Annotated in this window: 45 protein-coding genes, 2 tRNA genes and 1 pseudogene (2 of these 48 only partly in view); 24 read left to right on the top strand and 24 right to left on the bottom strand. The window is 58.1% G+C overall.

Features of this window, described 5'->3' with window-relative positions; translation table 11 throughout:
* The 5 genes in view from AB4O08_RS11245 to rfbB are tightly spaced (at most 36 nt apart) and all read right to left on the bottom strand, a layout consistent with a single transcriptional unit that may run on beyond the window.
* Positions 1-962: the 5' portion of a sensor histidine kinase gene (locus tag AB4O08_RS11245; RefSeq protein ID WP_021492341.1), read on the bottom strand. It extends 847 nt beyond the left edge of the window; 962 of the gene's 1,809 nt are visible here — the first part of the coding sequence; the start codon lies at positions 960-962; the stop codon falls past the left edge of the window.
* A gap of 36 nt (positions 963-998) precedes the next feature.
* Complete coding sequence (gene rfbD / locus AB4O08_RS11240) at positions 999-1,868, bottom strand: dTDP-4-dehydrorhamnose reductase (protein ID WP_096143905.1); 870 nt, start codon at positions 1,866-1,868, stop codon at positions 999-1,001.
* On the bottom strand, positions 1,865-2,410 hold the full coding sequence (gene rfbC / locus AB4O08_RS11235) for a dTDP-4-dehydrorhamnose 3,5-epimerase (protein ID WP_010214044.1): 546 nt from the start codon (positions 2,408-2,410) through the stop codon (positions 1,865-1,867). Before rfbC ends, rfbD begins: the two co-directional genes overlap by 4 nt.
* Positions 2,407-3,282 carry a glucose-1-phosphate thymidylyltransferase RfbA gene (gene rfbA, locus AB4O08_RS11230; protein ID WP_096143904.1) on the bottom strand — a complete coding sequence of 292 codons (876 nt, stop codon included), beginning with the start codon at positions 3,280-3,282 and terminating at the stop codon, positions 2,407-2,409. Before rfbA ends, rfbC begins: the two co-directional genes overlap by 4 nt.
* The gene (gene rfbB, locus AB4O08_RS11225) at positions 3,279-4,361 is read right to left on the bottom strand and encodes a dTDP-glucose 4,6-dehydratase (RefSeq protein WP_021492338.1); all 1,083 of its coding nucleotides are present in this window, start codon (positions 4,359-4,361) and stop codon (positions 3,279-3,281) included. The genes rfbA and rfbB overlap by 4 nt, the downstream gene beginning before the upstream one ends.
* Before the next feature lie 151 nt (positions 4,362-4,512).
* Between rfbB and AB4O08_RS11220 the strand changes: the two genes are divergently transcribed.
* The 3 genes from AB4O08_RS11220 to AB4O08_RS11210 all read left to right on the top strand — a co-directional run bounded on the left by AB4O08_RS11220 (position 4,513) and on the right by AB4O08_RS11210 (position 9,094).
* Positions 4,513-7,413 (top strand): aminotransferase, encoded by a 2,901-nt coding sequence (locus tag AB4O08_RS11220; protein WP_460114126.1) that lies wholly within the window; start codon positions 4,513-4,515, stop codon positions 7,411-7,413.
* Between the two features lie 121 nt (positions 7,414-7,534).
* Positions 7,535-8,641 (top strand): agmatine deiminase, encoded by a 1,107-nt coding sequence (aguA, locus tag AB4O08_RS11215; protein WP_069672849.1) that lies wholly within the window; start codon positions 7,535-7,537, stop codon positions 8,639-8,641.
* A 234-nt stretch (positions 8,642-8,875) separates the two neighbouring features.
* Positions 8,876-9,094, top strand: coding sequence for a hypothetical protein (locus AB4O08_RS11210; RefSeq protein WP_010214036.1), 219 nt, complete (start codon positions 8,876-8,878; stop codon positions 9,092-9,094).
* 38 nt (positions 9,095-9,132) lie between these two features.
* On the opposite strand, the gene AB4O08_RS11205 is transcribed toward AB4O08_RS11210, so the two are convergent.
* Positions 9,133-11,220, bottom strand: a complete 2,088-nt coding sequence (locus AB4O08_RS11205; protein ID WP_069672848.1) for a TonB-dependent receptor — start codon at positions 11,218-11,220, stop codon at positions 9,133-9,135.
* Between the two features lie 411 nt (positions 11,221-11,631).
* On the opposite strand from AB4O08_RS11205, the gene AB4O08_RS11200 reads away from it, so the two are divergent.
* From AB4O08_RS11200 to AB4O08_RS11190, 3 genes are all read left to right on the top strand, one after another.
* Positions 11,632-12,948 carry an OprD family porin gene (locus AB4O08_RS11200; protein WP_010214034.1) on the top strand — a complete coding sequence of 439 codons (1,317 nt, stop codon included), beginning with the start codon at positions 11,632-11,634 and terminating at the stop codon, positions 12,946-12,948.
* 203 nt (positions 12,949-13,151) lie between these two features.
* Positions 13,152-13,355, top strand: a complete 204-nt coding sequence (locus tag AB4O08_RS11195) for a tautomerase family protein (protein ID WP_010214033.1) — start codon at positions 13,152-13,154, stop codon at positions 13,353-13,355.
* Positions 13,356-13,375: 20 nt separating this feature from the next.
* Positions 13,376-14,077, top strand: a complete 702-nt coding sequence (locus AB4O08_RS11190; protein WP_010214032.1) for an SDR family NAD(P)-dependent oxidoreductase — start codon at positions 13,376-13,378, stop codon at positions 14,075-14,077.
* A gap of 3 nt (positions 14,078-14,080) precedes the next feature.
* On the opposite strand, the gene AB4O08_RS11185 is transcribed toward AB4O08_RS11190, so the two are convergent.
* The 3 genes from AB4O08_RS11185 to AB4O08_RS11175 are packed head-to-tail and all read right to left on the bottom strand — an operon-like array spanning position 14,081 to position 17,422.
* A complete protein-coding gene (locus AB4O08_RS11185; protein ID WP_044286474.1) occupies positions 14,081-15,658 on the bottom strand; it encodes a M48 family metallopeptidase in 1,578 nt (525 codons plus the stop codon).
* Positions 15,659-15,672: 14 nt separating this feature from the next.
* On the bottom strand, positions 15,673-16,038 hold the full coding sequence (locus tag AB4O08_RS11180; protein WP_010214029.1) for a hypothetical protein: 366 nt from the start codon (positions 16,036-16,038) through the stop codon (positions 15,673-15,675).
* 37 nt (positions 16,039-16,075) lie between these two features.
* Positions 16,076-17,422 carry a CHASE2 domain-containing protein gene (locus AB4O08_RS11175; RefSeq protein ID WP_460114125.1) on the bottom strand — a complete coding sequence of 449 codons (1,347 nt, stop codon included), beginning with the start codon at positions 17,420-17,422 and terminating at the stop codon, positions 16,076-16,078.
* Between the two features lie 513 nt (positions 17,423-17,935).
* Between AB4O08_RS11175 and AB4O08_RS11170 the strand changes: the two genes are divergently transcribed.
* The 12 genes from AB4O08_RS11170 (at position 17,936) to AB4O08_RS11115 (ending at position 35,086) form a co-directional block, all read left to right on the top strand.
* Positions 17,936-18,868 (top strand): NAD-dependent epimerase/dehydratase family protein, encoded by a 933-nt coding sequence (locus tag AB4O08_RS11170; RefSeq protein ID WP_069672841.1) that lies wholly within the window; start codon positions 17,936-17,938, stop codon positions 18,866-18,868.
* 62 nt (positions 18,869-18,930) lie between these two features.
* Positions 18,931-21,744: a bifunctional glycoside hydrolase 114/ polysaccharide deacetylase family protein gene (locus AB4O08_RS11165; protein ID WP_460114124.1), complete on the top strand. Its 2,814-nt coding sequence runs from the start codon at positions 18,931-18,933 to the stop codon at positions 21,742-21,744.
* A complete protein-coding gene (locus tag AB4O08_RS11160; protein WP_460114123.1) occupies positions 21,722-25,321 on the top strand; it encodes a tetratricopeptide repeat protein in 3,600 nt (1,199 codons plus the stop codon). Before AB4O08_RS11165 ends, AB4O08_RS11160 begins: the two co-directional genes overlap by 23 nt.
* Before the next feature lie 26 nt (positions 25,322-25,347).
* Entirely contained in the window at positions 25,348-25,866 is a 519-nt protein-coding gene (locus tag AB4O08_RS11155) for a hypothetical protein (protein ID WP_010214021.1), read from the top strand.
* Between the two features lie 5 nt (positions 25,867-25,871).
* Positions 25,872-27,239, top strand: coding sequence for a PelD GGDEF domain-containing protein (locus tag AB4O08_RS11150; RefSeq protein ID WP_021492207.1), 1,368 nt, complete (start codon positions 25,872-25,874; stop codon positions 27,237-27,239).
* On the top strand, positions 27,217-28,212 hold the full coding sequence (locus AB4O08_RS11145; RefSeq protein ID WP_010214018.1) for a HEAT repeat domain-containing protein: 996 nt from the start codon (positions 27,217-27,219) through the stop codon (positions 28,210-28,212). The genes AB4O08_RS11150 and AB4O08_RS11145 overlap by 23 nt, the downstream gene beginning before the upstream one ends.
* The gene (pelF, locus tag AB4O08_RS11140; RefSeq protein ID WP_044286479.1) at positions 28,202-29,716 is read left to right on the top strand and encodes a GT4 family glycosyltransferase PelF; all 1,515 of its coding nucleotides are present in this window, start codon (positions 28,202-28,204) and stop codon (positions 29,714-29,716) included. The genes AB4O08_RS11145 and pelF overlap by 11 nt, the downstream gene beginning before the upstream one ends.
* Complete coding sequence (gene pelG / locus AB4O08_RS11135) at positions 29,717-31,087, top strand: exopolysaccharide Pel transporter PelG (RefSeq protein ID WP_010214016.1); 1,371 nt, start codon at positions 29,717-29,719, stop codon at positions 31,085-31,087. It abuts the gene before it with no gap.
* A 225-nt stretch (positions 31,088-31,312) separates the two neighbouring features.
* Positions 31,313-31,477 carry a hypothetical protein gene (locus tag AB4O08_RS11130; protein ID WP_460114122.1) on the top strand — a complete coding sequence of 55 codons (165 nt, stop codon included), beginning with the start codon at positions 31,313-31,315 and terminating at the stop codon, positions 31,475-31,477.
* A gap of 61 nt (positions 31,478-31,538) precedes the next feature.
* Positions 31,539-32,408, top strand: coding sequence for an AraC family transcriptional regulator (locus AB4O08_RS11125; protein WP_044286480.1), 870 nt, complete (start codon positions 31,539-31,541; stop codon positions 32,406-32,408).
* 708 nt (positions 32,409-33,116) lie between these two features.
* Entirely contained in the window at positions 33,117-34,112 is a 996-nt protein-coding gene (locus AB4O08_RS11120) for a retron St85 family effector protein (protein ID WP_460114121.1), read from the top strand.
* On the top strand, positions 34,109-35,086 hold the full coding sequence (locus AB4O08_RS11115; RefSeq protein WP_460114120.1) for a retron St85 family RNA-directed DNA polymerase: 978 nt from the start codon (positions 34,109-34,111) through the stop codon (positions 35,084-35,086). The genes AB4O08_RS11120 and AB4O08_RS11115 overlap by 4 nt, the downstream gene beginning before the upstream one ends.
* A gap of 568 nt (positions 35,087-35,654) precedes the next feature.
* On the opposite strand, the pseudogene AB4O08_RS11110 reads toward AB4O08_RS11115, so the two are convergent.
* The 5 genes and pseudogenes from AB4O08_RS11110 to AB4O08_RS11090 form a co-directional block, all read right to left on the bottom strand.
* A pseudogene (locus AB4O08_RS11110) lies at positions 35,655-38,014 on the bottom strand (AAA family ATPase).
* 567 nt (positions 38,015-38,581) lie between these two features.
* Positions 38,582-39,559, bottom strand: a complete 978-nt coding sequence (locus AB4O08_RS11105) for an integrase domain-containing protein (protein WP_460114864.1) — start codon at positions 39,557-39,559, stop codon at positions 38,582-38,584.
* A gap of 903 nt (positions 39,560-40,462) precedes the next feature.
* On the bottom strand, positions 40,463-41,791 hold the full coding sequence (locus tag AB4O08_RS11100; protein ID WP_460114119.1) for a tyrosine-type recombinase/integrase: 1,329 nt from the start codon (positions 41,789-41,791) through the stop codon (positions 40,463-40,465).
* 164 nt (positions 41,792-41,955) lie between these two features.
* Positions 41,956-42,031, bottom strand: a tRNA-Thr gene (locus tag AB4O08_RS11095).
* Positions 42,032-42,154: 123 nt separating this feature from the next.
* On the bottom strand, positions 42,155-42,388 hold the full coding sequence (locus AB4O08_RS11090) for a DUF2790 domain-containing protein (RefSeq protein ID WP_044286488.1): 234 nt from the start codon (positions 42,386-42,388) through the stop codon (positions 42,155-42,157).
* Positions 42,389-42,736: 348 nt separating this feature from the next.
* Between AB4O08_RS11090 and bcsQ (AB4O08_RS11085) the strand changes: the two genes are divergently transcribed.
* On the top strand, positions 42,737-43,687 hold the full coding sequence (gene bcsQ / locus AB4O08_RS11085; protein WP_460114118.1) for a cellulose biosynthesis protein BcsQ: 951 nt from the start codon (positions 42,737-42,739) through the stop codon (positions 43,685-43,687).
* Between the two features lie 206 nt (positions 43,688-43,893).
* On the top strand, positions 43,894-44,814 hold the full coding sequence (gene bcsQ / locus AB4O08_RS11080) for a cellulose biosynthesis protein BcsQ (protein WP_096143940.1): 921 nt from the start codon (positions 43,894-43,896) through the stop codon (positions 44,812-44,814).
* Positions 44,815-45,054: 240 nt separating this feature from the next.
* Here the strand turns inward: bcsQ (AB4O08_RS11080) and AB4O08_RS11075 are convergent, their stop codons facing one another.
* The 5 genes from AB4O08_RS11075 to AB4O08_RS11055 all read right to left on the bottom strand — a co-directional run bounded on the left by AB4O08_RS11075 (position 45,055) and on the right by AB4O08_RS11055 (position 49,260).
* Positions 45,055-46,242: a methyltransferase gene (locus AB4O08_RS11075; protein ID WP_460114117.1), complete on the bottom strand. Its 1,188-nt coding sequence runs from the start codon at positions 46,240-46,242 to the stop codon at positions 45,055-45,057.
* A complete protein-coding gene (locus AB4O08_RS11070; protein WP_029529264.1) occupies positions 46,223-46,912 on the bottom strand; it encodes an ABC transporter permease in 690 nt (229 codons plus the stop codon). Before AB4O08_RS11070 ends, AB4O08_RS11075 begins: the two co-directional genes overlap by 20 nt.
* 38 nt (positions 46,913-46,950) lie before the next feature.
* Positions 46,951-47,646, bottom strand: coding sequence for an ABC transporter permease (locus tag AB4O08_RS11065; protein ID WP_045791397.1), 696 nt, complete (start codon positions 47,644-47,646; stop codon positions 46,951-46,953).
* 74 nt (positions 47,647-47,720) lie between these two features.
* Positions 47,721-48,473 (bottom strand): ABC transporter substrate-binding protein, encoded by a 753-nt coding sequence (locus AB4O08_RS11060; RefSeq protein WP_010213907.1) that lies wholly within the window; start codon positions 48,471-48,473, stop codon positions 47,721-47,723.
* 13 nt (positions 48,474-48,486) lie between these two features.
* The gene (locus AB4O08_RS11055; RefSeq protein ID WP_010213906.1) at positions 48,487-49,260 is read right to left on the bottom strand and encodes an ABC transporter ATP-binding protein; all 774 of its coding nucleotides are present in this window, start codon (positions 49,258-49,260) and stop codon (positions 48,487-48,489) included.
* Positions 49,261-49,814: 554 nt separating this feature from the next.
* Here AB4O08_RS11055 and gabP point away from each other — a divergent pair.
* Positions 49,815-51,206, top strand: a complete 1,392-nt coding sequence (gabP, locus tag AB4O08_RS11050; RefSeq protein WP_010213905.1) for a GABA permease — start codon at positions 49,815-49,817, stop codon at positions 51,204-51,206.
* 108 nt (positions 51,207-51,314) lie between these two features.
* Here gabP and AB4O08_RS11045 read toward each other — a convergent pair whose 3' ends face one another.
* Both AB4O08_RS11045 and AB4O08_RS11040 read right to left on the bottom strand, forming a co-directional pair.
* Positions 51,315-51,728, bottom strand: coding sequence for a hypothetical protein (locus AB4O08_RS11045; RefSeq protein WP_042571326.1), 414 nt, complete (start codon positions 51,726-51,728; stop codon positions 51,315-51,317).
* 12 nt (positions 51,729-51,740) lie between these two features.
* Complete coding sequence (locus AB4O08_RS11040; protein ID WP_044286489.1) at positions 51,741-52,685, bottom strand: alpha/beta hydrolase family protein; 945 nt, start codon at positions 52,683-52,685, stop codon at positions 51,741-51,743.
* 175 nt (positions 52,686-52,860) lie between these two features.
* Here AB4O08_RS11040 and AB4O08_RS11035 point away from each other — a divergent pair, with 175 nt between their 5' ends.
* From AB4O08_RS11035 to AB4O08_RS11025, 3 genes are all read left to right on the top strand, one after another.
* Entirely contained in the window at positions 52,861-53,826 is a 966-nt protein-coding gene (locus AB4O08_RS11035; RefSeq protein WP_021492196.1) for an arsenic resistance protein, read from the top strand.
* 87 nt (positions 53,827-53,913) lie between these two features.
* Complete coding sequence (locus AB4O08_RS11030; protein ID WP_045791395.1) at positions 53,914-55,506, top strand: ArnT family glycosyltransferase; 1,593 nt, start codon at positions 53,914-53,916, stop codon at positions 55,504-55,506.
* Positions 55,507-55,625: 119 nt separating this feature from the next.
* Positions 55,626-56,183 carry a hypothetical protein gene (locus AB4O08_RS11025; protein ID WP_021492195.1) on the top strand — a complete coding sequence of 186 codons (558 nt, stop codon included), beginning with the start codon at positions 55,626-55,628 and terminating at the stop codon, positions 56,181-56,183.
* A gap of 141 nt (positions 56,184-56,324) precedes the next feature.
* Here the strand turns inward: AB4O08_RS11025 and AB4O08_RS11020 are convergent.
* The 3 genes from AB4O08_RS11020 to mutY form a co-directional block, all read right to left on the bottom strand.
* Positions 56,325-56,400 (bottom strand) — tRNA-Phe (locus AB4O08_RS11020).
* A gap of 103 nt (positions 56,401-56,503) precedes the next feature.
* On the bottom strand, positions 56,504-56,776 hold the full coding sequence (locus AB4O08_RS11015; RefSeq protein ID WP_460114116.1) for an oxidative damage protection protein: 273 nt from the start codon (positions 56,774-56,776) through the stop codon (positions 56,504-56,506).
* Positions 56,773-57,671: the 3' portion of an A/G-specific adenine glycosylase gene (mutY, locus tag AB4O08_RS11010; protein ID WP_021492194.1), read on the bottom strand. It continues 169 nt past the right edge of the window; only the last 899 of its 1,068 coding nucleotides appear in the window; its start codon lies off the right edge, out of view — the gene reads right to left on this strand; its stop codon occupies positions 56,773-56,775. The genes AB4O08_RS11015 and mutY overlap by 4 nt, the downstream gene beginning before the upstream one ends.

The following is a 57,671-nucleotide window of genomic DNA, read 5'->3' as shown; positions in this document are numbered from 1 at the left end:
AGCTCGCGACGGGCCTTGGCTTCGAACGCAATGCGTTCCAGGTAATGGCGGCGACGTTGCATCATCAAGCCCAGCAGCAGCATCAACACCAGCAGCGTCGCGCCGCCGACTGCCACCACCGTGCGCACCGGACGGCTGATCAGCGAGCGTGGTGCGAGGATTTCCACGTTCCAGCCGGTCTCGGCGATGGCTGTGGATTGGCGCAACCAGGCGGTGTTGCTCAGGCTCAGTGGTTGCGGGTCGCGGGTCGGGTAGGGCTGGATGGCGATGATGGCCCGGCGTTCTTCGGCGGTCAGCGGCCGGGTGGCGCGGAATCGCCATTGTGGGCGCGACGTCAGGATCACCACACCGTTATGGTCGGTGACCAGCAGTTGCTCCGGGGTGTTACCCCACAGGCTTTCGGTGTGGTCCAGGTCGACCTTGACCACCAGCACGCCGATGATCGTATCGCCATCGCGCACGGCGGCGGCAAAGAAGTAACCGCGCTTGGCGGAGGTGGTGCCCAAGCCGAAGAACCGCCCTAGGCGCCCGGCCATGGCTTCGCTGAAATACGGCCGGAACGAGAAATTACGCCCGACGAAGCTGTCCTGTTTATCCCAGTTGGATGCAGCCAGTGTCTTGCCGGTGGTGTCCATCAGGTACATCACCTCCACCCCGGCCTGGGCGGCGACGTCCTTGAGCAGCAGGTTGGCGTTGACCAGGTTGGTGCTCACCCCAGGCGCATCCAGCGCGGTGCGCAAAGCCGGCAAGTCGCCAAGGATCTGCGGCAGCACCTCGTAGCGGTGCAGGGTCCCGAGCAGGTTGGCCACGTACAGGTCGAGGGTCTGGCGGTTCTGCCCGGCCAACTCGCTGCGGTAATAGCGCTCGGCCAGGTGCTCCAGCGGCCACAGCAGCGGTGCCAGGCACAACGCCAACAAGGCGAGGCTGCGCCAGCGGGGTCTACGCGGAAGGGGTGGAGTCATGAGAGTCATGCGCCTGTGGGTACAGGCGCATTATGCCTAGTGCTGCAGTGCAAGACACTCGCGCAATGCGTCTTGCCAGTGTGGCTGGCTGACGTGCCATTGCTGCTGCAGGCGGCTGCAATCGAGGCGCGAGTTCAGCGGGCGCTTGGCGGGCGTCGGATAAGCGCTGGACGGGATGGGCTCCAGTTCGGCGCAGGTTTTGCCTTGCTGACGCAGGTGGTCGCCAATGGCTTCGGCAAAACCGAACCAGGAGGTTTCGCCTTGAGCACTCAGGTGATAAATGCCCCATTCCCCCGGTTCGCCTGCTTGCCAGCGTTCGATCAACGCGCGCGTGCTGTTGGCAATGCTGCCGGCCCAGGTCGGCGCGCCGATCTGGTCGGCGACGATGCGCATTTGCGGCTTCTCCTGCAGCAGCCGCTGCATGGTCAGCAGGAAGTTCTTGCCGTGGTTGGAGTAGACCCAACTGGTGCGCAGAATGAGGTATTCGCCGCCGACGGCCGCAATCGCCTGCTCGCCCGCCAGTTTGCTCTGGCCGTAGACGCCCAGCGGGTTCGGCGTGTCGGTTTCGCGGTAGGGGGCAGGTTTGCTGCCGTCGAACACGTAGTCGGTGGAATAGTGGATCAGCGGGATGCCCAGCGCCTTGGCCTCTTCGGCAAGGATGCCCGGGGCGATGGCATTGATGGCGAAGGCCGCGTCCGGCTCGCTCTCGGCCAGATCGACGGCCGTGTGGGCCGCTGCGTTGATGATCAGGTGAGGGCGATGGGCCCGCACCTGCTGGCGAATGTGCTCCGCTTCGGCCAGGTCAAGCTGGTCGCGTCCCAGGACGACGAGCTCGCCCAGGCCTTGGAGCCGCAGTTGCAGCTCGCGGGAGACTTGGCCATGTTGGCCGGTGATCAAAATTTTCATGGGAACACGTCAGCTTCCATCAAGGGTTTACCCGCCTGGTCCTTGGCGGACAGCTGTGGCGCCTCGCTCAGCTCCCAGTCGATTGCCAGTGTCGGGTCATTCCACAGGATGCAGCGTTCGGCACTGGGCTGGTAGTAGTCAGTGGTTTTGTACAGGAACTCGGCGTGTTCGCTCAGTACCACGAATCCATGCGCAAAACCTTCCGGCACCCATAGTTGGCGGTGATTCTGGGCCGATAAGCGTACACCCACCCACTGGCCGAAATTCGGCGAGCTGCGGCGGATATCGACGGCTACGTCCAATACTTCACCGGCGGTGACACGCACCAGTTTGCCTTGGGTGTGTTCGAGTTGGTAATGCAGGCCACGCAGCACGCCCTTCTGGGAGCGTGAGTGGTTGTCCTGAACAAACTGACGCTTGAGACCCGTTGCCTCTTCAAAAGCCCGGGCGTTGAAACTTTCGTAGAAGAAGCCACGTTCATCACCGAACACCTTGGGTTCGATGATCAGCACGTCGGGCAGCGAGGTTTCAATGACGTTCACTGATTCTCTCCAGCCAGCGAGTACAGGTATTGGCCATAGCCGGTCTTGCCGAAGTATTTGGCACGTTCCAGCAGGTGCTCGCGGTTGATCCAGCCGTTTTCATAGGCGACTTCTTCTAGGCAAGCTACTTTCAGGCCTTGGCGGTGCTCGATGGTCTGCACGTACTGCGAGGCCTCCAGCAAGCTGTCATGGGTGCCCGTATCCAGCCAGGCAAAACCACGGCCGAAACGCTCTACATGCAGGTCGCCGCGCTTGAGGTAGGCGTTGTTGACGTCGGTAATCTCATACTCGCCACGGGGCGAAGGCTTGACCGCCTTGGCGATCTTGATCACGTCGTTGTCATAGAAGTACAGGCCGGTCACGGCATAGCTGGATTTTGGCTTCGCCGGCTTTTCTTCGATGGAGAGGGCACGGCCCTCGCTGTCGAAATCGATCACGCCAAAGCGCTCCGGGTCCTTGACCCAGTAGCCGAAAACAGTAGCGCCATAGGGTCGCTTGGCCGCTCTAAGCAGTTGTTCGCCGAAATGCTGACCATGGAAGATATTGTCGCCCAGGATCAGGCACACAGGATCATCGCCGATGAACTCTTCACCAATGATGAACGCCTGGGCCAGGCCATCCGGGGTTTGCTGCTCGGCGTAGCTGAAACGCACGCCAAACTGGCTGCCATCGCCCAGCAAGTTGCGGTATTGCGGCAAGTCCACGGGGGTGGAAATCACCAGGATGTCCTTGATACCCGCCAGCATCAGCACGGAGATCGGGTAGTAGATCATCGGCTTGTCGTACACCGGCAACAACTGCTTGGACACACCCAGGGTAATGGGGTGCAAACGGGTGCCGGACCCGCCGGCCAATACGATTCCCTTCATCATGCGATCAAATCCTTAAAGTCAGTGTTGCCTAAACGTTCGCCCTGATAGCTGCCATCCTGGACCCTGCGGCACCATTCCAGGTTATCGAGGTACCACTGCACGGTCTTGCGCAAACCGGATTCGAAGGTTTCTTCAGGAACCCAGCCTAGCTCGCGTTCAATCTTGCTGGCATCGATTGCATAACGCTGATCGTGGCCGGGGCGGTCTTTGACGAACGTGATCAGGTCGGCGAATTTTTCGACGCCGCTGGGGCGTTGGGGTGCCAACTCTTCCAGCAATTGGCAGATGCCACGCACGACATCGATGTTTTTTTGCTCATTGTGACCGCCGATATTATAGGTTTCGCCGACGATACCCTCGGTCACTACTTTCAGCAGCGCGCGGGCATGGTCCTCGACAAACAGCCAGTCACGTACTTGTAAGCCATTGCCATAGACCGGCAATGGTTTGCCCGCGAGTGCGTTGAGGATCACCAAGGGGATCAGCTTCTCGGGGAAGTGGAACGGCCCGTAGTTGTTCGAACAGTTCGTGAGCAGCACCGGCAGGCCATAGGTGCGTTGCCATGCGCGTACCAGGTGGTCGGACGCCGCCTTGCTCGCAGAGTACGGCGAGCTGGGCGCATAGGGCGTGGTTTCAGTGAACAGGTCATCCACGCCGTGCAGGTCACCGTACACTTCGTCAGTGGAAATGTGATGGAAACGGAAGTTACCCTTGGCGGGCTCGGCCAACGTCTGCCAATAGGCGCGGGCGGCCTCCAGCAGGCTGTAGGTGCCGACGATATTGGTTTGAATGAAATCCGATGGGCCATCAATCGAGCGGTCGACATGGGACTCTGCCGCCAAGTGCATGATCGCCTGGGGCTCGAAGCGCTCCAGTATGGCGCTGACAGTGGCCTGGTCGATGATATCGGCCTGGACGAACTCATAGCGGCTGTTGGACGCGATGCTGGCCAGCGACTCCAGATTGCCCGCATAGGTGAGTTTGTCCAGGTTGAGGACTTCGTGCTCGGTGTGTTGAATCAGGTGACGGATCAGGGCAGAGCCAATAAAACCGGCACCACCGGTGATGAGAATGCGCATGTCGGAGGGCCTTTTCCTTAGACGGACATTAAGCGAATGGAGCATAGCTTGAGTTGTGTGGCGAGGTGGCGCAAGCGCGGTGTGACTAGGGGTTGCCTTATCCACCAGAACAATGGCGATATAGACGCCTAAAAAAACCGAGGTCGTCACAATGCCGCTCGCCACCCTGATCCATCGCGCCAGTCTACCCTGCCCGCAAGTGGGCACCGATCAGGTGGCTCAACTGCTCGCGCAACATTACGGCCTAGCTGGCACCTTGCAATCATTGGGCAGTCAGCAAGACCTCAACTACAGAGTCGACAGCCCCCGCGGCCGGTTTGTTCTGAAAATCTGTCGGGGCGACTACGACGCTGTTGAACTGCACGCCCAGCACGCTGCGCTTGATAGGCTGCAGACGGTACGCGTACCCAAGGTCATCAAGTCTTTGACCGGGGAAGCGCTGTTGACCCTGAACCTCGAAGGTCAAGCCCTGCACGTGCGCGTGCTGGAGTACATCGATGGCCAGCCGTTGACCCATCTGCCCCACCTGGGGCGCGGGGTGATCGCAGGGTTTGGTGACCTGTGTGGGCGGATGAGCCAGGCGCTGGCGCGGTTCGAGCATCCGGGCCTGCAACGCACGCTGCAGTGGGACCCGCGCCATGCCCAGGCATTGATCAAGCATCTGTTGGCGACCTTGGAAAACCTGCCGCATCGCCTGGCACTGGAGCAAGTGGCCGAGCAGGTCGAAGCGCGTATCCGCCCCTTGGCCGATCACTTGCCGTGGCAGGCGGTGCACATGGACATCACCGACGACAACGTGGTGTGGCAGCGCGATGCGCAACGGCACTGGCAGATTCAGGGCGTGATCGATTTCGGCGACCTTGTGCACACCTGGCGCATTGCCGATCTGTCGGTGACTTGCGCGGCGTTGCTGCATCATGCTGACGGCGATCCCTTTGCGATCCTGCCGGCGATCCAGGCCTGCCACGCGGTCACGCCGTTGCAGCACGAAGAACTGCTGGCGCTGTGGCCGCTGATCGTCGCCCGTGCGGCGGTGCTGGTGCTGAGCAGCGAGCAGCAGCAACGCCTGGATCCGGATAACCGCTACCTGCTGAAAAACGCCGAGCATGAGTGGGAAATTTTCCATGTAGCCACGTCAGTGCCATTTGCATTGATGGAGGCGGCCATTCTGGGCTGCGTCGGTCAGGCGCCGGCACCCCTCGCCAGTCAAGGCTTTGCGCCGTTGCTGCCGGGGTTGGTTGGGCGTGAGTTTGCGTTGATCGATCTGGGCGTGCTCAGCCCGCATTTCGAGGCGGGTAACTGGGAACAACCGGGGGTCGATCAACGGCTGTTGCAGGAGGCGGCGGCGGTGCATGGCCTGGCGGCAAGTCGCTATGGGCAATACCGTTTGTCGCAGACCCAGCCTGACAGCGCGATTGAGCCAGAGACGTTCCCGTTGCATGTCGAACTGCACGTGCCTTTGGGTACATCGGTTGAAGCGCCGTTTGCAGGTGTTGTACGACCGGGCGCCAACGGTGGGCTTCAGGTGCACAGCAGTGAGGCAAGCGTGTGGCTATGGGGCATGAAAGCACTGTTGCAGCCAGGTGCCGCAGTGCTCAAGGGCCAGGTGATCGGTGAAGTCGAAGGCCCGCTCATTGTGCAACTGTGCCGTGCTGACGTGCCCGCACCGTTGTTTTGCACGCCGTCACGGGCACAGGCATGGCAATCGCTGTGCCCATCGCCGGCCGCGCTGTTGGGCCTGGCCTGCGACGCCGAACCCGAGTTGGACCCTGAGGCCTTGCTGGCCCGCCGCGACGCCAGTTTCGCCCGTTCGCAAAAGCACTATTATGCCGACCCGCCACGCATCGAACGTGGCTGGCGCAACCACCTGATCGACATGCAGGGCCGTTCCTACCTGGACATGCTCAACAACGTCGCCGTGCTGGGCCATGGTCATCCGCGCATGGCGGCAGTGGCAGCGCGGCAGTGGTCGTTGCTCAATACCAACTCGCGTTTCCATTACGCGGCCGTTACCGAATTTTCCGAGCGTTTGCTGGCGCTGGCGCCTGAGGGCATGGACCGGGTGTTCCTGGTCAACAGCGGCACCGAGGCCAATGATTTGGCGATCCGCCTGGCCTGGGCCTACAGCGGCGGACGCGACATGCTCAGCGTGCTGGAGGCGTACCACGGCTGGTCGGTGGCGGCGGATGCGGTGTCCACGTCGATTGCCGACAACCCCCAGGCGTTGAGCAGCCGCCCGGACTGGGTGCACCCGGTGACCGCGCCCAATACGTATCGCGGTGAGTTCCGCGGGCAGGACAGTGCGCCGGATTACGTCCGAAGCGTGGAGCACAACCTGGCGAAAATTGCCGCGAGCCAACGCCAACTGGCGGGTTTCATCTGCGAGCCGGTGTATGGCAATGCAGGTGGCATCTCGTTGCCGCCGGGCTATTTGCAGCAGGTGTACGGACTCGTCCGCGCCCAGGGTGGCGTGTGCATCGCCGATGAAGTGCAGGTGGGTTACGGCCGTATGGGGCATTTCTTCTGGGGCTTTGAAGAGCAAGGCGTGGTGCCTGACATCATTACAATGGCCAAGGGTATGGGGAATGGCCAGCCGCTGGGCGCGGTCATTACTCGGCGGGAAATCGCCGAGGCGCTGGAAGCTGAGGGGTATTTCTTCTCGTCGTCGGGAGGCAGTCCGGTGAGTTGCCGGATCGGCATGGCCGTGCTGGATGTGATGGAAGAGGAAAAGTTGTGGGAAAACGCCCGGGTGGTTGGTGGGCATTTCAAGGCCCGGTTGGAAGAACTGATCGATCGTCATCCGTTAGTGGGGGCTGTCCACGGCTCAGGTTTTTATCTTGGACTGGAGTTGGTCCGCGATCGGCAAACCCTGGAACCCGCTACTGAAGAGACCACGTTGCTGTGTGATCGCCTGCGGGAATTGGGGATTTTCATGCAACCGACGGGGGATTATTTGAACATCCTCAAGATCAAGCCGCCGATGGTCACGTCTCGACACAGTGTGGATTTCTTCGTCGACATGCTGTCGAAAGTGCTGGATGAACAGTTGTAGATAGTCGATTCTTATCGGCTAAATAATCTCATGGTTATCAGCCATGATGTTTTGTCGCTTCTAAAGCCGATTTTTATCCGTTATAAAGTCGGCTTTACCCCCATTCGGAGTCCTGATCGCCATGACCACCCTGCACAGCACCCCACGCGCCGATGGCTTCCGCATGCCTGCCGAATGGGCACCACAGACTCAGGTCTGGATGATCTGGCCTGAGCGCTCGGACAACTGGCGCCTGGGCGGCAAACCGGCGCAGGCGGCTCATGTGGCGGTGGCCAAGGCCATTGCACGTTTTGAACCGGTCACGGTGGCGGTTTCCGCCGGTCAATACGAAAACGCCCGCGCGCGCCTGGATGTGCCGAACATCCGCGTGGTGGAAATGTCCAGCGATGACGCCTGGGTACGTGACACTGGCCCGACCTTCGTGATCAACGACAGCGGTGAGGTGCGCGGCGTGAACTGGGACTTCAACGCCTGGGGCGGTTTCGACGGCGGCCTGTATTCGCCGTGGAACCGCGATTCGCAAGTCGGCGGCAAGATCCTCGAAATCGAACGCGCGCCACGCTATCGCACCGAAGGCTTTGTGCTGGAAGGTGGGTCGATCCATGTCGACGGCGAAGGCACCCTGATCACCACCGAAGAATGCCTGCTCAACCGCAATCGCAACCCGCACCTCGACCGTGCCGAGATCGAAGCGGTGCTGAGCGCCAATCTGGCTGTGGATAAGATCATCTGGTTGCCGGACGGCCTGTTCAACGACGAAACTGACGGCCATGTGGATAACTTCTGCTGCTACGTGCGCCCGGGCGAAGTGCTGCTGGCCTGGACTGACGACCCGCAAGACCCGAACTACGCGCGCTGTCACGCCGCCATGGACGTGCTGCAAAGCAGCACCGACGCCCAGGGCCGCTCGTTCACAGTGCATAAAATGCCGATTCCGGGCCCGCTGTACGCGACCGAGGAAGAATGTGAGGGTGTCGACCCGGTTGACGGCACCCAGGAACGTAATCCGACGGTGCGGTTGGCGGGTTCCTACGTCAACTTCCTGATCGTCAACGGTGGCATCATCGCGCCGAGCTTCGACGACCCGCTGGACAGCCAGGCCAAGGCTATCCTGCAGGACCTGTTCCCGCAGCATGAAGTAGTGATGGTGCCGGGCCGCGAACTGTTACTGGGTGGCGGCAATATCCACTGCCTGACCCAACAACAGCCAGCGCCGCACAAAAACTGAGTGCAGTTGTAACAGCACCATGACGACGAACCGGCGCTGATCGGTTCAGGCGTCCACAACCAGCCCGCGACCCAGACAGGTCGCGGGCTTTTTTGTGGCCAAACGCCTATGAACACGAGACATTGGCATAGCTCTTGTATCGCCGGTGTGACAGTGGCCCAAGGCGATGACTGCGCAGTTCTGTCATAAACCTTGAGTAAGTTAGCCGCTCACGCAGTAGGAGAGAGCGCTGAAATGAATGCCGATATCAACCTGATGTACACGCGCACGTCCCACCCTTTGCGGGTCAACGGCGACGCGATCCATGTGCTGGCGCTCTGGTTGAGGGAAAACGGCCCGCGGCAGATCAGGCAACAGCCTGACTGGCGCAGCGTGATGAGTGAACGTTATCCGGCGGGGTTGTTCAGTGAGGATGAAGTGCACGTGTTGTGCGATTTGTTGAAGAGCCTGTAGGCGCCGGCTTGCCGGCTCCTACAGGGAGAGGCGCTGCATTAGAAGCTGTAAGTCCCCGTCACTACCACGCTACGCGGTTCTCCCGGCTGAATTTGCGCCACACTGGTCGCCGACGCGTAGTAGGTTTTATCCGCGATATTGTTCAGCGCCGCCCTGACGTCCCATTCCTTCTGGCGGAACCCAGCCAACGCATCCCAGCGACCATAGCCCGGCAGCACCACGGTGTTGAGGTTGTCGGCATAGCGATCGCCGACCAGGGTCAAGCCGGTTTCCGCGTACCAGCCCATCTCCGGTTTCCAGGTAATGAACAGGCTGGCATTGCGTTTGGCCACATCGCTGACGCGCTTGCCTTCAAAGCCGTTGTTATCCTTCTCGACCGTGGCCTCTTGCAGGCCGACACCACCACGCACGTACCAGTTGCCGACGATCTTGCCGGTGGCGGTCAGCTCCACGCCGCGTGAGCGCTGCAAACCGCTGAGCAGCGTGATTGTGCGATCCAGGGGGTCGCTGGTGCGGCGGTTGTAGAGTTCCAACTCGTACACCGCCAGGGTGGTGCTCAGGCGGTCGTCGAGCCAGTCGCTCTTGACCCCGATCTCCTTCTGCTTGGTCAGCTCGGGGCTCAGGTCGTTGACGCTGCCGGCAGCGTTGGGGGTGATACCGATCAAGCCACCGCCTGCGGGAGAAAACGTCTTGCTCCACGAAGCATAGAAGGTGTGATGTTCCAGTGGCGTCCAGACCAGGCCGAAGCGCGGGCTGGTGCTGTGGCTTTTGACGTCCTGCTGGGTATTGAGCAGTTTGTTTTGGGTGTCCACTTCGAACCGGTCGTAACGCAGACCGGCCAGGACTTGCCATTGGTCATTCAGGCGCAGTTGGTCCTGCACGTAAAGGGCACGGCTTTCGACTTCGGTGTGGTTGTTGCTCGACAGGCTCATACGGCCGGTGTGGCTGAGGTTGCGGTTGGGCTGGCTGAGGTCCAGGCTCGGCACCGCCTGGCCGCCTCGGTTGACGGCGGTGGCGGTGTACAGCTTCGGATCGCGGCGCTGACTGCCCAGTTCGAGGCCGGTGAGCACGCGATGTTCCAGGCCGTAGGTACTGAAGCCACCTTCCAGCTCGACGTTGTTGAAGACATTGAGGGTGGTGAGGTCTTGCTGCCAGCGTTGGCGTGTCACGCTGTGGGTCGCCGGCACATAGGCGGTTTGATAGGTATTGTCGAAATCGCTGTCGAGCTTGAACACGCCCAGGGTCTGGCGCAGTTGCCAGTTGTCATTGAGTTCATAAGCCAGCTTGGAGCGTAGCGACTGGGTTTTGTCGTCGATGTAATCGCGGTTATCAAAGTAGGTGGTGCTGCGACTGACATCCGCGGGTCGGCCGTTGACGCCGGGAATGCCACGGTCAGGCGTGCGGTTGTAACGGCTGTATTCGTATTGCACCAGCCAGTTCAGGTCCGGCGTGAGCTGCCAGCTCATGGACGGAGCGAACAACTGGCGATTGCCGCTGACGCCATCGCGGAAGCTGTTGTTGTCTTGATTACCCATGTTCAGGCGCAGGCTGATGTTATCCGTGGGGTCGGTGCTGAGGTCGGCGTACACACTGCGCAGATCGTCGCTGCCGCCCTGGGCTTCGATGCTTGATTTGTGCCCGGCCATAGGCAGTTTGCTCACGCGGTTGACGATTCCTCCCTGACCGCCTCGCCCGTAGAGTACGGCTGCCGGCCCCTTGAGCACTTCGATGCGCTCGATGTTGTGCAGGTCGCGCACATATTGGCTGTCGTCGCGAATGCCATCCAGATAGAAGTCATTGCTCGCGTCGAAACCCCGGATGCGCACGCTGTCGAAGCGCGTGTCGGCGCCGCTGCTGACGTTGGGGATGCCGCTCAATGCCTGGCCCAGGTCATTAGTGCCATAGGAACGCAGGCTTTCGGTCTTCACTGAGTCGATGGCCTGAGGCACATAACGCACGGGTGTGGCGGTGCGGGTGGCGGTGCTGGTTTCTTTGACGCGTGGGTCGTCTTCGTCAACTTCGGCGCTGATCGAGGTTTCAGGCAAGGTAGTGGCCGCACAAGCAAAACCGACAGACAGCAGAACGGAGAGCCCAAGGGTGATGGGCGTCAGGCGAAGGGCAGGCATGGAGAAATGTATCCGAATTGTTAGGGAGGCAAACTGCGTTAATGGTAATGCTTTGCATTTACGTGCGTTATCCATTCCCAAACGTATCGGGCCTGAAATATGTTACTAGATGTGTTTCCTGCCTGTTTTGCTGCGGTTTTATGTCGCTTTCAGAACGGCTGTAGGTCCCTCCTTAGAATTATTTCGCCTAAATACAGACGATTCGCGAAATTGACACATAGTTCCGGGCGCGACTAGGATTGCGCCCAACGCCTGTGGCTAACCGCCATGACTCATCCAATAAAAAAAGGCCCGCGGCCTGTTAAGTCGTCCGCGGGCCTTCTTTTTTCCGGAATCAGTCGACACCAGAAAAAGCGACATGGAGCCTGGTGTCACAGCGCGTACTCAACCAGGAATAAGGAATATAAGAAAATGTTGAAGCAACGGATGAGTCTGATCGCTCTGGGGATTTTGAGCGCATCGACAGCCATGGCAAACGATCAGGACCAGTCGAAGGGTTTTATCGAAGACAGCCACCTGAACATCGCCGCACGTAACGCCTACATCAGCCGTGACTACAAGAACGGCAAGCAAGACAAAGCCGAGTGGGGCCAAGGCTTCATCGGCAAGCTCGAATCCGGCTTCACCCAAGGCACCGTTGGTGTGGGTGTGGACGTGATTGGCCAATACGCTATCCGTCTGGACGGTGGTAAAGGCCGTGCCGGCGCTGGCGGTATCGACTTCTTCAAACAGGGCAATGGCACTACCAACCCTGATGGCTCGAACAACCCTGGCTCGGCCCCACACGACCTGGCCAAGGGCGGCGCTGCCGTGAAGTTCCGCGTTTCCAACACCGTGCTCAAGTACGGTGATCAGTTCCCGGCCGTGCCTGTGCTGCAGTACGACAACTCCCGTCTGTTGTCGGAAACTTACACCGGTACGTCGATCGTTTCCAAAGAGATCGCCGGTCTGCAACTGGACGCAGGTCACTTCACCAAAGAAGCCCGCAAGAGCATGGAAGGCACCGACAGCGGTCGCCTGAAAAGCATCGACTACATCGGTGGTAGCTACAAATTCACCGAAAGCCTGTCGGCTGCCCTGTACGCCTCCGATATGCAGGACGTGCTGAAGAAGCAATACGTCAACGTCAACTACGTGCTGGCCCTGCCAGAAAAGCAGTCGCTGACGTTTGACTTCAACGGCTACAAAACCAAGCTGGACCGCAGCTTCGCCCTGGAAAACCAGAAAGACGCTGACGCCCGTGACAACAAGATTTGGAGCCTGGGCGCTACGTGGGCTGTCGGCCCGCACAGCTTCACCGTCGCTCACCAGCGCAGCACCGGCGACACCGGCTACCTCTACGGCGGCTACCGCAACGCTGGCGGCATCGGTGACGGTGGTAACACCATCTTGCTGGCGAACTCCTACTGGTCCGACTTCAACGGCAAGGACGAGCGTTCCTGGCAGCTTGGCTACGGCATCGACTTCGCCACCTTCGGCGTACCGGGCCTGACCTACAACGTTGCCTACGTGCGCGGTACCAACATTGACGACGGTACCAACCGTGGCGATGGTACCGAGCGTGAAATCTGGAACCAGTTCAAATACGTCGTACAGAGCGGTCCAGCCAAAGACCTGAGCCTGCGTGCGCGTGCGTCGTGGTTGCGCGTGTCCAATAACGCCGACCAGTACAACGTGGGCGGTAACGAAATCCGTCTGTTCGCCGACTACCCGATCAACGTTTTCTAATGATCCGGCGTCGTGCCTGATTCCAGGCGATAAAAAACCCCGACTGGTTCGGGGTTTTTTTATGCGCGCTAGTGCGCTGCGGTCTTGTTACACCGCAGTATGAATGAAGTACTCGGCCCCACCTTTATCCCTCCCCGACGCAAGCCTAAATTGACCTCACTGCCCGCCCATCACCCCGATGGCCGGCCACTGGAGTCCCTGCCATGCCCTTTGTCAGCCTGCGCATCACCCGTGACGGCGTTACCTCGGAGCAAAAAGCCCAGGTCATCGCCGAGTTCACCGAAACCCTCGAACGCGTCCTGCACAAACGCCCCGATCTGACCCACATCGTCATCGAAGAAGTCGACACCGACAACTGGGGCTATGCGGGTATCACCACCACCGAATACCGCAAATCCCAAGCCTGAATCCCTACTGGAGAATCCTCATGAAGAAAGTCGTCATCATCACCGGCGCATCCCAAGGTATCGGTGCTGCCGTGGTCCAGGCCTACCGTGCCCTCGACTACCGCGTGGTCGCTACTTCGCGCTCGATCCAGCCATCCACCGACCCGGACATCCTCACCGTCGCCGGCGACATCGCTGACCGGGCCACCGCCCAGCGCGTCATCCACGAAACCCTGGCCACCTTCGGGCGCATCGACAGCCTGATCAACAACGCCGGTATCTTCGTCGCCAAACCGTTCACGGCCTACACGCAAGAGGACTACGCCAACGTCCTCGCGGTGAACCTCAACGGCTTCTTTTACATCACCCAACTCGCCATTGCCGAAATGGAAAAAAACAACGCCGGCCACATCGTCAACGTCACCACCAGTCTGGCGGATCACGCGATTGACGGCGTGCCGTCGGTACTCGCGAACCTCACCAAGGGCGGACTGAATTCGGCCACCAAGTCCTTGGCGATCGAGTACGCCAAACGTGGCATCCGGGTGAACGCGGTGAGCCCGGGGATCATCAAGACGCCGATGCACGGCGCGGAAACCCACGCGGCGCTCGGGCAATTGCATCCGGTCGGGCACATGGGCGAGGTGAGTGACATCGCCCAGGCGATTGTCTACCTGGAGAACGCCGGGTTTGTGACCGGCGAAATTCTGCATGTAGACGGTGGGCAAAGCGCTGGTCACTAAACGTCAGGCTTTGGCCGGCACGAGTTTTTTGCAGTTCTCTTTACGTGCCGGATATTGCTCACACTTGCGCAGCACGGTTTGCACCTGCTGCGCATTTTGCACTTGCTGGTTAGCCAATAATTTCTCGGTTATGAACAGTTCTTCAGAGCCGAGGTGACGTTCCGCCTTGTCGATCATCGCCAGCGCCGACTGCCCATCTCCGCGTTTGAGGTGATAGCTGATCATCAGGTCGAAGGTGGAGGGGCCCGCCAGGCTCCAGTCCTTGATCGCTTGCAGCTCTTTCAGCGCTTCGCCGCTCCGGCCCTGGGCCAGTCGCACGGTGTAGGCGGTGCGGCGGATACCGGGTTGGTCTTTGACGGGAGAGGCCAAGGCTTTGCGGATGAACCCATCAGCGTCTGGGACTTTGTTTTTCTCCAGGGCGTCGTTGGCGAAGTAGGCATCCTTGTAACCTTGCATGGCTTTCGCCACTTGCGGCGTGCTCTTCATTTTCGTCCAGCTTTGCGTGTTGATCCGTGCACGGCGCTCCTGGCGATACTCGCGTTGCAGGTACTGGCGTAACTCGGTGTCGCGATCAGTTGCCGACATATGGGAGCGATTGAAGTACTGGGCGGTCGCGGTGATGCTGGTGGTCAGGCCGTCTTTGACCAGCACATCCAGTTCCTGGGTAAACCGGTTCAGGTTGAACTGCTGCAGCGAATCCTGCATGGCGTTTTTACGCGCGGTCAGAAAGCCCGTGAGCAACGGTTTTTGCTTGCCCTGAAAATCACTGAGGCGTTCAAGGCTGTGGGTCGCGGCACGCGGTGCATAACCGGCGCGGATCATCAAGTCAGTGCCAAGCAAGTCGGCCTGGTCTTCCTGGGTGCGGCCCCAGGCGGTGCTCCAGACATGGTCGGAAAACGTGTTGGCCAGCGCGGTATACAGCACGGTATTCCCGATGGTCTTCTGGGTGCCGGCGGGGTCTTTGCTGAACAATTTCATCGTGCCGGAACTGCGATCCACGCCCGTGTCGGCAGCCATGGTGGCCAACGCGACCGTGGAGGCGACCGTGGTGAACATCTCTTTCTGCTGCTGGAAGGCGGCCATGCGATCGTGGTGGTGCAGCAATACGTGGCTCATCTCATGACCGAGCATCGCCGCGATTTCGTCTTCGCTCCCTACGTTATCCAGCATGCCCAGGGGCACGAACACATTTCCGTAAGGGTCAGCCGAAGGGCCGAAGCTGTAACTGTCGGTGATTTTTACCTGCAAGGCCGGCAACTCGCCCGGCCAGCCCTTGGATAAGCGCGTGACAATACCCTGCAGATACACCTGCAGCATCGGAATATCCACCAGGTTCTGCTGGCGAGCCTCGGCTGCGGGTACTGTGCGTCCGTCATAGCTCAAGCGTTGTTGGCTCTGGCGTTGCGGGTCGAGTTTGTAATACGGGCGCACGTCTGTGTTATCCACATAATGGCCCTGCACCCGGGATTGGGTCGAAGGTCCCACCAGATTCATGAACGCCTGATCGGCGCCCTTCAACGTGGCGCAGCCACTGAGTAGCGTGCTTGCCAGCAGGCTGGCCGCCCATAGAGATCCTTTCACCGCAGCGCTCCTTTTTATTGATTGCAGCCGGCACCAAAACCAATGGTGGAGTTGTTGCGGCTGTCTTTGGTCTGGCTTTTGGTCAGGCCTTGGCAGGGTAGGTCCACCACGTTCAGCGGCGGCTCGATGCGCAGGTCCATCGTGTCCAACCAGACCTTCTGGCCGGCCAGTTCCACCTGCACCAAGTCCAGCGCCTTGTTGTACTGCAACACCGGCAAGGGCTGCGTAGGCGTTTCCTGCTTCGATAACTCGCGCTGTTGTTTACCTTGCTCATCGAGCACCGCTACCGGGTCGGCGAGGAATGCCTTGATGCTGTGGGTTTCCGCCCAGGCGCCCTGGGTAAAGAGGGTGGCAAGCAAGACAATGAGGCTTCTGTTCATCCTTGGGTTCCTTGAGTCAGACATCTGAGCGGCACACTCAGCGATCTCGGTCGAAGAAGGCTTCGATCCGCTCGCTGAACAGCACCAATGACAGCAATACGATGCCCAGCACGTTGACCGGGGTGATGTTGTTGACGCTCAACAACACACTCATCAGGGCAAGCACCGACATCACTAACAACCACGACGGGCACGGCGAAGAAAAAAACCGGATCTCGCGGCGGCGCCAACGGCTCCAGGGGCGGTGACCCGCCAGCCGTCGCGCATGCAGCGCCTTGAGCACGGCGATCAACGCCAATAGGGCGAGCTCCAGCAGGTCCAGCCAATTGAAGGGCAGGCCGGGAAAGTTGGCGGGCTCATGGGCGTAGTCCATGCCTGCATTGATCAGGTTATCCAAGGCCATGGCGTGCAGGTACACGCCCGGTAGCTGGCCGTGAACCGGCGAGTCCACCAAGTCTCCCGTGGAGGTGATATTGGCGCCGACCAGGACCAGGCGATCGCGCAATAACTCGGTGAGCAATGCCTGGTCTTGCGGGTCGCTGACTTCCAAGTCGCTGGCTGACACCGTCAGGGTATAAGGGCAGCGGGCCAGGGCCGAGTCGTCGAGTTTCCAGAACACCGCCTGGAAAAACTGTGCGAGTCCATCCAGGACAAAATGCCGCGCCGGCGCGCAGTGGCGCACATCAGCAATACGCGCTTGCTCTGGCGCCAGCTTCAGCCCCCACTGCACCGCGATCGGCTGCCGCTGTGCGGCGGTTTGGGCATCCACCGGCGGCGACTGGCACTTCTGCGTTCTGCAGAGTTCGCGGTAGAGCACCATGGCTGGTGTTTCCATAAGCCCTAGTGGCGTCTGAACTGCCAACGGGTACTGGTCGTCCACGCCTTCCCAGGCCACCAGGCCTGGGCGGCTGACCTCGGCGAAGGGTTGCAGTGTGTTGGCCTGGCCCGCCTCTCCTCGCACGACGCCGGTATTCGCCAGCCACAGCGGGATACCCTGGCGCTGATAACGCTTGAACACATTTGCCAGTAGCTGGCTGCCCCGCGCCGGGTCGCCAAAAGAATGGTCATGGCTGTACAGCAAGTCCACGAAAACAGCCTTGGGCTTGTACGCCAGCAAACGTTTGAACAATTTGCTCTGCTCGCCGTAGGGCATCGGCCAAGAGGTGCCGTTGCGCATCAGGTAGGCGTCATCGATCACCACCACCGCCACGCGTTGTTGACCTTCGTTGGAATAGTGACTGGCGAACATGCGGTTAAGCCACTGCGCTGACGCCTTGTCGCTGGAACTGGCCAGGCCGAAAGGGTCCAGGACCGCCAGTAGCACGATGATTGCCGCGAGCCAGTAGCGGCGGTGATTAAAAAGCGGTGGGGTCGACAAATCCATGTCTCGATTAGAAGCACAAGCAAGGCAGGGTTTTTAACGGAGCGGGGAGGGGGTGTCAATGAAAAAAGGTGGCTAAGTGCCATATAGGTGTCGCACGCGCGGGCTCTCAGCAATGTTCGTGCGTGGCGAGCGTCCAGCATGGGTTTACAGGCGCGACTGAACGCCGCCTCGGACGCATAGCCAATCGCGAAGACAACGTAACGATCAATAAGCGCCGTCAATTAAATGACTTATTTATGGCTGAAACTGCCGTTTGGCGGCAAGTTAGACAATACGTTGACAGTCCCTTTCGGATCCAACATTATTCGCGACGATTTTGATGGCTCTAAGCCATTAAAATGACATTAGTGACGCGCATTCGTCCCAGGCTGTGGTTCTTCAAGATTCAGGGATAAGGCGGCTTGGACTCGGATGGCCAGGCGACGTTGGTCAGGGTAGCCCTTAAACACTGTCACCTTTAATTAGCGGGTTCGCTGCTGCGTGCCTGCGCTCGAGTCTTAGGAAGCAAACTTCATGGCTGTAGGACGAATTCTGGTTACCGGCGGTGCAGGTTTTATTGGGTCACATCTGGTAGAAGCTTTGCTGGGTAAAGGCTACAAGATTCGCGTACTGGACAACTTGTCGACCGGTAAGGTGGCTAACCTGCCCGTCGCACATCCTGACCTGGAGCTGATGATTGGCGATGTCGCAGACAGTGCCGTGGTCGAGCAGGCCATGGCTGACTGCAGCGCAGTCGTGCATCTGGCTGCGGTGGCGTCGGTGCAGGCTTCGGTAGACGACCCCGTCGCCACCCACCAGGCCAATTTCGTCGGCACGCTCAATGTGTGCCAAAGCATGCTCAAGGCCGGCGTGACGCGGGTAGTGTTTGCCTCCAGCGCAGCCACCTACGGCAACAACGGCGAAGGCACGGCCATCGCCGAAGACACCCCCAAGTCCCCACTGACGCCTTATGCCAGCGACAAGCTGGCCAGTGAGTACTACCTGGACTTCTACCGTCGCGAGCACGGCCTGGAGCCGGTGATATTCCGCTTCTTCAATATCTTCGGCCCACGCCAGGATCCGTCTTCGCCGTACTCCGGCGTGATCAGCATCTTCACCGAGCGCGCGTTGGCGGGTCAGCCAATTACCGTCTTTGGTGACGGCGAGCAAACCCGCGATTTCGTTTACGTGCAGGATCTGGTGAGCATTCTCGTCCAGGCAGTCGAGACCCGCGAACCGGCACCTGAAGCAATCAACGTAGGGCTCAGCCGCTCGACCAGTCTCAATGACCTGATCGCTGAACTGGGCAATGCCACCGGCACCGCGTTGAACGTGACGTACCAGGCACCGCGCCAAGGCGACATCCGCCATTCGCGCGCCAATAACACCCGTCTGCTGGAGCGCTTTGCACTCCCGCAACCGACGTCGATTGGCCAGGGTTTGGCGCAGCTGTTGCGCAGTTTGTAGTTCGCCGGTCACTTCACCCGACGTTTACGCAGTATTGGCTCAGTCATCTTCAAGAGTAAATTATGGAAATCGTTTTCCGCAGGACGCGTATCCGCGCGATCGCTGAGCGGCTATTCGCCGCTTTTGCCTTATTCGTCGGTGGGCCGGCTGTGCACGCTGCTGCTTTATCTCAACCGAGCAGCGTGGCTTTCTGGTACGCCGAGCAACCTCCGCTGCCGGAACTGTCGCAGTTCGACTGGGCCGTGGTCGAGCCGGGCCACATGACGCCCGGCGATGTGAAGACCTTGCGGGCGCTGGGTAGCCAGCCGTTTGCGTACCTGTCCATCGGTGAGTTCGATGGCAACAAGGCGGAGGTCGAGAAAGCCGGGTTGAGCAAAGCGGTTTCCCCGGTGCGTAACGACGCCTGGGACAGTCAGGTGATGGACCTCACCTCGACGGCCTGGCGTGAGCATCTCTTCGGGCGCGCCAAGGCGCTTGAAGCGCAAGGCTATGCGGGCCTGTTCCTCGATACGCTCGACAGCTTCCAACTGATGCCCCAGGCCTCGCGCGAAAGCCAACGCGTCGGCCTGGCCAGCTTGCTGCGTGAACTGCACAAGCGTCAGCCGAACCTGAAGCTGTTTTTCAACCGTGGTTTCGAAGTGTTGCCTGAACTGGACGGCGTTGCCGCCGCCGTGGCGGTCGAGTCGATTCATGCCGGTTGGGATGCTTCCGCCAAACGCTATCGCCCGGTGTCCGAGTCCGATCGCCAGTGGCTCGAAACCCATCTGCAACCGCTGCGCGCCAAGGGCGTGCCGCTGGTGGCCATCGACTACTTGCCACCGGAGCGCCGTGAAGAAGCGCGCAAGCTCGCCAAGCGTCTGCGCGATGAAGGTTTCATTCCCTACATCAGTACCCCGGACCTCAACACCTTGGGTATCAGCAGCATCGAGGTCCAGCCGCGCCGTATTGCGATGATCTTCGATCCGCGTGAAGGCGCGCTGGAAGATGCCGCCGGCCATAGCAACCTGGGGGGGTTGCTGGAGTATCTTGGCTACCGTGTCGATTATCTGCCTGCCGACAGTAACCTGCCGCTTTACGGTTTCAGTGGCTTGTACGCAGGCGTGGTCACCTGGATGACCAGCGGCCCATCGCAGGATGCACCGGCGTTCAATCGCTTTATCAACGCACGCCTGGACGAACAGGTCCCGGTGGTGTTTTTCAGTGGCCTGCCGGTTGAGGACAAGCTGCTGCTCAAGCGCCTGGGCCTCAAGCGGGATACGCCGCCCGCCACTCAAGTGTTGACCGTCACCCACCAGGACAAGGCCCTGCTGGGCGCATTCGAGGCACCGGTGGTGCCTCGCTCCCGTGACCTGGCAGCGGTCTCGGTATTGCCCAACGGCCCCACCCCGGCGTTGTCCTTGAGCGGTGCCAATGGCGCCGTTTTCAACCCGGTGGTGGTTGGCAAATGGGGCGGCATTGCGCTCGCGCCTTACCTGCTTGAAAGCAACAACGAGCGCAGCCGCTGGATTCTCGATCCGTTCGCGTTCCTCCAGGCCAGCCTGCAGTTGCCGGCGCAACCGCGGCCGGACACCACCACCGAAAATGGCCGGCGCATTGCGACCGTGCACATCGATGGCGACGGTTTCCCCTCCCGTGCCGAAGTGCGGGGTACGCCCTACGCCGGCCGCCACACCCTGGACGACTACATCAAGCCCAACCCGTTCCTGACATCAGTGTCGATCATCGAAGGCGAGATCTCGCCGCGTGGCGCGTTCCCGTTCCTGGCGCGTGAGCTTGAGCCGATTGCCCGTGAGATCTTCGCCAACCCTAAGGTCGAAGTGGCCACGCACACCTTCAGCCACCCGTTTTTCATGCAGCCGGAAAAAGCCCAGAAGCGCGAGAATTTCAGCCCGGAATACGGCTTGAATATGAAAATCGCTGGCTACGATAAAATCGACTTTCGCCGCGAGATCTTTGGCTCGCGCGACTACATCAACCAGAACCTGACCACCCCGCAGAAGCCGGTGAAGATGGTGTTCTGGCCAGGTGATGCACTGCCGTCCTCGGACACCATCAAGCTGGCGTATGACGCTGGCCTGAAGAACGTCAACGGCGCTGAAACCATCATGACCAAGGCCAACCCGTCGCTGACCGGCCTCAACCCCTTGCTGCGCCCGACACCTGGCGGGTTGCAGTACTACGCGCCGATCATCAACGAGAACCTGTACACCAACCTGTGGAAAGGCCCGTACTACGGGTTCCGCGAGTTGATCGAGACCTTCGAGCTGACTGACAGCCCGCGCCGCCTGCGTGGCCTGCACCTCTACTACCACTTCTATTCCAGCACCAAGCAGGCCTCGATCAAGGCCATGCACGAGATCTACGGCTACATGCGCGAGCAGCAACCGATGTCGTTGTGGATGACTGACTACATCGATCGTCTGCACGGCCTGTATCAGTCGAGCCTGGCGCGTACTGCCGACGGCGCTTGGCAGATTCGCGGGATGGACGCACTGCGTACCGTGCGCCTTGACGCGCAAATGGGCTGGCCGGACTTGCTCAAATCACAAGGCATTGCTGGCGTACGCGACCTGCCGCAAGGGCGCTACGTGGCCTTGAGCAGCGACCGGGCGTTGCTGGCATTGCGTGCCGACAGAGACCCTCGACCTGCGCTGGAGGAAGCCAACGTGCCGTTACTCGATTGGCGTTACCTGGACGATCGTCGCGTGAGCTTTTCCTTTGCCGGTCAGTTCGACTTGACCTTCTCCGTGCGCTCGGCAACTGCCTGCCGCGTGGAAGTCGATGGGCAACGATTCGCGGGCAAGGCTTCGGCCGGCCTTTGGACTTTTCAACTTCCTATGAAGCAGGTGAGTAATGGTCAACTCCTCTGCAACTAAAAGCAGCCGCCTGCTCAACCCATGGGCACTGGCGGTGGTCGCGGTGGCCGTGGGTGGCCTGCTGTGGGCAACCTTCCAGCGTGAAGAAGTGTTCCAGCCCGACGGGCGTGAGCCCGACGCCGTGTCGGCCAACTATGCCGAGCTATTGCTGACGGCGCATCCGGACGACGACCACTTGCGTTTGCAACTGGTCGACTTGCTGATTCGCCTCGGTGACTACACCAAGGCGCGCCAACACGTGGATGCCTGGCCCAAGCCGCAACCCGAACTCCAGGCCTACTATCGCCTGGAACTGGACGCGCTGATCGCGGCCGGTGGCAATGATCTGATCGTGCAACAGGCGTTGGTCGAGCGTTTGCAAAGCTTCGATCATCGCAAGCTGCCGGTGGCCCAGCTGCAGAGCCTGGCGAAGCTGGCGCTGACCCTGCAGGCTCCGGCGTTTGCCGCCACGGTGTTCGAAGAGATCGCAGGGCGTGACCCGGCGCAACGTACCGATGCGCTCAAATCAGCCGCGCAGTGGTACCTGGCGGGGGAGCAACCTGCGCGCGCGGCAGACATCTATCTGCAACTTAAGCGTGACGCCCAGCAACCGGGTGAGCGACGGGAATACGCGCAACTCGCGTTCAACAGCCTGCTGTCGGCCGGCCGTGACGAGCAGGCCGCGCAAGTGCTGGCTGACGAGTTGCCCCAGCTGAAAAACCCGCAAACTGACGTGGCGTGGCTGGAGCAAGGCGTGGATGTCGCCGTTGCGACCAAGCAGTTCGAACTGGCCCAGCGTGTGCTCCAGCAGTGGCATGACCTGGAGCCTGACAATCGCAAAATCCTGGTCAAAGAATTCCATGTACGCCTGTCTATCAATGATCTGGCAGGTGCGTGGGAAACCGGTCAGGAGCTGGTCATCGATTACCCGGATGACAGCGAGTTGCTGGAGCAAATGGCCAAGCTCGGTGAGTGGCGCGGCGATAACGAAGCCGCGCTGGACTACTGGATTCACCTGCTCAAACTCAAGGAAGATCCGAAGATCCGCGAGCACGCCTGGCGCCTCGCTAGCCTGCAATTCGACTTTGCCCGTTCGATCCCATTGCTTGCAGAGATCATGCAGCAGCGTCCGCTCACGGATATCGAACTGGATGCGTTGATCTACGGCCATGAGTCCCGCGGCACTCCCGCTGAGGCCGAGTCCTGGTTGCGTACTTACCTGCGCAAGTACCCGGCCCATCGCCTGGCCTGGACACGCTTGCTGCAGAACCTGGAAAACACCGGGCAGTTCGCGGCCAAAGGCAAGCTCTACAAGGACTATGCAAAACGCTACAAGCTGACCACCGCCGAATTGGTCGATTGGGCCAGCACGGAAATGAAGTTGTTCGACGAGCAAGCGGCCTGGGAAGTGGTGAAGTCGGACGATGCGTCCATCGATGATCCTGAATACTGGCACACCCGTGCGGCGCTCGCTTGGGGCCTGGAGCGCGACGAAGACTTACGTGTCTCCCTGGAAAAGCTGCTGTCCCTCAAAGGCAAGCTGACCAGTGGCGACGAGAGCCAGTTGATCACCCTGTATCGCACCAGCGATCCGCAGCGTGCCTTGAAGTTGATGGTCGACAGTTGGCACCGTGCCCAAGACCCGCAGCGGTTGGTCGAGGCACTGCAACTGGCCCAGGAGCTCCAGGAGTGGGATCAGGTCGTTGCCCTGTTGGAAGACGCCAAAAAATACCCGGAAGCCTACGAGCAAGCCCAGGTTCTGGCGGTACGCGGTGCCCTGGCTGCGGAGCAGGGCGATGCCACCGAGGCCGAGCGTCTCTATCTGCTGGGCTTGTCGCGCTACCCCGATGACAACCTGTTCCGCGAGCGCTTGACCTGGCTGTATGTCGACCAGGCCGACACGGCAAAACTCAAACCCTTGCTGACCAAATGGCGTGCAAATGCACGGCACGACCGTCTGCTCTGGCTGCCGTTCGCCAGTGCCAGCCAGCTATTGGGGCGCGATGCCGAAGCATTGGCCTGGTATCGCCTGTACCTCAAGCTCAGCCCGAATGACTGGCTGGTGCAGGCGGCGTATGCCGACGCACTGGAAACGTCTGGCTACCAGGACGCCGCCCAGCGCCTGCGCCTGAAGTTGCTGCGCAGCCCTGAGGCCGAGAACCTGCAACCGTCGTCCCAGCGCTACGCGATCTGGTTGCGTTTGATGTCGAGCAGCTATTCACCGCAAAAGGCCCAGCAAGCACTTCTGAAGTGGAAAGACGGTTCGCCGTCGATGAAACAGCTGTGGTTCGAGCGCCTGCTGGCTCGTCTGGATGCGACCAACCAGCAAGCGCAGAAAGACGACTGGCTGGCCTGGGCGCGCACCCAGGGCCTCAAGGTTGACCGTTACGAGCAGATCCAGGAAGCCTTGCGCAGCCGTAATAAAGCCCAGGTCGAAACCCTGTTGGCCAGCAGCGACCTGAACCCGGCGCAGCGCGCACAGGCGCTCAGCCGTTTGGGGCGCACCAACGAGGCACTGGAAACCAGCCTGTCTGCACTGGGCGACGACCAGCCGGATTCGGTGAACGAGCAACTGCGTCGCCAGGCGGTGGAGATCCACGAAGCCACTCCGCAAGGCGCATTGCTGTCGTATCAGAAACAGGATTTCGGTGGCTTGTCGTTTGACTCGCCGCGCCTGGAAATCGCCCACAACCTGGGTGATAACTGGTACGCCGATGTCGAGATGGAACACGGCAACTATAAAGGCGACGACGTCATCTCCTCGCGCATTGGCGACGAGAGCAACGCGGCCCTGACCTTGGTGCGCTCAGTGGAAAACGGCAGCTGGAAGTTGTTCGCCGACACCAGCCAGCGCAAGGACGACGACCGTAACGGCCTGGGCCTGTCGCGCATGTGGCAGTTGGGCGAAAGCCACCAGATCGAGACCGGCCTGGACTGGCATCGCAAAAGCGACGACAGCGGCCTGATGCGTGCTTTCGGCCAGCAGGACCGCGCCTGGGTCGGCGGCCGTCACGGCCTGACCGCGCGGGACCAGTTGAGCTGGGAAGTGGCACAGCGCTCATTCTCGACACGTACCGACAAATCGTTGGGTAATGGTCATGCGCTGAAGCTGGAGCTGAATCACACACTGGAATTCGCCGGGCCTAACTGGACGGTGCGCAGCGGTGTGGATTACCAGAAGAACAACGTGAAGGATCGCAACCTGGATTACCTCTCCAGCGATTTCAATGGGCCGATTCGAGTGCCTGATGTCGCGCCGCCTGAGCCGGGTGATCCGATCGAGTTGCAGACCATTGCGTCGGGCGACCTGCTGCAAAGTCGCTACGGCCAACTCTACGTCGGCACGTCCTGGCGCCGCGGCATCCCTGGTGCCCTGGTGCGCAGCAAGCCGCAGTACACCTGGCTGGTGGACATGACGGCGGGGTGGCAATGGACCGACCAAACCTTCAACTACGGCATCAATACGGGCATTGGTTTCGAAGTCCTGGGTGACGACGAACTGGCCCTCACCTTCGGCTACCAATCTGCGCCACAGGGCGGGGATGGCAAGTCCGGCGGCACACTGGGTATGAGCTACGGCGTGCGTTTCGGGCGCTGATTACAGAATCTACGGGAGAAAAACCTATGCAAGCAATTCGTAACCTGAGCCTGGCTCTGACAGTACTGTTCGTCGCCGGCTGCTCCAGCTTCACCAGTGAAAGCAGCCCGAACCTGCCGCGCAATGCGCAGTGGGGCATCGTGCCGATGGTCAACTATTCGCAGACCCCGCAGGCGGGTGAGCGCAGCGAGCAGATCCTGCTCAGCGTGCTCAGCAGCCACGGCCTGCAACCTCGGGTCTACCCAACCAGCACCCAGGGCGAACAGGCGCTGATGGATGACAATGAGCGCCTCACCGGTGCCCTGGAATGGGCGCGTGAGCAGAAGCTCGATTACGTCGTCGCCGGCAGCGTCGAAGAGTGGCAGTACAAGAACGGCCTCGACGGCGAGCCAGCGGTGGGCATCAGCCTGCGCGTGCTGGAAGCCAACAGCGGTCGCGTGCTCTGGAGCAAAAGCGGCGCGCGCGCCGGTTGGTCCCGTGAAAGCCTGGCGGGCAATGCTCAGACGGTAATCGACAAATTGGTTGGCGCCCTTCGATTCGAGTGAACGCAATGAATTCTCCACACATGGATTACAGCCTGGCGCCTCGCGCCAGCGGGCCGGTGTCTTGGCTGGAAACGCTATTGGTAACGGGCTTGGCCATTGGCCTCGGCTTCTGGCTGACTCCCGAAGACCCGTTGCAAATGCACGGTGGTTTCCCCTGGCCAATCCTGGCGCCGCTGCTGTTGGGTGTGCGTTACGGTTTTGTGCGCGGCCTATTCAGCGCCGTACTGCTGGTGGCGGCGCTGTTTGCCCTGCGCTACACCGGGCATGAAGGTTATACCCAGCTTGAGCCGTCGTTCATCGTCGGTGTGCTGGTTTGCGGGATGCTGGTGGGCGAGGTTCGCGACCTGTGGGTGCGCCGTCTGGAGCGTCTGCAGATGGCCAACGAATACCGTCAGTACCGTCTCGACGAATTCACCCGTGCCCACCAGATCCTGCGGGTGTCCCATGACCTGCTGGAGCAGCGCGTGGCCGGCAGTGACCAGAGCCTGCGCAGCTCGTTGCTGGGCCTGCGTGAAAAACTGCGTGGCATGCCGGTTGAAGGCGACGCATTGAGCGAGTTGGCCGAGCCGATCGTGGCGATGCTCGGCCAATACGGTGCATTGCGCGTGGCGGGCCTGTACCGCGTCGACGAAAGCGAGAAAAACGTACTGCCCCAAGCCTTGGCAATGATCGGCGTGATGGGGCCGCTGGAAACCGATGACGGTTTGATCAAGCTCTGCCTGGAACGCGGCGAGCTGGTGAGTGTGCGTCAGGAACTGATTGATGCCGGTAACGCCGCGCAGTTTTCCTCGCTGCAGGCGTGCATTCCGTTGATCGATGCCGAAGGCCGCCTGCTGGCGATCCTGGCGGTTCGGCAGATGCCGTTCTTTGCGTTCCAGGATCGCACCTTGAGCCTCTTGTCGCTGCTGGCCGGCCACATTGCCGACCTGTTGCGCCGCGATTCGCAGGTGCTGCGCCTGCCCGATGCGGACGCCCAGCAATTTTCGTTGCAGCTCAAGCGGTCGCTGGTGGATGTTGAACAGCACACCTTGCCTGCCGGGTTATTCGCGTTCGAGATGACACGCGTCAACGACGAGCTGACACGCTTGATGGCGCGCAGCCAACGTGGCCTGGACCTGCACTTGCCAGTGCGCAACAACCGCGATCACGCACTGCTGCTGGTGCTGTTGCCGTTGACCAGCCCGGAAGGCACCCAAGGCTACCTCGCGCGTATCGGCCTGTTGCTGCACGAACACTTTGGCATCGACACGGATCTGGACAGCCTGGGTGTACGGGTCATGCCTTTCAATCTGGAGCCTGGCTGTGATCGCAACGGGCTGCGTAACTTCCTTTACAACGAGTGTGGCCTGAATGATCAGCAAGTGGCTGTTTAGCGGCGCCGTGTTGTTGGAGGCGGGCAGTTGGGCCAGTTTGTGGCTCGATGCGCCGCAGTTGCACCAACTGTTGGTGTTTATCGTCAGCCATGGCCTTGCCTGCCTGATGCTGTGCGGCGCCGTATGGTTGCTGTTGCCGGCACGCTACCGGGCACCTTTGCCGTGGAGCCCGTTGTTCATTTTCAGCCTGGCATTTTTTGTGCCGGTGATCGGCACCCTGGGCGTGGTGGCGTCGATCTTCCCGGCGCTGTACCTGCCGCGTAAACGCGACCAGCAAGCGTGGCAATCGGTCGGCATTCCTGGCCTGCCGTTCCGCGCGCAGGCCCAGACGCGCACGCCGATCTTCGCCGACGGTGGTTTGCAGGACGTGCTGCGTCACGCGCCCAACCCCGATCAGCGACTGGCCGCTCTATTGGCGACTCGCCGCATGCCGGGCAAGGACGCGGTCCCTATCCTCAAGCTGGCCTTGGGTGACCCCAGTGATGACGTCCGTCTCCTGGCGTACTCGATGCTCGACAAGCAGGAAAGCGACATCAACCTGCACATCCAGATGGCGTTGGAACAGTTGGCGGGCGTCAGTCCCCGAATGGCCGGCCCGGTGCACAGCATGTTGGCGCGCTGGTATTGGGAGTTGGCCTACCTCGGCCTGGCCCAAGGCAGTGTGCTTGAGCACGTGCTGAACCAGGCGAGTGAACATGCCGAGCAAGGTCTGGCGGCAGGTGAGGGCGGTGAGCTGTTTTTGCTGGCCGGCCGTATTGCCCTGGAGCGCGGTGAAAATGAGCGGGCTGAGGCCCTCTTGCACGAAGCTGAGCGAAACGGCCTGGGTGCGGCTCAGTTACTGCCTTTCCATGCCGAGCTGGCGTTCGAGACGGGTCGCTATCACGAAATCCCCGGGCTGCTTGCCAGCCTGCCGGAAAAAACCCGTCAGCGGCCACCCTTCGTTGAGTTGGTGAGGAGCTGGAATGAATCATAAGGAAGCCACCCCGACGGCCGACATCTGCCTGCTGCTGGAAGGCACCTGGCCGTACGTGCGCGGCGGTGTATCAAGCTGGATTCACCAGATGATCCTGGGCCTGCCGGAACTGACTTTTTCGGTGATGTTCATCGGTGGCCAGCGTTCGGCGTATACCTCGCGGCGTTATGAAGTGCCGGCGAACGTGGTGCACATCGAAGAAGTGTTCCTCGAAGACGCAACGCACCCCGCCGACACCCGTGGCAAGCCACGCGATGCCGACCCGCAGCAACTGGCTGACCTCTATCGCTTTTTGCATCACCCGGACCCGCCGGAGCGGGAACTGGGTGAGCGCATGCTCAATTGCATCGCCGAGGGCCATATGACCCTGGATGATGTACTGCGCAGCCGTGCCAGCTGGGAAACCCTCAGCGAAGGCTACCGTCAGCATTGCGCCGACCCCTCGTTCGTCAACTATTTCTGGACCCTGCGCTCGTTGCAGTCACCCTTGCTGATGCTCGCCGAAGCCTCGCGCAAGATGCCGCCTGCGCGGGTGCTGCATTCGATTTCCACCGGTTACGCCGGGCTGCTGGGCTGCATCCTCAAGCACCGCTGGAAATGCACTTACCTGCTGAGCGAACACGGTATCTACACCAAGGAGCGCAAGATCGATCTGGCCCAGGCCACGTGGATTGCCGAAAGCTCCGGGCAGGCGCTCAACCGCAGCCTCGACGGGGGCTCGGGGTATATCCGCACCCTGTGGGTACGCTACTTCGAACGGATCGGCCAACTGGCGTACAACAGCGCCGACAAGATCATTGCCTTGTACGACGGCAACCGTCAGCGCCAAATCAAGGACGGTGCCGATCCGAGCCGTACACAGTTGATCGCCAATGGCATCGACCTGTCGCAATGGTCCCGCGCCATGGAAACCCGCGAGCCGGGCATCGCCCCCGTGGTGGGGTTGATCGGCCGCGTGGTGCCGATCAAAGACGTGAAAACCTTCCTGCGTGCCATGCGTGGCGTGATCAGCGCCATGCCGAATGCCGAAGGCTGGATTGTCGGCCCCGAAGAGGAAGACCCGGAATACGTCAGTGAATGCCGCAGCTTGATGGCGAGCCTTGGGCTTGAAGGCAAGGTGCACTTCCTGGGCTTCCAGCGCATCCAGGACATCTTGCCCAAGCTGGGCCTGATGGTGCTGACCTCGATCAGCGAAGCGCAACCCTTGGTGATCCTCGAAGCCTGGGCCGCCGGTACGCCAGTGATCAGCAGCGACGTCGGCTCATGCCGCGAGCTGATCGAAGGTGGCAGCGCCGAAGACCGCGACCTGGGCATGGCGGGCAAGGTGGTGGCGATTGCCGATCCACAAGCCACGTCCGCCGCCATCCTGGAACTGCTGCGCAGCCCCGCGCGCTGGAAGGCTGCGCAGGCCGCCGGCTTGCTGCGGGTCAACCGTTACTACACCGAAGCCTTGATGCTGCAGCGCTACCGCGACCTGTACCAGGCAGCCATGGAGAACAGTTAAATGGCCGGTATTGGCTTCGAACTGCGCAAGATCCTCTCGCGCGACTCATACACCGCCACCTTGCACGCGTATGTGTATGCGGGCCTGATCAGCTCCGGCCCGTGGGTGCTGTCGATCATCAGCGTGATGCTGGTGGGGATCATCAGCCTGGGCCTGCTGTTGCCCAACTCGTTGGTGGGGCAGTTCCTGGTCACGGTGACCTACCTGATGGCCAGCTCGTTGATCCTCACGGGCGGCCTGCAGTTGTTCTTCACCCGCTTTGTGTCCGACCAGCTGTTCGAGCACAACTACGAACAGATCCTGCCCAACCTGCTGGGCATCCTGTTGATGGTCACGGTCGGCGCCGGGGTGCTGGGGATTATCGTGCTGGCGGTGCTGTTCGATCAGCCGCTGATCTACCGCGTGCTGGTGTTGTCGAACTTCGTGGTGCTGTGCAACCTGTGGCTGGTGATCATCTTTCTGTCGGGGATGAAAAAGTACAACCGCATCCTGATGGTGATGGTGGTGGGTTACTCGCTGATGGTGGCGAGCGCCTACCTGCTGAGCTTCCTGAAAATGCCTGGCCTGTTGCTGGCGTTGTTGATCGGGCACGGCAGCCTGCTGTTCTTGTACCTGTACGACATCCTGCGCGAGTACCGCGCCGAGAAAATGATTGCCTTCGATTTCCTCAATCGTCGCAACGTATTCCTCAGCCTGCTGGTGACGGGGTTCTTCTACAACTTCGGCATTTGGGTCGACAAGATCCTGTTCTGGTTCAACCCAGGCACCTCCAATTCGGTCATCGGCCCGCTGCGTGCCTCGATCCTGTACGACATGCCGATCTTCATCGCCTACCTGGCGATCATCCCCGGCATGGCGGTGTTCCTGGTGCGCATCGAAACCGACTTCGCCGAATGGTACGACCGTCTGTTCCGCGCCATCCGAGACGGCGAGACCTTGCAGCACATCGGCTCGCTGAAAACCGAAATGACCCTCTCCATCCGCCAGGGCCTGCTGGAAATCTGCAAAGTCCAGGGCCTGACCGTGGTGCTGCTGTTCCTCTTCGCACCCCGCCTACTGGAGTGGATCGGCATCTCCAGCTACTACCTGCCCCTGTTCTACATCGACTTGATCGGCGTGAGCATCCAGGTGGTGTTCATGGCGTTGCTCAACGTGTTCTTCTACCTCGACAAACGCCGCGTAGTGTTGGAGCTGTGCGTACTGTTCGCCGTGCTAAACGCCGCTTTGACGCTGCTGAGCATGCACCTGGGGCCTAGCTTCTTTGGGTATGGGTTCACGCTGTCGTTGCTGGTGTGTGTACTGCTGGGGCTGGCGCGGCTGTCGTCGGCGCTGGAAGATCTGGAGTATGAGACGTTTATGTTGGCGCGGTAATTGGGTTTTTGGTGATGTGAGAAAGGCACTTGGCGTTCGCGGCAAGTGCCTTTTTTGTTGTGGGAATGGTGGGGCGATTTGGCGCTGAACTAGTAACCGAAAAATCAGTTACTTATGGCGTTCGGTGGGATCGAACTCGGGATTTTTTTGATGCCAGCACATTGTCGGTCTGCAAGTCATTCAGAGCCGCATACGGAATGGTAAACCTCCCGAATTCGAACGTTGATGATCATCTCTTCCGTCGAGAATAGGCAGGAATTCGCCAAAGGCTGCCGTGGCGACAGCCAGCAGATGGTCAGAAGTGGACACTTGGATGCCCCCGACCTTTGCATCGCCTTGGACGAGATCATATTGGCCAACCCAAAACGCACCTTGAGCAAACGCGGCTAGGCGCGTTCACGCCGTTATAGTCGACTCTATTGCTGACCGTACTTCCCGGAGCCTTTTCCCAGTGTCTGACATGCCGACCAACTTCGCTTACACAAAACGCTTCAACGCCGTACTCGCCTACATTGATGCCAATCTCGAAGGTGACCTGTCGGTGAAGACGTTGAGCCATGTGGCGAACTTTTCGGCGTTTCACTTCCATCGGCAATTCACCGCGTTCGTAGGAGTGACTGTCTCGCGTTATGTGCAACTGATGCGGCTACGACGCGCGGCCCATCGCTTGGCCTCCCTCGCTGATCACTCGGTACTGGACGCCGCACTCGGTGCCGGCTTTGAAAGTCCCGAGGCATTTTGCAGGGCGTTCAGGCGGGCGTTCGGTATGACGCCGAGTGCGTTCGGGAAAGAACCGAACTGGCAGGTCTGGAGTACGGTATTCGCAATCCCTCACTTTTCCAGGACTATCATCATGCAAGTACGAATCGTGGAATTCCCTGAAGTCAGGGTAGCAACGCTTGAGCACTGCGGACCCGCCGGGCTCGTCAATGAGAGCGTACGCAAGTTCATCGAGTGGCGTATGCAGAGCGGACAGTCGCCGGTGGCATCGAGTCGCACCTTTGGCATTCCCTATGGCAACCCCGATACGACACCTCCACAAGAATTCCGCTTCGCAATCTGCGGCGAGATTCACGAGGCCGTGGCGTCGAATGAGTTCGGTGTGCACGAGATCGTCATTCCTGGCGGTCGCTGCGTCGTGGTGCGACACACGGGGTCACCGGATCACATCGGCGAAACGATCTATCCGATTTACCGCGATTGGCTTCCGGCCAGTGGAGAGGAACTTCGTGACCAGCCGCTGTTCTTTCATTACCTGAGCGCCTATCCCGAGACACCGCAGGATCAATGGCAAACTGATGTGTATGTTCCGCTGCAATAGCGGAGCAAGCAGCTTTCGACCCTGGCGGACGTTGACGAATGTCCGCGCAGCAATGTGACAGGTTCTAGGGGGCGTTTCCAAACCCCAGAAACAACAAAGCCCTCGCATTTCTGCGAGGGCTTTGTTTTGTATGGTGCGGCACCAGGAGTCGAAAAATATCATAACTATATGTAAATAAACAATTTTCTGTTCAGATTTATTTTTCCTATCCCTAAGGCTATCCTTATTTTTAGCCCCCGTTCTATTGGAGTGTTTACTCGCCCCAGCTATGGTTGAATTCGCGATCGTGGAGCGAGCGCATTGTGACCACTCTTTCGAAATCCAGTAGCCTGAAACTGAAAGGAACGAATTAATCCTTGAACCTCAGTGTGAGGCCCACTTTGCCCCGTTTGTGGGTGAAGCAGCCGAGATGAGTTTTTTAAAAAAATCCGCCACCCCCACTTGACTGCTGGCACTTCGCCCCTAGAATGGAGGTCTCTTTACGTGCTTTGGGGCTTCGTGCTCTAGTCGGGTGTATAGCCAGACTCTAATTTATTGATCGGCTTTAGTTGCGACGAAGTCCCGCGTGGGCCTCAGTCGTCGTTCCTCCTCCTAAAGCCCACGCGGGACTTCGTCGCTATATCTTTGGTAAAGAGCCCTCCCTCTATTCTCTCAGGCCATTAGGGTGGCGGTGACATGAGATAAGAAACACGCATTTGAGTGATAACAGTGAAGTTCGATGATAAAAGGGAAGAACATCTCGCTCAGATCACGCTCGAAACCTCTCGAATTGTGCATGATCAACCGATCCTATTTCTTTGCGGCGGAAAGGTTGATGTCCAGCTTGTTGAACCCGAGTCGGTACGCGGGGCTCTTGTCGAGCACCTCAATAAAACACGTTGTGACCTCGCAGAAAGCATAACTCTCGCTGAGGAATTTAAGGACTGGATACACGACTCCATATATCGTGATCTATTGGTCTTTGAAAGCGATATAGCCCACATCTCCTCCCTTATAGTCATAATATTGGAGAGCGCTGGAGCACTTACTGAGCTAGGACTATTTGTAAGAAATAGATCTCTGCGAAATAAGATTCTAGTTTTTGTAAACGAAAAACACTATGAAGAAAATTCGTTTATTAAGCTTGGCCCTCTTCGGCATTTACAAGATATTAAAGAATCAAGTGTGTGCGCGTACCCATGGGAAAAAGTTGAAAACACTGAAAAAGTAGATATGAAAGGATCCCTTAAGGATTCTTTGGCGGAAATGCGAAGCGATATTTTAGCCATCGTCTCAGATCAAGATAAATCAGAACTTTTCAACAAAGATAACGAGGGGCACGTTAGCTTTGTAATATATGAAATTGTAAGAACTTTTCAAGCATTAAAAATTACAGAGATTGAAAGTTTTCTTGGTAAGTTAGGGCTTGCTATCGGAAGAGAAAAGACGAAGCGGCTTATATTCCTCCTTACAAAGTTCAAGCTCATAGGCATGGCTAAGCGCGGACATGCAGAGTATTACTATGCAACTAAAGACATTGCGAAGGTTAATTTCGCTGGAAAATTTGAGCCAACAGCGGCAAAGCTTTCTGCAATGAGATTCTATTTAACTAATGATAGTGAGTCTAAAAGGCTTCAAGTGATAAAGGCTGTGTGCTTACCGCCTTCATCAACGCCACCTCCGCCAGTTGTAGCAGCACTACCTGAAGTTGGAGCGGCAGTATGAGTATTCTTGAATCGCTTTCGCAAAAATTTATGATTAGCACTAAGGAATTACGCTCCTTTATAAAAACTGCTCCGTACAGGTACAAGGTTTATCCCATACCTAAGAGGAACGGAAAAGGCTCTCGGGTAATTGCTCAGCCGAGTGATGTGTTAAAAATGATGCAGCGGATGGTACTTGAAGAGTTCTTGTCCGAATTGCCTGTTCATTCATGCGCAGCAGCCTACAGAGAAGGGTTGAGCATTAAGGATAATGCAGAGGCTCATGCAAAGAATCAATATTTACTTAAAATGGATTTTTCAGATTTTTTTCCTTCGATGGCACCAGCGGACCTTATAAACCATATAGTGAAACATAAGGGGGCTATAACGGCCGAAGACGCATACATGGTCAGGAAATTATTTTTCTGGGCCAGAAAGCAGGATCCTACATATAGATTAAGTATTGGTGCTCCATCTTCTCCTTTTATATCTAACACTCTTATGTATAGTTTTGATTGTGTGCTCCAAGATCATTGCGAAAAAATGGGAGTTACCTACACTCGATATGCAGACGATATTACCCTTACCACAAACGTGAAGGGTTTGCTTCTAAATATGCCAAGCTACGTTAGAAGTATCTGCAAAGAAATCGCTTATCCGACCCTTAAGGTGAATGAACAAAAAACTGTATTTTCTTCTAAAAAGAGTAATCGTCACGTTACTGGCCTGGTTATAAACAATGAAGACCAAGTTTCTTTAGGGAGAGAGCGTAAGCGATATATACGATCCTTGATCCACAAGAGCTCCCTGGGAGGTCTGACAGATGAAGAAATGCATAACTTGAAGGGGTTGCTGGCATTTGCAAAATATATTGAGCCTACTTTCTATAAGTCTGCACTGGACAAGTATGGCTTGCCGACTTTGTACTTGATCGAAACCTTTCAATCTAATCCAAAAGTCATTGAGTCTCTGGGAAAAAAGAGGCAGTTCCCGTAGGTGATGTTTTTTAAGTAATACCTACCAGTAGTCAATCTTCGGGGGCGGGCAAAGCCATGATCAAACTCCTCTCGAAGCACCTTCACCATGTAATCCCGCCTAGAATGTTGAGTGTTATCAGGGATCAAGGCCGCTGCGGCCTTTGAGGGTTGTCCACTAACACGGGACTTACGGCTTCTTACGGCCAAGAGCTAGAGTTGGCTTGAGCAAGGCGCAGGTCAACAGGTCGCCGCCGCCACTAATAGCGAAGGCTCCCCCATGGATCGTGTGGCATTGGCTGTATTGGCAATGAGCATGCGCCTTAGGTCGTGACCGGGTTTCATGCCTGACTGCACTCCCAAGGCAATTGCCTTGGAAGGGTAAGATCCTCGTGACGGCATACGCTGCATCGAATACATCTAGCTAATTCCGCATTAAGAGGTGGCGGCGTCCACCTTGATACATCCGCCATCACCTCTAACTTCCGTTTCATAAACTGATTGTACGCATATGCATTGAGTCAAAGCCTTTAATCTGTCAAGCCTTTAAGCTCACGGGACACACCTACCTAGCTGCTCGTGAGAGTTAATTAAATGTCTCTTATGCTTTCAAGAAGTGCGGAATATTGATCGGGATCTTTTTGCTGAATTGTCTCCAGTACAAACTTCGCTAGTTTTGGAATCTCGGGGACTTCTATAGGCCTCATGCTTCTATCAAAAATCTCCTCCAGATGAGAAAGTTCATTGTTGACTCTGTTGGTTAAGTCTGTATGTAAATCATTGCCGCCGAAGAAAAGTAGTAGCTTTTCGTCATTTGACTTATTGTTCGGGTATTTATAGAAAAGGTAAGCTTCAAGAAATTTTCTCAGGTTGTTTCCGAAATTGTAGAAAGCATCGTGATCTTCCAATTCTGCATGTGGGTTGGCGCATTTGTGAATTTGACTGAAAAGGTAGTTGAACTCAGTCACAAACCTTTTGAGATAGCTTGGCATCAGTTTTATTTTGCTTGATCCGGCGCCTCTCTCAAGGGTAAAAAATTCATTATCATTTTTTGGTTTAGATATCCTCTTGAGGTACTTCAAAAAATCTAAATTGTGGGTGGATATAAATAGTTGACTGTATCTATAGGTGGTGACAGATGTTGTCGAATCTTTTATAGGCTTGGCTATAGCATTTTCTATCAGGCTAAAGATGAAATAAATATGATTGCTATCAAGGCTGGAGATCGGATCGTCAATCCAAATGATTAATTCTTTGCCTACGGTGTTTGTGTCTTGAAGCTTTGCAATGAAATAGCAGAATGCAACTAGGCTGCATTCCCCTTCGCTTAAGTTATACGCTAGTTCCCCATTTCTGGTAATGCTAAAAGTTATGACCTTGGAGTCAATGCTTTCTGTGGCGTTCAACTGTAAAGCTTCATGCCCAAAATGATTTTTCAGGTAGTGGTTTACAAGTTCAGCACCTTTGTGCTCGTCTTGAAGTTGGTTGTGAAGTTCTGAAATTTTCACCAAAGCTTCTGAGGATTTTTCATTGAGTTTTTCAATGGCGATCTTTAATTGACGCAATTCACCTGAGAGGCGGTCGATCTCACGAGACTTATTACTGTAATCGATATCCCTAGTGAAAGTAGCTACCTCTGAAAGCCTTAGTATTCGCCTTGCTTGATCTTGGTCGCTGGATAATGATGAGGTTTTGAAATTATGGGCTTTTACGACGCCCTTTATTTCTTGAATAGTTGCGGAGATTTTGTAATCCTGACGTATATCGGGAAGGCATCGACTCGTGTAGATATCGCTTTTTCTTGACTCTAACTCAGTAATTAGGATTCCAAGGGCTGCAATGTATTGCTTTACTTCTTCAGTAAGTCGGGATTTGATATCTCGAAACTTCTCTTGTAGGGATGAATAGAAGCCTGCATCGTTAGGCAAAGAGAGTTCTCTAGCTCTTTTTTGCTCATCACGGATGCTGACTATTAAATTGTCTATTAAATCCCTTAGGTTCTCGGAGTCTTTGTTAAAGTGACCATTTAGTTTTTCCCACACCTGGGCGGTAAGAGTGTTTCCGCAGAACTGACAGTTTTCCTTATGCTTATGATGAGCCAGTCCGTTCCTAACCCATTCTTCAAGAGGGGGTCTTCAAGAAGCTCTTGAGTGATATGTGTTGGGTTAATCTTCCTTCCCAGCAGATCTGCAGCAGCGTTTCTGTAGATAGGTAGTTTGTTATCAATGCTAAGCTGGAAATCAATTATGTCCTTTGATTCCTCTGTCAGGCTCAGAGTGAGTTCGCTTTTTTGTTCTGCGCTCAATATTGAAGCTTTATCGATTCCAATAGTTGCAATATCGGACTTTATTGTTCCAATGTTGTAATTGATATTTCGATAGATTGGGTTCTGCTTTATGTCTGTGTTTGCCTTTTCACGGAGCTTGTCATCTAGTTCACGTTTCTTTCGTTGTATTTTGTCCTCAAGCTCTCTGTGCTCGGACGCTTTGCAGAACGAATCCCAGTGTAGGCCGATTTTTTCTTTTATTGAGCCTAACATTTTTTCGTTTTTTGCTATTTCATTTTCAATCTCAATGTTCTTCTCGCCGAGAATTGTAAACGGCTTGATGCTCCCGTCTGGATTTGAAAGCCATTTTAAGTTTTCATCTAAAAAGTCTTTATTGTAAACCCTGACTGTGTATGGGCATGCTGAGAGGTTTTTATCACTTAGCGATCCCCCATTCGTATGCGAAAATTCATATGAAGAATCTAAATATTTTGGGTGTTTCACACCTGTTTCGAGGCTTCGAATTATTCGAGAAAGACTTGTCTTTCCTGAGTAATTTCTTCCGTAAATTATGTTTAATTTTTTGAGGGTTGCAATGTTGTTTCCTTTGTCTCTAATGCTTGTATCCCAGTCGCATTCCTTGAATACAGCAAAGTTTTTGATGTGACGAAATTTTGTTAGCATCTCTCGGTCCGTGTCGATAAACAGCTGCTATAGATCGGTTGGGTAAAAGGATTCACCAAGCGAACAGTAACTCTAGAAAAAGGTCCATAAGGTCCAATGTGCATAGTGCCGCATTTCCTGTGTATGCCGTGCTTGGTTGCACGACATACCTACTTTGTAGCGAGCTTTGTCTGTCGTGGCAAGACGCCAGTCGGCGGCCGATTCTTTGAATAAAGATTGGCCTGAGTTGGCCTCATAATTTCGGCTCAATCTGTCCTGCGTGTGACGTGCTCAGGTTGGAAGGCTACCTCTTTGAGTAGCATCTGAGACACCAAGACCTGCTGGTGCGTTGACCGATTAGGCGTATGGTCAAAAGGTAGTAATAGCGTGTCGAATGGAACCGCGCTTCAAGGCAATGGCTCAAAAACCAAATCAGATGTTTTTGTTGCCACTCCCAAGGATTATCTCGACCCCAGCGTTTAGAAATGGCTGTCTGAATAGCCTTGGCTTGGCGTATGTGGCGTTCACGCGTGGCATTTGCGCCCTTCAGCCCCCCGGTTAAGAACAGCTCCATATTAAATGGCTTCCTCATGCTCGACCTCCGATGTAGGCGGAAGCGACGTCGACTCGGCCGTGCCCTAGCTCATAGCTGATTTGCACGCGAGCATCTCGGTCAGGATATGGGGCGAGCCGGCTGTATTCACCTCCGTTGACGGGGGCGAGGTGATCGGTGATTCGCTCGTAACGTTCACACGCGTACGCCGCACGCAACTCGTGAAAGCCTTTGAGGTCGTGGAGCTGAAGGATATCTCGCGCTGGACGCACAACACTTTGGTGGAAATCAACATAGGTCTCGTTCTGCCCAAGCAGATTCCGGCTACCTGAGGGTGACACCTCTGCGGCGAGGCGGAGCGCCTCACGAACATGCTCATCCACATTGATCCAACGCGGTGCTGTGGCGCCGCTGCGGCCGCCTTTGGTACCGTCCTGAACGTTGATCTTGCCGAGGGATCTGGCTTCACGCGTGAGACGCGGAAGGTCTGCGAGAACAGCCTCGCGCAATCGCATACCGGTCGCCCGTGCTAAACGGACGATGGCGGCTGCACGAGGATGCTGCTCTTGAAGCGCCTCGACGATGCGGACCACGTGGTCCCGATCCTGGCCTTGTGGTGAGGATATGCGAACGCTGGTCCGCTGCATCCCCAACGCCTTACTCGGGCTCGGCACTTTCACATACTGATCACCGCGTAGCGCCGCCATGGTCCGGTTTACGCTGGACAGCCTGTTCTGCGCGGTAGCAATGGCTAACTCGCCACGTTCGACCAAGCCGCGGAGATGCCTTGCATAATCCGACAGCGTCTGCAGATCAATCTGCCTTGCGTCGTTCACGCCCGGTCCAACATCCGACCGGCACCAGCGCACGAAAGCCTTCCAGCGATCACTGTGAGCCCTGACGGTGCCGTAATGCCCGCCACCAAAAAAATCGCGCAATGCTTGCGGTCCTGCATAACTGAGTTGCCGCCCCCATCCAAAATTGCGCCCGTCTCGCCTACCTACCAATACCATCATCAAACTCCTCTCGAAGCCAAACCTCTAAAACCTTCCCCACGTCATCCCGCCAAGAATGTTGAGTGTTATCAGGGATCGGGGCCCCTGCAGCCTGTGAGGGTTTTCCACTAACGCGGGACTGACGGCTCTTTACGGCCGGGAGCTTGGGCATCTCATGATCTGGCCTCCTGAACACCGATACCGGTGGGCGGGTGGAGGTTGCATTGGCTGACGGGGCCAATGCCGCGAGATCCTGAGTCGGGTGAAGGCAGCGAGGCGATGACCGGGGCATGCCTGACTGTCAGTCAGGTGCAGTCCATTCCTTGGGCTGCGGCACCATCATCTGCATCGCTGTTGCTGGCGACTTCGGTGTTTGTCACGCCGATTGTCACGAGGGGGAATGCCGCAAAGCCTTGTACGAGTAGGGCTGCAGCAGCGGTAGGAGCGCCCGTCTCTTTCCGGGGGAAAGAGACGGGCGCAGGTTGGCGCAAGGAAGTGGCCAAGCGGATAGGTTGCTGCAGGGCAGTTCTGAAAGGGGATGAGTTGCCTCAATGGGCACACTGGTAAAAGTAGGCATCCATCACATCGCTGTGACCGTGCGAGCCGCCGGACGCTAATCGCACTTTGGGAGAACCACCACGGTGTGGCGTAGCCTCAAAGGTTCTGGCTACCTGGGGTTGCTGTCGACGACAGCGCTTTGCCCGATCTTTTCTACGCCTGTGGATAATTCGGGTCAAGGCTCGAATTTTCGGGGATTTTGCGGCTGTGGATGAAATTATCCACCAGTGGAAATCAATAGTTTTCCACAGACAGTTTGCGTGAGCTTTAGATTTTTAAATGAGGTCCATCCAAGCAGGGCGGCTTTGCAGCCCCGCTTGGATGGACCCGCGTGGAAGGGCGGACTGCGGTGATCTCATTGGCTTACCCACGTTTGGATGCGCCACGGCTATTTTGTAGGGCGGTGATGTTGTTGCCGACTGGGTGAGCGAATTCGTGAGGCGTTACATGGCCGCTGCGATTGGCATCAATGTAGTTGCTCCACCACGCCATGATCAGCCGGCGCTGCTCCAGAAATTCAGCTTTGTGGATATACGCGGCGCGCACACGGTTGCGTTCCTTGTGGCTCATTTGCCTTTCGATGGCTGCGTCGGTCCATAACCCGGACTCAAGCAGGGCGCTACAGGCCATGGTCCTGAAACCGTGGCCGCACACGTCCTTGCTGGTGTCATAGCCGACGTTGCGGAGCATGGTGTTCACCGTGTTCTCAGACATAGGCTTCCAGTACTTGTGGTCGCCCGGTAGCACCAACTCTGAAAAGCGACTGAGGCTGCGCAGGCGCTCCAGTATTTCGATGACCTGCGGCGATAACGGAACCATTTGAATGTCGCCGTTCATCTTGGTCCCACGTGTGGAGTTGCGTACCCCTTCAATCGGTGTGCGGGTATCGGGGATTTCCCACATGGCGCGTTGGAGGTCGAACTCACTCCATCGAGCGAAGCGCAACTCGCTGGAGCGTACGAACACATGCAGAGTCAGCAGCACGGCAAGGCGCGTCAGCTCGCGGCCGTTGTAGTTGTCGATGCGTTGTAGCAGTTCGGGTAGGCGGTTGAGGGAGAGGGCCGGACGATGGACTGTGCGCGGCGCGTGAATCGAGCCTGCCAGATCCAGTGCAGGGTTCATGGTGATCTGCCGAGCCCTTTTGGCCTCGCGCATGATGGTGGATAAGTAGTTCTGTACCCGTAACGCCACATCCATGGTGCCGCGTTCCTTGATGCGCTGGGTGATCTCTAGCAGGTCATGGGTATCGAGTTCAGCGATGGGTCGTTGGCCGATCAGCGGGAAGACGTGGGTACGCAGTCGGCTTATCACCGTTTTTGCGTGTCCTTCGGTCCAGCGACGGGACATGTCGGCGTGCCACTCCAGAGCAACGGTTTCGAAAAGCAGTGCCGCCCGCTGGGCTACGATCTTGGCCTTCTTCTTTTCTTCCATTGGGTCGAGATTGTCGAGCAGCAATGCCTTGGCTTCGTCTCGCTTACGCCGTGCGACGGAAAGGGTAATGATGGGGTAATTGCCGATGATGAGCGTACCTTCCTTGCCGTTGGGCTTGGTGTACTTCAAGCGCCAGGTCTTCACGCCATTGGGTTTGACGAAAAGGTACATGCCGCCGCCGTCGAACAGTTTGTAGGCGCGTTCGCGGGTTTTGGCCGTGCGGCATTGCAGGTCGCTGAGAGGGATCGCTAGACGTGGCATAGGGGTACGCGCTCCTGACCGGAAGATCGCAGTACCCCTAACATACCCTCGGGGAAGGGGGATTTTGTTGGATCCCGACAGAGGGTCATGGAACGAAAAAACCCGCCAAAGGGCGGGTTTTCGGGGCTTCCAGAGCATTCGGTGGAATGCAATGGAGCCTAATGTGGTGCCGGCACCAGGAGTCGAACCCGGGACCTACTGATTACAAGTCAGTTGCTCTACCAACTGAGCTATACCGGCGTGTTAGGGCGACGATTATAGCGATTGGCGAGGTTCTGTAAACCCCTGAATTCTGACTATTTTTGCAAACCTGCAGGTTTTTTCATCTTGTGCGGTTTACGGGGTGTGGCGGGGCTTCTTTCTTCAGCTTCCGTCGGCGCAGTTGTCGGCGAATTTGCCGTAGTTCAGGACGTGTTTTTGGCCGTGGGAGTCCAGGTAGGTCATGTGGGTATTGACCACGCCGCAGGAGGCGGCGTTGTCCTCCACGGTGGCGACGATGCGTTGGATGTCTGGCTTCGGCTTCGTGTCGGCGTGGGCGTTGAGGGTGAAGGCGAGCAGGCTGGCGGCGATGAAGATGTTCCAGTTGTTGGGGTTCATGGGTGCGTCCTCGGTGCAGATCAATAGTGGGTGTGGGTCCTATTGAATGCCGGGGAGGTATATGGGGTGTGTCGCAAAACTCGGGTTTTGTTTCGTTTTGTATGGGGCGTGTGCCGAGGTACATGCCAATACGCGTCGGGCGAAATGATTGATAAGTTGATCAAAAATTGCGCTAAATAAATATAAGCATTTGATTATTATAAGAAAAACTATAAGTCATATAAATGGCGCCAAGCCGCTCATCTGAAACAAGTTAGCTGAAATCATCAAAATACTGACACTATCAAGGTGATATCACACAATGCGCGCCTTATTTTATTCAACCATTTAAAGGGGGGAGCAAAGGCAGTGAGTCGCGCAGATGACATTTCCAAACTATACGACGCACTGACTGGCACCCTCCGTGTTGATCAGCCCCAGGTCGATGAGCCAGTTTCGCCTGGCTTGAAAAGCTTGCTCGATCAGCTGAATCAGGGCGCAGCCCCGCATCTTTATCCGCTTGAACTGGGTGAGGGGCCGCTGTGCGACGTGTATTCGGAGGCAGCGGCGCCCAAGGTTGTGGTGGTGGTCTCCGCCAAGGGTGGGGTTGGCCGCACCACGCTCACGGCGGCACTCGCCAGCAGCCTGCAGCGACAGGGCCATCCTGCGCTTGCGCTGGACCTGGACCCGCAAGACGGACTGCGCCATCACCTGGCGCCCGGTGTGAATATGGCGGGCGTTGGCGCGACCAGCCTGCTCAACAAAACCTGGGAAGCGTTACCGGTTCGTGGTTTTGCCGGATGCCGGGTAGTGGCGTTCGGTGAAACCGACCCGGTGCAACAGCAAAGCTTGAATCGTTGGCTGGGCCAGGATCTGGAGTTTTTGGCCAAGCGTCTGGATGGGATGAAATTGAGTGGCCGGGACACGCTGATCATCGATGTGCCGGCAGGCAATACCGTATACCTGAGCCAGGCTATGTCGGTTGCCGACGTGGTGTTGGTGGTAGTGCAAGCGGATGTCGCGTCATTTCGCAGCCTGACTCAAATGGACCGTGTGCTTGCCCCTTACCTGGACCACGCGAAGTCACCGTACTGCTTCTATGTAATCAACCAGGTTGACCCTGCTCATCGGTTCAGCCAGGACATGGTCGACGTATTCAAGCTTCGCCTGGGGGATGCCGTGCTTGGAACCCTCCAGCGCGATCCCGCGTTTATCGAAGCTCAGGCTTACGGGCGCGACCCCCTCGATCCGGTGAGCAGCAGTGCCGCGTGCCAGGATCTGAGTAGTCTATGTCGCGAATTGCTCAAGCGAATCAATTAAGCGCCTACTCGTTAAAGAGGCTTAGGCCATTAAATTGACGACTTGCCGCTTATCTAAAAAATGAGCAGGTTTATCATCAAAATAATGACACTTTGTCAGTGCTGTCACAGAATGCGACAACAGAGACGCCGATAATAAGACCTGCGGTGAGCCTTCTACTTGCCGACCCTTCACGTCTTTAAGCCGCGTCGTGGGGAGTTCGGGCCATGAGCCTTGCTAACGAGTTTTTCGTGTTGTTCGGTAAAAATGTCACGCGAGATGCCCGAGGGCTCAACGCACGGCTGCATTTTTTCGGCAGCATTCCCGTCGAGGATGGCAGCCCCGTTTCGAGCACCCGCGAAGACGTGCCATCAATGAATGTCCGCGCGGCGCGGCCCACCGTGGTGGCTTTGGTCTCCGTCAATGGCGGCGTGGGTCGCAGCACTCTGGCTACGGCCTTGAGCAGCGGCTTGCAGCGCCAGGGCGAGTCGGTGGTGGCCTTGGACCTTGACCCGCAAAATGCCCTGCGTCATCACTTCGGGGTCAGCCCGGATGCAGAGGGACTCGGCCCTGCCAGCTTGCAGAACGCGCAATGGGCGGCGATCCAGCAGCCTGGTTTCGCTGGCTGCAAGGTGATCACCTTCGGTAGCACCAGTACCCGGCAGCAAGAAAGCCTGCAGCGCTGGCTCACCCATGAGCCGGATTGGCTCGCACGGCGCCTGGAAGACTTGAGCTTGGGCGCGCGCCATACGCTGATCATCGATACCCCGGCCGGTAACAACGTTTACTTCCAGCAGGCGCTGAGCGTGGCTGATGTAGTGCTGGTCGTCACCCAGGCGGATGCAGCGTCGCTGGCCACCCTGGATCAACTGGATGCGCTGTTGGCGCCCCATCTGAAGCGCGAGCGCCCGCCGCGTGTGCATTTTGTGGTCAATCAAGTGGACGAGTGCAATGCGTTCAGCCTGGACATGGTCGAAGCATTCAAGCAGCGTTTGGGCAGCACCCTGTACGAGGTTCACCGTGATGTGGTCATCAGCGAATCCCTGGCTTTCAGCACCGACCCACTGGACAGCCAGTCGATGCGCCTGGCCGCTGACGATATCAATGACCTGTGCCGGTTGTTGAGGGTGTCGAAGAAATACGTCTAGAGCGCGGTTTATACGCTTAACGCCAGATGCTTATGCACAATCGGTTGGATGGCGGTGTCACGAAAAAGCCATTTTGTGGAGCCGTTCTCATCACGCCGCAACTGCCTGTTTTGCGTGCGTTTTATTTTGTGAACAAAAAATGACCAGCGCCGTTTATGAGCTGTAGTGCAGACGGTTACAGGCCCCGTAAAGAATTCATCAACAGAGTTATCCACAGGCTGCCTGCGACAATTTCGCCCCTTAATCGCGCTCGGCAAGCACCATCAAGTTGCGCGGCGTCAGTGCGGGTTCGCAAAAGGTGCCTACTTGGACGTTGTAGCCGTTTTCGTCGAGAAACAATGCCCGATCCAGTACCAGCCACATTTCCAGTGGGCGCCGAAACAGACTACGCACCAGTTCCAAACTCCTGACCTCGGCCAAGCGGCGCCAGCCGTACGCTTCCAGCGCCGCCCAATCCTGTTCAGCTGTGGATAACCCGTTGAGGCCTGCCAGCTCCCGGCAATAGTCGGCAAAGGGTTTGTCCAGCCAACTGGCAGGCAGGGAGGGCGTTGGCAGGTATTCGTCGACGCCACGAAGGTCGCGTTGCAGTTGATCGAACCCCAGGCGTCGCGCCATGGACGTGTCCCGTTGCAGGCGCACGCGTTTGCCTGCGGTGACGGTTTCGCTCAGCGGCAGGCCGAGGTCATCGATCGACAGTTGTAGGCGTGACGCCCGGCCTGCATTGGACAGTGGCTGGTAGGCGTCAGCATGGATGCGGTTATAGCAGCACGGCGCCAGCGCCAGCTGTTTGCAGCCGGCCGCGCTGGCCAGCTGCAGCAGGCGCACATGCAGGTCGCCACAGGCATGCAGGGCGACGGGCGTGTGTTCGGGGGTGATCGCCACATCGGCCATCACGTCTTGCAGGCGATGGGTCACCGGCAAGCCATGATGGTCGCTCAAGGCCTGGCCTGCAGCGATCAGCGCAGGGTCGTATTCCAGGCAGGTCAGTGCCTGCCCGGTTTGTAACAGACGACGACCGAGGTGGCCCTTGCCCGCGCACCAGTCCAGCCAGTGTGTGGGTGTCTGTGCAAACTGCAGTGCCGCGCCAAAGGCTTCAATCTGTTCCCACTTGCGACCCGGAACATCCACATTCAGGCGATGGCGAGCGGCTTGCAGCGGGTGCACCGGTAACTTATCCACAGCACTGAGCTGCACGGCTTGCGCAGCAAGCTGTGGAAAAGGTGCAGGCGCGGCGAGGTCATGGGGATGGTTGTGACGGGCTTCGGCTTCGGCCAATGAGCGTTGGCGAAGCCACTGGGCGAGGTCGGGATGCTCGGCTTCCCAAGGTAACTGGCGATGCGTAAAGGGCCGTGGTTTCCACAGCCCTTGGTGCTCGATCAGGAACGCATCCAGCGCGTGGAAGCGGGCCTCAACGTCCTTGGCAAGCATCGACGCGCAGCCAGCGTTCCAGCAGTTTGAAGCCGCGTACCAGCACGTACGCCATCAACAGGTAGAACAGGCCGGCGGCGAAGAAGATCTCTACCGGCAGGTACGTACGGGCAATGATGGTCCGCGCCATGCCGGTCAATTCCAGCAGGGTGACGGTGCTGGCCAGGGCGCTGGCCTTGAGCATCAGGATCACTTCGTTGCTGTACGCCGGCAGGCCGATGCGCGAGGCGCGCGGCAGGATGATGTAGAACAGTGTCTTCGGCTTGGACATGCCCAGGGCGCGCGCGGCTTCAATCTCGCCCGGCGGGATGGCCTGGATCGCGCCGCGCAGGATCTCGGCGATGTAGGCGGCGGTGTGCAGGGTCATGGTGGCGGTGGCGCACCAGAACGGATCGCGCAGGTAGGGCCACATGAAGCTCTCGCGCACCGAGTCGAACTGCGCCAGGCCGTAGTAGACCAGGAACAACTGCACCAGCAACGGCGTGCCACGGAAGAAGAAAATGTAGGCATAGGGCAGGGCGCTGACATACCAGCGGCGCGAGGAGCGCGCGATACCCAGCGGAATTGCCAGCAACAGGCCGGCGATGACCGCAATGGCCACCAGCTCCAGGGTGAGGATGGCACCCTGGGCCAGCTTGGGCAGCCACTTGATGATCACGGCCCAGTTCAGGCCCAGGTCGAAATGCGCCAGCCAGCTGTAGTCGCCGCTCATTGGGTGCTCCTTGCAAAGCCGCGGGCGGCGCGTTTTTCCAGGAAGTGCATGCCGGTCATGGCCAGGACGGTCAGGCCCAGGTACATGAAGGCGGCGACCATGAAGAAGGTGAATGGCTGCTTGGTGACGGTCACGCCGATCTGCGCATGGCGCATGATTTCTTCCAGGCCGATCACCGATACCAGCGCGGTGTCTTTCATCAGGATCATGAACAGGTTGCCAAGGCCCGGTAGGGCGATGCGCCACATCTGCGGCATGATCAGCCGAGTGAAGATCCGGAACTTCGACAGCCCCAAGGCGATACCGGCTTCACGGTGGCCTTTGGGAATGGCGAGGATCGCGCCACGGAACACTTCCGTTGCGTAGGCACCAAAGCACAGGCCCAGGGCGATCACCCCGGCGGCAAAGGCACTGAGGGAAAGGTCGGGGTTGCCAAAGAACTCCCCGAGGGCACGCATCAGGTTGACCGTGCCGAAGTAAATCAGCAGCACCCACAACAGCTCTGGAATACCGCGAACAATGGTCGAGTAAGCGCCGCCAAGCCATTGCATCGGCTTGTACGGCGAAGTCTTGGCCAAGGCGCCGGCAAGGCCTAGCACCAGCCCCAAGCACAGGGCCGTGAGCGCCAGTTTGACGGTCATCAGCGCGCCAGCGGCGAGCGCCGGGCCGAATCCGTAGAGATCGAAATTCATGGTGTTTTCATATCGCGGCAGGCATTGCAAAAAGCCGACGCGCTCAACTGAGCGCGCCGGGCATACCGTTCAGATCATTCGATGCTGAAAGGGAAGTACTTGTCGTTGATCTTCTTGTAGGTGCCGTCTGCCTTGATCTCTGCCAGGGCTTTGTTCAGGCGCTCGCGCAGTGGGTCGCCCTTGCGTACGGCGATACCGATCTTGTCGCTTTCTACCACCGGGTCGCCTTTGAACTCGTAGGCCGAACCGTCTTTGCTCTTGAGCCATTCGTACTGCACGTACTTGTCAGCCAGGATGCCGTCCAGGCGACCGGAGGTCAGGTCGAGGTAGGCGTTTTCCTGGGTGTCGTACAGCTTGGCTTCGGTATCCGGCAGCTTGTCTTCCAGGTAAGTACCGGCCAACGTGGCGCGTTGTGCACCGATCACTTTGCCTTTGAGGTAAGCGGCGTCGGTCTTGAAGTCGGCGGTGGCTTTAGGCGCGATGAACTGCAGCTTGTTGGAGTAGTACGGGTCGGTGAAGTCGACGGCCGCCTTGCGCTCCTCGGTGATCGACAGCGAGGACACCAGAAAGTCGAACTTCTTGGCGTTCAGGGCCGGGATGATGCCGTCCCAGTCGGACACATACACTTCGCACTTCTCGACTTTCATCTTGGCGCACAGGGCGTCGCCGATGTCTTTGTCGAAGCCCACGACGTTGCCGCTGGCGTCTTTATTATTGAACGGCGGGTAGGCCGCTTCGATCCCCATTTTCAAGGTTTCTGCCATGGCCGTGGCGCTGAACGCCATCGAGACGGCCGCAGCCAGAAGGAATTTTTTATAGTTCTGCATGCATGTTGCTCCGTTAGCGGTTGCTGGACATGAATTGTTTGCAGCGCGCCGAAAGCGGGTTTTCAAACACCTGCTGTGGCGATCCTTGCTCTTCGACCAGGCCCTGGTGCAGGAACACCACTTCACTGGACACCTGACGGGCGAAGCCCATTTCATGGGTGACCAGCAGCATGGTGCGGCCTTCTTCGGCCAGTGCGCGGATCACATTAAGTACTTCCTGAACCATTTCCGGGTCAAGCGCCGAAGTGGGCTCATCGAACAGGATGACTTTAGGCTGCATCGCCAGAGTGCGCGCAATGGCCGCCCGTTGCTGCTGGCCGCCGGACAGTTGCGCGGGGTACGCGTGGCGTTTGTCGGCAATGCCGACCTTGGCCAGCAGGGCTTCGGCGACTTCGATGGCTTCGGCTTTGCTTTGGCCGAGCACACGGCGAGGGGCCTCGATGATGTTGTCGAGGATGCTCATGTGCGGCCACAGGTTAAAGTTTTGAAACACAAAACCGATTTCGCTGCGCAGGCGGTTGATCTGCTTGCCGTCGGCGGCCATCAATTCGCCGTTTTTCGCGGCCTTGAGCTTGAGTTCTTCACCGGCCACCAGGATCTGGCCCTGGTGCGGGTTTTCCAGCAGGTTGATGCAGCGCAGGAAGGTGGACTTGCCGGAACCGGAGGAACCCAGGATCGAGATCACATCGCCGTCGCGAGCGGTCAGCGAGATACCTTTGAGTACCTCCAGCTCACCATAGCGTTTATGCAAGTTGCGGATTTCAAGCGCGGGCGTGGCCTCGGCCATGTGGGGTCCTCATTGTGTTCATTGCAATCCTGCTGTTGGGCCGCCTTCCTGGCGAGGCGCCAAGCTAGCATAGCGTCTTGATGGCAGCCAACAGCGTGGCCGGCGGTAAACAGGTGGTGTGCGGCAGGGTGTCGCATCGGCACAGCAGCGTGTCGCGCCATCAACAACCGAACATCCGTTTGAACCTGAAAAACTGCAGGCTTCGCGTAAAAAAGGGCGCGATGGTGCCAGCTTTGGTCGGGTGTTGGAAGGGTTAACCGGGCAAACGGTGCATATCAGCCCTTTTGTGGGGCGTCACGTACTTTTTGTGTGTGTTTATGGTGCGTTTATTCGTCTTGAATGTGAGTCGCACGGTAACGCTATAGCGGAATGCCATTGTTCTCAATGACTTGCGAGGCGTGTTGAAACTTCCTACAGCCCGCGTCAATCGCGGCGCTGTAACATTTTGGCGCAAATCTTGCGTAAAAAATAAAGAACGCCCTGTTGGTTTCTTTTCACGACAAAGATTCCGAGCCGGGCCGACCGTTTTCGCAATTCCTCGTAAAGGTGTGTCAATGAGTAGTACGCAAAGCTCCAATGACCTCGAACAGGGGCTCAAGCCGCGTCACGTCACCATGCTGTCGATTGCCGGCGTTATCGGTGCCGGTTTGTTTGTCGGCTCCGGCCACGCGATTGCTGCCGCCGGCCCGGCCGTACTGTTGGCGTATGCCGCTGCGGGGACGCTGGTGGTGTTGGTGATGCGAATGCTGGCCGAAATGGCCGTGGCGTCGCCGGACACCGGTTCGTTCTCCACCTACGCTGACCGGGCGATCGGCCACTGGGCCGGTTTCACCATTGGCTGGTTGTACTGGTGGTTCTGGGTGTTGGTGATTCCGTTGGAAGCCAACGCTGCCGCGACCATCCTTCATGCCTGGTTCCCTGATATTGCGATCTGGGTCTTTACCCTGGTCATTACCCTGCTGCTGACAGCAACCAACCTGTTCAGCGTGAAGAACTACGGCGAGTTCGAGTTCTGGTTTGCGTTGATCAAGGTCGTGGCGATCGTGGGCTTCGTGATCCTCGGCCTGGCCGCTATTTTCGGGTTCCTGCCGACCAGCCAGGTCAGCGGTGTTTCCCACCTGTTCGACACCCAAGGCTTCATGCCCAACGGCATGGGCGCTGTGTTGGCTGCAATCCTGACCACCATGTTTTCGTTCATGGGCACTGAGATTGTCACCATCGCCGCCGCTGAGTCGAAGAACCCAGGCCAGCAAATTACCAAGGCAACCAACTCGGTGATCTGGCGGATTGGTTTGTTCTACCTGTTGTCGATCTTCATCGTGGTGTCCCTGGTGCCGTGGAACGATCCGACCCTGGCAGCCGTAGGTTCCTACCAGACCGTGCTGGAACGCATGGGCATCCCGAACGCCAAGCTGATCGTCGACCTGGTGGTATTGGTTGCCGTGACCAGCTGCTTGAACTCGGCGCTGTACACCGCTTCGCGCATGCTGTTCTCCCTGGGTCGTCGCGGTGATGCGCCAGCGGTGGCCAAGCGCACCAACAAGAGCGGCACGCCTTACTGGGCTGTGCTGTTGTCGACTGGCGCGGCATTCCTGGCGGTATTCGCCAACTACGTGGCCCCGGCGGCAGTGTTCGAATTCCTGCTGGCCAGCTCCGGCGCCATTGCGCTGCTGGTGTACCTGGTGATCGCCGTGTCGCAACTGCGCATGCGCCAGAAACGCACGGCGGCGGGCGAGAAGATTGTCTTCAAGATGTGGCTGTTCCCGGGCCTGACCTACGCAGTGATGGTGTTCATCGTGGGTACGCTGACCATCATGCTGTTCCAGGAAGCGCACCGTATCGAGATCATTGCGACTGGGGTGCTGAGCTTGCTGGTGGTGGCGGCGGGGCTGTTTGTGTCGAGCCGTCGCAAGACACAGAGAGCGGGTGCGGCAGTACTGAACTAAATATTGTGGGAGCCGGGCTTGCCCGCGATGACCGACTGACAATCGATATCTTCGTTGGCTGACACACCGTCATCGCGGGCAAGCCCGGCTCCCACATTTTGTCCGGTGTCAGTCCTGGGAGTTGGTCAGCGCTTGGGACGCCGCGACGTAATCCGCCTGGAACTGCGGCGACTCGATCCACGCCAGGGCCGCGGCTTCATCATCGGTATCTGTAGCCCACTGCCGATACTCGATCAGCGCCGCCAGGATAAAATCGGTGGCTTCTTCTTCGCCTTCCTGTTCCAGCACCAGTGCCAGCAACGGGTGGGCCAAGAACACGGCGCACAAGGCCTGTTGGCTGGTTTCGCCAGCGGTGCGCATCTCTACGAACAGCTCGGTCAAATCCACTGACTCAAGGTCAATGCGACTGTCGTCGCCGGCAAACGCGTCCGGCTTGGTCGCTACGGCACGCTGGGTACGGTTCTGCTTGGCCTTGGCCTTTGCCCGGTGGGCACGTTTTTGTTGCTTGTTCGGCGAGGCCATGGGCTCAGCGTCCTAGGTTTCGGATCGGGATGGGGTATTGAAGCGCAGGTTGAGGGAAATCCCAAGGGTATCTGCAGCCAATTGGCCGGTTTGAAGCCACGCCAATGCAATCGGCCACAGCCGATCCTGATACTCGCTGCGAAAAAATGCGAAATGTCCGACTTCCTTTTCGCCTATGTCTTCAGGCGCGATCCGCAGATGAGTGCGCGCACTGCTGTCGAAGTAATCCAATAGTCGCTCGATGGCAGCTACCGTTCCGAAGGGGTCGTCGGTGATACTGATAGCCAGTATCTGCGCCTTCACACGACTGAATGGCAACTTACCCAAGGCTCGTCCGCTGGGGCGTGTTTCGTACCTGGGCGTCGGGGTACTCCAGTCCCGCACCACGCCCGCTGGAGTGTCTTCCAGCCAGTCCAGGCGCTTGCCGGGAAAGTGCCCGCACAGCTTGGTCAATAACGGCATCACCACATGCCACTTGGCGAACATTCGCCAGCGCACGTCCGCCGCGTAATCGCGCCAGTACGCAAACTGCGCGCCTACGGTCACCATTCGCCGAATGACCGCACCCGATGCCCCGAGCCCTGCCGCGCAGCCACCGAAGCTATGGCCGACGACATCAATCGGCTGTCCCGGAAACTCCCGTTGCGCGCGCTTCAGCATTGCCTCGAAATCCAGCGCGCCCCAATCCGACCATGAGGCCTTGAAGCCACGCAATGAGCCATTGCGGGATTCGCCGATGCCACGGTAGTCGTAGGTGATGACGTCAACGCCGTTGGCGAACAGGTAGTCGGCAAAGCGCGCGTAGTGGCGGCAGCGGACGGAGGTGGCGGCGTTGATGATGACGACCGGGCGCTCAAGGTCGGTGCGCGGGTGGTGCCAGGTGAAGCCGCCCAGGACGTAGCCGTCGGCGGCAGGTTCCTGGAAAGCTTCCGGAGTGGGGCGGGTTGGGCGGTTCATGGGACTGCCGGGTCCTTGCGCCTTGGGTAAGGGCATGCTGGCTCACGCGCTTTTTTATAAGACGCCGAACTTAACAAATTTCGGGCATTGTGATTGCGAAGATTGTCGGGATGCTCGACCTTTCCCCCTCCAGATGCTTAGGCTGACGGCCTTTCGATCAATCTGGGCCAGCCTCATGACTCGCGACGTCCTCGAACACAACCAAATTCCGGTCTACTTCGCAGCCGTTCTGCTGGCGGTCGGCTTCGGTCTGTTCGCGCCCTCATTCGCCCAGGGCCTCAACGCGTTTGTCACCCCTGCCATCGCGGTGCTGATGTACGCAATGTTCCTGCAAATCCCCTTTCTGGACGTGCGCCAAAGCCTGAGCAACAAACGCTTCCTGTCGGCATTGCTGCTCGCCAACTTCATCCTCATTCCGTTACTGGTATGGGCATTGACTCAAAGCCTGGCAGGACGCCCGGCTCTGCTGGTTGGGGCGTTGCTGGTATTGCTGACCCCGTGCATCGACTACGTGGTGGTGTTTACCCATATCGGCAAGGGCGACTCACGGCTGATGCTGGCGGCGACGCCGGTGTTGTTGTTGCTTCAGTTGGCGCTGTTGCCGATCTATTTGAGCGTGATGCTCGGGACACAGTCCGCGGTGGTGGTGGAGGTGGGTCCGTTTATCGAGGCGTTCTTCCTGCTGATCGTGGTGCCGATGGTTCTGGCCGTGCTCACGACTTCCCTGGCACGGCAATCATCGCTCGTCAGTGCTTGGAACGTCGCGTGGGCGTGGATGCCGGTGCCGGCGATGGCGCTGGTGCTGTTTGTGGTGATCGCCTCGCAAATCATCTCGGTGGTGCGGGATATCAACCTGCTGCTGCCGGTGATCCCGGTGTACATCGGTTTCCTGTTGCTGGCGCCATTGATGGGGGCGCTGGCATCGCGGCTGTTTGCGCTGCCCGCGGTGACGGCCAGGGCGGTGACGTTCAGCGCGTCGACGCGCAATTCGCTGGTGGTGTTGCCCTTGGCGCTGGCGCTGCCGGAGGACGTGCGTGGGTTGGCAGCGACGGCCGTGATCCTGCAAACCTTGGTCGAATTGGTGGGCGAGTTGATTTATGTACGACTGATTCCGAAATGGGTGTGGCCCGCGGGTCGGTAAAAACGGGAATGTTCAGGTCCGTTCAGGCGCTATTCAGCAGGGCAGTCGGCACCATAAGTCGGCGCCCCTTACCTGACAGGTCAACCGATGGATCACCGCAACCGTTTTCGCCTGGAGTCCCTAGGCATCTTCCTGTTTGCAATGCTGCTTTTTACCCTGGGTATCTGGGATCAGCAGCCCCAGGGATTTGACGGACGCTGGGCGCTGTTCCTGCAAGAAATGTTTCGCCATGGTGCGAGTCTTTTCCCGACCACCTACGGCCAGCCCTACGCGGATTACCCAGGCACCGCGACGTTCTTCAGCTTTGTGTTTGCCCGACTCTTTGGCGCGCCCAACCATCTGGCCAATGTGCTGCCCACCGCCCTGGCTTCCGCGGGCGTGGTTACCTTGATTTATCGGTTGCTGGTCCCGGCGAATCGCCAGTGGGCGCTGCTCACTGTGCTGTTGACCCTGCTTACCACTCAACTGCTCGAAAAATCCCGTTCGGTCTGCCTGGATCAGATGGTGGCGTTGTTGTGTGTAGGAAGTTTTTACCTGTTGCACAGTGGCGGGCGTTGGAGGCGGCTTGCGGTGTTTCCGTTATTCATCCTGGGCTTTGCGATACGCGGGCCGCTGGGGTTGATTGAAGTCTGTGGCGTGGTCTGCGTGTACTGGGCGTTGGGCAAGCCTGGGGAGCGTGTGAAACAGGTGCTGATTCACGGCGCTGTTGGCCTAGTGCTGCTGGCAATCTGTTGGTGGTTGCTGATGAAGTTGGCGCGCATCAGTGGGGGCGACGCCTTTGCCGACGAGGTCTTCAGGATGCAGGTAGGCGGCCGTCTCGATGAAACCGGCGAGCCGTTCTATTTCTACTTCCAATTGAGCCTGTACCGCTATTTCCCGGTGGTGCCATTGGCGCTGGCCACAATGATTGCGCTGCGTCATCGCTGGTCCGAGCGGTTCGAAGGTGACCTGCAATGGGTGGCACGACTCGGCGCCTGCGGCTTGATGATCTTGCTCGGGCTGTCGGTGCCGCACTTCAAGCGTGCGTATTACGTCCTGCCCATGGTGCCGATGTTTGCGGCTGTCGCGGCCTATGGGTTGCTTCAGGCGCCAGGTTGGCTCTCGGGCGTGCGCCGATGCTACGAAGGGCTGATCGTGGCGCTGCCGGCGTTGTGCGTGGTTGTAGTCTTTGTCTGTCGGCATGGGTGGCAAAAGCAGGGTTACTGGCCCGACGTTTCGCTGCCGTTGCTGATTGGCGTGTTGGCGGTGTTGCAAGTCGCAGCGCTGATCGCCTGGCGGCGAGTGGGGCGGTTGGTGTGGCTCAGCCTGATCGCATTGATGGCGCAATGGTTGCTATTGGTGACGGTAGTGGAGCCGGCCAAGGACCTGCAATTCGATACCCGCAAGTTTGTGGGTCAGGTCGAAGCGATGCGTGCCACGGCGCCTGGGCCGCTGGTGTTTATCAACCTGGGCCGGGACACTTGGGCGGTGCGCTACATGATGAACCTGAATCACGATGAGCAGCCGGTATTTATCGGCAGGGCAGAGCTTGATCAGCTAGAGGGAGTGCCCCGGCCTGCGTGGGTGATTGTGGCGCGCAAGGAAACGGCATTGCTCAAAGGGACGGCGCTGGAGCATCAGCATGCGGTATTCAGTGGGCGGTTGAATGACAATCCATTGATGGTGTTTTTGCTCAACTGAAAGGCGGTGGGTTGCGTACTGTCACTTCATCTTCGGTCCCGATAAAGACAGTATTCAGTGATGCGTTCGGCTACTGTGGCCTGCGCAAAATACACTGACGCACTTTTTCAAGGATTGAAATGAAAGCCCTATTGCTTGTGTTATCCACCGTCGCCCTGCTGTACGGCTGCACCACGCCGCTCACGTCCGACATGTCTAGCCCGTCGATTGCCGACACCAAAACCGTGGTGTTCGGCGGTAAAACGTTCGTTCTCAAATTCCAGAAACCGGGCTTGTGGGAGTATTTCCCGGCAGAGGAAAGCATCGATGCCTGGAATGAAATGCTGGACTTCACCGTCGTGCCTCGGGAGATGAACCGCTTCAAACCCCTCGACCTCGCCAAGCGGGCCATCCAGCTTCACCAGCAAGAAAACCCGAACATGCCTGCGATCCTGCTGACCGACAATAAAACCGGAATCGATTATTCGATGATGTTTTATCCCACCTCATTGCGTAAAGACGGGCAATTCTCGGAAATCAGTTATTTCAAGTATTACAGGGATGGCACTACCGGGCAGACCATCATCTTTCACTTTGCCAGGAACATTCCAAGACCGAACGAGCCCTCGCAAAGCGCAATAGAAACAGGCCGGGAAATAGTGCCGCTGATAGAGGCGTTCCCGCTGTATCGGCCGTAATGCCGTTGAACGCACAGCACCGATCGATTCGCCGGCGGTGCTTGCCGGAAAAGCGTCTATAAGATTTGTATTTTGAAGGGTGGCGAGGGCCGTAAACGAAAAAACCCCTGAGACCTTTCGGAATCAGGGGTTTCGGTATTTTGGTGCCCAGAGACGGAATCGAACCGCCGACACGGGGATTTTCAATCCCCTGCTCTACCGACTGAGCTATCTGGGCAACGGGGCGCATTAAACGGGTTTTTCAGGGGGTCGTCAAGCAAGTTTTCAAAAAATATTTAATTATTACCGTCGCTTACGTGCAGACCCCGGTTTTTGATCAATTATTGAGCAGGTGGCACGTAGCCGTCGGCCTTGGCGTAATCCCCGCCGGAAAAGAACTTGTCCATTTCGCCCGCCAGGTATTTACGGTCTTCGGCGTTCATCATGTTCAGGCGCTTTTCGTTGATCAGCAGGGTCTGGTGTTTCAGCCAGTCGCCCCAGGCCTTGGCCGAGACGTGCTCGAAAATGTCCTGGCCTTTGGCTCCCGGGTAAGGAGGGCGTTCGAGGCCTGGCAGTTCTTCTTTGTACTTGCGGCACATGATGGTGCGGGTCATGACGAAACTCCTGCATTCAATACGTCGGCCGCGCGTTTCAGCAGTTTTTTTACCGGGGCGGCAAGGCCCAGGCGCGGCGGGGTGGCGAGGTTATACCAGAGCCAGTCGGCCTCGGCCACGTGATGGGCGGATTCCTCGACCTGGACCAGCCAGGGTTCGATGGCGAGCTGGAAGTGGCTGAAGGTGTGGATCAGCCCCGGCAGTTCCTGGTGCTTGCCCAGCGCCAGCGCGTGCTGGTTGGCCAGGTGTTCCAGGTCTTGCAGGTCATCCAGCTCCGGCAGACTCCAGAGACCGCCCCACAGGCCCGTCGAAGGGCGGCGGTAAAGCAGGATTGCGCCCTCGGCATTGGCCAGCAGCGGCATCAGCGTGCGCTTTTGCGGGAGGGTCTTGCGTGGCTTGGGGATTGGATAACGTGTCTCCAGGCCGAGCATGTGGGCTTCGCAGCCTTTTTCCAGTGGGCACAGCAGGCAGCTGGGTTTACTGCGGGTGCAAAGCGTGGCGCCCATGTCCATCATCGCCTGGGTGTAGGCGTTGACACGGTCATGGGGCGTGAAGCGTTCTGCGGTGGCCCACAACTGCTTGGCCACCTTGGGCTCGCCTGGGTAGCCCTCTTGCGCGGTAAAGCGCGCCAGCACGCGCTTGACGTTGCCGTCGAGGATCGGCGCGCGCAGGCCCATGCTCAGGCTGGCGATCGCGCCAGCGGTGGACAAGCCGATGCCGGGCAGCTCGGTGAGCTTCTCGACATCCTTGGGAAACTCGCCGCCGTACTCGGCCACGACAATCTTTGCGGTCTTCTGCAGATTGCGCGCGCGGGTGTAGTAACCCAGGCCGGTCCACAAATGCAGTACTTCATCTTCCGGCGCCGCGGCCAGGGCCTCGACCGTTGGCAGCGAAG

It is taken from the genome of Pseudomonas sp. H3_E07, from assembly GCF_054668895.1.
Note: the sequence above shows the minus strand (reverse complement) of the source record. Positions and strands in the feature narration are given on the sequence as shown.

Coding starts and splice junctions, on each gene's coding strand:
- AB4O08_RS11075 (WP_460114117.1), bottom strand. CDS start 46,242: ATGCTTGCCAAGGACGTTGAGGCCCGCTTCCACGCGCTGGATGCGTTC.
- AB4O08_RS11170 (WP_069672841.1), top strand. CDS start 17,936: ATGGCTGTAGGACGAATTCTGGTTACCGGCGGTGCAGGTTTTATTGGG.
- AB4O08_RS11150 (WP_021492207.1), top strand. CDS start 25,872: ATGAATTCTCCACACATGGATTACAGCCTGGCGCCTCGCGCCAGCGGG.
- rfbB (WP_021492338.1), bottom strand. CDS start 4,361: ATGCGCATTCTCATCACCGGTGGTGCCGGTTTTATTGGCTCTGCCCTG.
- AB4O08_RS11100 (WP_460114119.1), bottom strand. CDS start 41,791: ATGCCACGTCTAGCGATCCCTCTCAGCGACCTGCAATGCCGCACGGCC.
- gabP (WP_010213905.1), top strand. CDS start 49,815: ATGAGTAGTACGCAAAGCTCCAATGACCTCGAACAGGGGCTCAAGCCG.
- pelG (WP_010214016.1), top strand. CDS start 29,717: ATGGCCGGTATTGGCTTCGAACTGCGCAAGATCCTCTCGCGCGACTCA.
- AB4O08_RS11195 (WP_010214033.1), top strand. CDS start 13,152: ATGCCCTTTGTCAGCCTGCGCATCACCCGTGACGGCGTTACCTCGGAG.
- AB4O08_RS11145 (WP_010214018.1), top strand. CDS start 27,217: ATGATCAGCAAGTGGCTGTTTAGCGGCGCCGTGTTGTTGGAGGCGGGC.
- rfbD (WP_096143905.1), bottom strand. CDS start 1,868: ATGAAAATTTTGATCACCGGCCAACATGGCCAAGTCTCCCGCGAGCTG.
- AB4O08_RS11040 (WP_044286489.1), bottom strand. CDS start 52,685: ATGAACCGCCCAACCCGCCCCACTCCGGAAGCTTTCCAGGAACCTGCC.
- aguA (WP_069672849.1), top strand. CDS start 7,535: ATGACCACCCTGCACAGCACCCCACGCGCCGATGGCTTCCGCATGCCT.
- AB4O08_RS11015 (WP_460114116.1), bottom strand. CDS start 56,776: ATGACCCGCACCATCATGTGCCGCAAGTACAAAGAAGAACTGCCAGGC.
- AB4O08_RS11035 (WP_021492196.1), top strand. CDS start 52,861: ATGACTCGCGACGTCCTCGAACACAACCAAATTCCGGTCTACTTCGCA.
- AB4O08_RS11175 (WP_460114125.1), bottom strand. CDS start 17,422: ATGGATTTGTCGACCCCACCGCTTTTTAATCACCGCCGCTACTGGCTC.
- AB4O08_RS11200 (WP_010214034.1), top strand. CDS start 11,632: ATGTTGAAGCAACGGATGAGTCTGATCGCTCTGGGGATTTTGAGCGCA.
- AB4O08_RS11060 (WP_010213907.1), bottom strand. CDS start 48,473: ATGCAGAACTATAAAAAATTCCTTCTGGCTGCGGCCGTCTCGATGGCG.
- rfbA (WP_096143904.1), bottom strand. CDS start 3,282: ATGATGAAGGGAATCGTATTGGCCGGCGGGTCCGGCACCCGTTTGCAC.
- AB4O08_RS11055 (WP_010213906.1), bottom strand. CDS start 49,260: ATGGCCGAGGCCACGCCCGCGCTTGAAATCCGCAACTTGCATAAACGC.
- AB4O08_RS11220 (WP_460114126.1), top strand. CDS start 4,513: ATGCCGCTCGCCACCCTGATCCATCGCGCCAGTCTACCCTGCCCGCAA.
- AB4O08_RS11190 (WP_010214032.1), top strand. CDS start 13,376: ATGAAGAAAGTCGTCATCATCACCGGCGCATCCCAAGGTATCGGTGCT.
- AB4O08_RS11155 (WP_010214021.1), top strand. CDS start 25,348: ATGCAAGCAATTCGTAACCTGAGCCTGGCTCTGACAGTACTGTTCGTC.
- AB4O08_RS11130 (WP_460114122.1), top strand. CDS start 31,313: ATGATCATCTCTTCCGTCGAGAATAGGCAGGAATTCGCCAAAGGCTGC.
- AB4O08_RS11165 (WP_460114124.1), top strand. CDS start 18,931: ATGGAAATCGTTTTCCGCAGGACGCGTATCCGCGCGATCGCTGAGCGG.
- bcsQ (WP_096143940.1), top strand. CDS start 43,894: ATGAGCCTTGCTAACGAGTTTTTCGTGTTGTTCGGTAAAAATGTCACG.
- AB4O08_RS11105 (WP_460114864.1), bottom strand. CDS start 39,559: ATGGTATTGGTAGGTAGGCGAGACGGGCGCAATTTTGGATGGGGGCGG.
- AB4O08_RS11115 (WP_460114120.1), top strand. CDS start 34,109: ATGAGTATTCTTGAATCGCTTTCGCAAAAATTTATGATTAGCACTAAG.
- AB4O08_RS11065 (WP_045791397.1), bottom strand. CDS start 47,646: ATGAATTTCGATCTCTACGGATTCGGCCCGGCGCTCGCCGCTGGCGCG.
- AB4O08_RS11045 (WP_042571326.1), bottom strand. CDS start 51,728: ATGGCCTCGCCGAACAAGCAACAAAAACGTGCCCACCGGGCAAAGGCC.
- AB4O08_RS11205 (WP_069672848.1), bottom strand. CDS start 11,220: ATGCCTGCCCTTCGCCTGACGCCCATCACCCTTGGGCTCTCCGTTCTG.
- AB4O08_RS11030 (WP_045791395.1), top strand. CDS start 53,914: ATGGATCACCGCAACCGTTTTCGCCTGGAGTCCCTAGGCATCTTCCTG.
- AB4O08_RS11160 (WP_460114123.1), top strand. CDS start 21,722: ATGGTCAACTCCTCTGCAACTAAAAGCAGCCGCCTGCTCAACCCATGG.
- pelF (WP_044286479.1), top strand. CDS start 28,202: ATGAATCATAAGGAAGCCACCCCGACGGCCGACATCTGCCTGCTGCTG.
- AB4O08_RS11180 (WP_010214029.1), bottom strand. CDS start 16,038: ATGAACAGAAGCCTCATTGTCTTGCTTGCCACCCTCTTTACCCAGGGC.
- AB4O08_RS11090 (WP_044286488.1), bottom strand. CDS start 42,388: ATGAACCCCAACAACTGGAACATCTTCATCGCCGCCAGCCTGCTCGCC.
- AB4O08_RS11210 (WP_010214036.1), top strand. CDS start 8,876: ATGAATGCCGATATCAACCTGATGTACACGCGCACGTCCCACCCTTTG.
- AB4O08_RS11025 (WP_021492195.1), top strand. CDS start 55,626: ATGAAAGCCCTATTGCTTGTGTTATCCACCGTCGCCCTGCTGTACGGC.